Raw genomic sequence first — 53,300 nt, 5'->3', positions numbered from 1 at the left:
AGATCAGGCGCTATACGAAGCCGAAAACGACCAGTCCTAAAAACCCCGGAGGCACCATGAACCCCACGACCGGAGGCCGATATGGCGCTTGAATTTGAGAGTGATGTCCCGCCGGAGACTACCGGATTCATGCTGTGCAAAATCGTCGGAGACGACGACCTGAAAATCGCAGAGGCGGTCACATTCGAGAAAGGACGGCCAGCGGTCATGACGACCCTGAACCGGGCCAGCATTTCTGGCCATGTCGGCGGCGGCATCGACGGCCACACCCGCTTCTGGGCTGACCTGCTCGACGCCGACGGCGACACCATCGGTGAAATACGCCTCGACAGCGGAAGCTGGAACGCCCTGAGAACCCGCTGGATGCGCTGCTCGATGCAGCGGCCCAGCTAACGCCGGAGGCACCATGCCAAGGAAGAACGCCCGCCCAGCTGCGAAGAAGGCAGCGAAGCGCAGATCCGAAAACGCGGCGAAGAAACACAAGCAGCGCCGCCATATTCCCCCGCAGACCATGGCAATGCATGGGGCTGCCATTGCCGCCATGTCTACCTTTGCGGCCCGCAACCTTGCCATGCGACGTGACCCCGAAATCAACATCATCATCAATGATGATCCTCAAGATCTCTACGAATCCTAAAAACGCCGGAGGCCAAGGACAATGCCAATCCGCCCCGAGAACCGAAGTCGATACCCTGACGACTGGAACGCCATCAGCGCGCGGGTCCGCGAGGAAGCCGGGCAGCGGTGCGAATGGTGCAGTGTGGAGAACGGCGCGACGATCTTGCGCGGCAGCGACAATCAAGACGGCGCGTCGCTGCCCGCATACCGCTACGCAGATGCGTCGGCACACGACCACTCGTTTCATGCGCAGACTGGAGAGCCGATCCCGGGCGCGGATTGGGACACCTTCGACCCCAACGCGCGCGGTCCGGTCAAGGTCATCCTGACCGTCGCGCATCTTGACCATCAACCCGAAAACTGCGCGCGCGACAACCTGCGCGCCCTCTGCCAAGCCTGCCACAACGCCTATGACGCGCCGATGAGGGCGAGAGGCATCGCAGAACGGAAGCGGGCGAAGCGCGCTATTTCCGATCTTTTCCCCAAGCCCAACTAACTCCCCCGGTGTTTCAGACTCGTTTTCCGGCGCGGGCCAGCATGGCCCGAACCCAGCCTCCGCAGTACCCGGGCCGCTCATGGCAGAGGAATTGGCGATGGTCCCTCACTGCGGCCTCAAAGTCGCGGCGGGTGTGTCTCGATTTGCTGGCATCGGTACCCTTCGTAGCGGCACACCCCGCGCACATTTGAGGTAGCGTTGCAGGGTTCATTCGAGCAAGTCTGCGCAGCTGCTGGCGGCTGATCTTCGGAGCTTTGCCGTTCGGCTCGTATGAAAGGCATGACACGCCAGCGCCATCGTCCTGTACGAACCCATTTTCAGGCCAAGGCGCACCGTCTCCAGAGAGGTGTTCAATCATCGACTCGCAAATATCGCACCCCGGCATACGAGCACAGGCTGCGCATGTCACTTTCCAGCAATCCTGCCAGTCGGCCTCGTCTTGCGGCTTGTACGGTTCGCACGGCATCATGACATCTTCACTACCAGTCCGCGCGCTTTTTGATCTCAGCATCACGCTGTTTGCGCAGATCAACGGCGCGATCACGCAGCTTGCGGTTCTCTTCGCTCAGGCGAAAGACTTCCTTGATGCCCGCATCCATTTCGCGCCCAAGCGTCATGATCATCGCGCTGGCCCGGCGCTCGATGTCACTGGCATAGTCATGATCTAAATCAGCGATGAGTGCTGCGCGATCATCTGGCCCACAATCGACATATTTGGATATCTTAGGGGTTTCCACTGGCTTCATACCTTTCACTTGTCGCCCTCCTTCACTTGGTGCTTCGCCGCGCGCGCTAGAGCGATAGCTTCGCGCGCATTCACAACAGGGTTCACGCGCTTTGCGGCCAGCGCACGGCGGTGCTCAATCTCCAACCGCTCGAATATCGGCTCATAGGCTGGAGAAATGCCGACAAGGACCGCGACGATCTCAAGAGACCGCTCAATGCGGCCGAGATCCCTGCCCCGGATATTCTCGGCCCGGCTCATAGCGGGATCACCTCACCGCTCTCTAGCTTCATCAGCCCATCCCCAGCGCGGATTTGTCGTAGTCATGCTGCACCCATCATACGGTCGATTGCGTCGATCTCGTGATCCACGAACTTGCCGATGTAGTCGGTCTGGTGGGCGCGAAACCGACTGCACCAGTCTTTGCGCCGCGCCGCGTGCAGAACTGCGCGCTGGCTGATGCCAAGGCGCTGCGCCACTTCCTTCATGGTGATGTCCCAGCCAATGGGGTTGCATATGGCCCAGATCCTGAACTCTATCGCCATGTGCTTCGCTTTGAGGCGTGCGGTCATTTCTTCCATCCCTGCTTGATTACTCGGCCCGTGGCACGGTCGATCACCGAGCCGTCGAGCATCTTTTTCAGACCCGTAGCCTTTGACCCCGGCACCGGATTCCGCGTCGGGCGGAAAGTGCCGTCGTGCTTTTTCTTCACCCGCTTCGCCTTCGCGATCCGGGTTACATCGGTCTTGGTTTTCTCTTTGTGGCAGTGGCAGTGAACGGGGCGCATGTTCGACGGATCATCGGCACCACCCAGAGCGAACGGGATGACGTGTTCGACTTCCCAATCCTCGCGGGCCGAATTGATCCTCTCCTCGCAGAGGTAGCAGAGGTAGCCGTTCGCTTGCAGAACGTCTGCCCTCTGCCACTTCGTGAGGCGCTTTCGCTTGCGCCCCTCCACTTATGCCCCCTGATCCCGATAGAACTGCACTTCCTCCATGATCGAGGCGTGGATCTCAGGGGCCTCGACCTCGGCGCGCTTGATACCTTCCTCGTGCTGTTTGAGGACGGTATCGACATCACCATCGAGAAGATCGCCACCGATCTTGTTGCGCAGCTGGAGCGCCCACGAGAGATCTTTCTCAGGCTCCTCCTTGCCCCGTTTGGAATGCTTCAAACCGCCGTCATCATGCTCGGGCTCGGGATCTTGATCAGCCTCGGGCGCGCTCTCCTGCTTCTTGGCGGCAGGTTTGCGCTCTTCTTTCTGCTCGTCCTTCGGCGCGGCGTCCTGTTCCGGGGTCACGTCGCGCATCTTTGGTTCGGCCTTGGTCTTTTCGGCAGAACGCTGCTCTTCCTTCTCTGGTTCGTCGGACTCGTCCTCGATCTCGCCATCCATATTGATCGTCACGCCATCGGTCGGATCCATTGCGAACGCGGCATAGTCAGCGCGGTTTTCATCGATCTCGACAGCATCGCGGAACTCGACGGAGAGCGGGAGATATTTGGATAGCGCACGGATGGCGGTCTTCTTCGCCATCTCGTCCTCATAGGCCACCCACGGGTGCGTCTTCTCCTTCCCGTAGCGCACCGCCGACTGATAGCCCTGCGACCCGTCGCGGATCTTCATGATGTGCGCCCACGGCAGGACCACATAGGCATGGCCACCATCCTTGAACTGCGCGATCGCGTAGGCATCGAGCTTTTCGCCCTGCTGCGGGCCGGGCTGGTGACGCAGCTTGGCATCCGTCCCTTCCTCGTAGAGCCAGAGCTTGTCATCGCTGTAGTGGATGTTCGCGGAGATCGAGGTGATATGACCGGAACGGCGTGCAAGATCGATCAGCCCCTTGTATCCGACGATCACCTGAACCTCTGTGATGTTCTTGCGCTTGTTGTCGAACGGAACGAGATAGGCATGGCCCAAGATCGTGTTCGGTTCGAGCCCGAGCGAGGCACATTGCATCATCGCGCCCAGGAAGGAGATCGGCTCGCACTGTTGCAGCTTCGGCGTCGTGCGGATCGCATTCGCCACCACGCGCATCATGCGCTCTGGGGTGAGGTGCTTCGCCGCGACGGCTGCCAGCTGATCGCGGGCCCCTTCATTCTTCAAGAGCCCCTGCACATTGCTGACTTGGCGGAGCGGTGTTTTTGTAAGGTTCATGCTCATGCTGCCACCTTTTTCTCATTGAGCTTGAAGCCAGCGGGCGCGACTTTCTCGCCCTTCTGGGAGCGCACTTCCGCGTTCGCGAGCCGTGTCAGGAGCTCGGCAACCTCTGGATTCTCGCGGAACGCCATGAATGCGTGATTGATGTTCGTGATCTCGCATTCATAGACTTTGCGCAGCGACATCGAGCGGCCTGCGCCGGTCGCGCTGCCCGCCTTCGCGGTCTTCGCCTTGGAGGCAGATTTCACCGCCTTCTCGGCTTCCTTGATCGCGTCAGCGGCATCGACCTCGCCCGACACGTCATTGCGCGTCTCAGCCGCGGCGGCGGCGCGGCGAGCCTCTTCGAGCTTGGCCTCTGCCTCGGCCCGCGCGGCAGCCTGCTCGGCGGCGATACGCTCGTTCTCCTTCGAGATCCAAATCGCCTGCATCGCCTTCATGTCGTCAGCGACCTTTTCCAGCTTCGCGGTGAGCGAGGTGTATGCCTTTTGCACTTCCTTGCCGCGATCATCGTGGATCTTCTTGTCGGCCTTGCGCTGTTCCTCGACCTTCTTGTAGAGCCCACGCGCGCCGGTCACGAAGTCAGTCAGGCGTTCGGATTGCTCTTTCGTGGTGATCTCCTTGAGATCCTTCCATGCTCCGCAGGCATCGCAGAACGCCATCACGTTGTTGCCCAGCGTGGCATGGGCGGTCACGTCATAGGGGGGCGGATCGGCCTGCTTCGCGGCTTCGGCTTTCGCAGCTTCAACCTTGTCTTCGAGCTCGCCAGCCGATTTGACGGGCGGCAGGACGGGCAGGATCTCGGGCGGGTTGTTGTGGCCCCGGTCGGGCAGGGTTTCATGGGATGTCATGGTCGCATCGGTTCCTTTGTGAGATCAATTTCCTTCATCACTGCCCGCATCTCGGGCAGCGTCTCTTTCATTGCGATCAGGGCGTCATGTTCGCCGCGTGTGATCGGGTTCTTGCAAACGCGGCTCCATGCGTTTTCCGCATTGCGCCGTTCCCCGTCGATCTCGCACCGATAGGTTTCCGGCTGAGCCAGTTCGCCGGTCTCTGGATCGATCTCGCGCTCGACCCAAATCCGCGCCGCAACCCAAGGCCCCCCCTTGACCAGCTTGGTCTTGAACCAGCCGCATTCTGGCTGGCCGTCATGGAGCGGCGGATCCTCACCGGCCAGCGCGGCGCGGTGCCACGCGTAAAGTTCCATGATGGGGGTCGGCTCACGCATTCTCTTCGACGGCCTCCCGGGCGAAGAGTTCGCGGTTTTTGTCGAGATCTATAAAGTCGTCGCAGGCCCGGCGCAGCTTGTCGGATGCAGCTGCAATGGTCGAAATGACGGACACCCGGATCCCAGCACGCTGCAACGCTTCGACAAGCGGCACATAGGCGCCGTCGCCGGTCCACAGGTGGATTTCATCAACACGCCCGATCATGCCAACGGCAATCAGCGTGATATCAACCCGCACATCTGCATCGCGCAGGCTGACATGCCCATCATCAGAGATGAACTCTTTCCCGGCGCGACGCACGACGCGGAATCCATTATACTCCAGCCAATCGAGCAGCTTCGCGATTGGATTGTGGTGATCATCGTCTGGGCGCGTACCAGTCGCATAGTACCGAGCAAGGCAATTGTAGCGGTTGTGATAAGCCGCATAGACCTTGCTCCAGTCGATGCCAAAGCATGATGCGCGCGCTGCGGAAAAGGTATTTGCCCCGTCAACGATCATCGCGACTCTATTCTTGTCAGACATCATTCCCTCTAAATTTATTTGTCGAATGATAGCTTGCTGCCATCGGATGACGCCCCCGCGAGGGCGCACACCGATGGCTCACCGCAACAGCGACAAGGGATCGATGATGATCAGAAACTGAATGACGATCATGCTGATGGAGCCGCCGAACATTCCGGCTGCGACCGGCGCAAACCAGCTCGGCATGCAACCGCGCTCGCGCTCCAATTCCATTCTGGCCTGACGGGCTAGGTCATAGTCGCAGCGCCCGGCACCATGATTGACGAGGCAGTGAATCGCCTCCTCCTTGGTCGCGCGGGAAATGTGGCTGCGGGTCTCGCTATGCAAGAGACGCCGCGCAACCTCCTGTGACATCACGGCAGGGTTGCGCGGCGGTCTGTTTTCCGGGTTCATATCTGCTGCTCCTGTTCCTTATTTGGAAACATTAGGCGCAGGACTTCATCCGGTCAATGCAAAAGTTTCTTTATTGGATACTATCGCCGCCAGAGGTTAACGCCAGCTCTGGCGGAACAGCGACAACAATTTTGCTGCACGAGGCCAACTTTTGGTCAAACACCGATTCGTACCACCGGGACAGAGCGTGGATATGGAACAGCCCGGGCTCCGATCCATTGCGGACGGTCCCGATCATCGTCTGACCGCCCTCGATCTGCGCGATGCAAGGTTTACCGAGATCTTCCGGATCTACACCATCGCGATTCTCGTCGTAGAACACGACCGTCCCGCGCTCCCATGCGGGCGTAATGTTCTCGCTGGCGATGATCGCGGCACACAAGTCATGCCCCCTGATTATGGCAGGAATCACGATGTCAGGCAGCAAACCAGCCTCCAAATGCGTAATCACACCCCCAGCCGTGACGGCATATTTGGTCTGCGCCGTCGAAAGATGCGCGTTCGGCAGGGGGTAGCCAGTGATCTTTGCGATGGCGAGCATTTCCTTTGCCAGAAACTCGCGGCTGCCGTTGAGCATCTTTGATATCTTGCTCTTTTGCGTCCGAATGCCGGTTTCCCGCTCCAGCGCGGCGGCCAGATCCGTCTGGTTCATGTCGGCATGCGCCATCGCGCTACGGCACCAGTCTTCAATCTCGTTCATTAGTTTTCCTCGAAAAATACGGGCCTCAGTTACAGGCCTATCATGGCATCAAAAAACATAGTTGCGAAATAAGCATCTTTAGTTGTTGATCAAGAGTTCCTAAAACAGATACACAATGCTGCACATACGTGTCTATTCTACCAAGAGCAGAAACAACGGGGACTCTATGGCAGACCAACTCGAAGCAGCAAAGGCTCTGATCGAAAATTTGGGAGGCCCGACAAAGGTCTCCGAATCGCTCGGGCTCCACCGATCCACTGTTCAACGCTGGGTCATGACATTCGACAAAGGCGGGCGGTCCGGCGTGATCAAGAGCACTCAGCTTTCGCGGCTGTTCGCTCTCGCTGACAGCGCTGGGGTGCAATACGACCGCGCCGACTTCGTGCCGCGTGCGGGGCAGATCTGATGGCGATCATCAAGACCCTGCCCTTCACCGTCACCCTGCCCTTTCCCGGGCATTGCCTATCACCGAACAAGAAGCAGCACCCAATGCAGCTGCACCGGGCGCGCAAGGCATACAAGACGCATGCTGGTCAAGAACTGGTTGCTCAGGGCATCCGGCGCATTAAACATGATGGCAGCCCGATCACGGTTTCCATGCGCTTCGTACCGCCGGGAAACTTCCCATATGACCGAGACAACCTGACATCGCGCATGAAATCCGGTCTCGATGCGATCGCTCACGCGATTGGCGTCGATGATTATCTGTTCCGGCCACAACCACCAATCCTTGATCCAGCCGAAGGCCGAAAGGCCGCGCGCGTCGAAGTGACTCTGTCACGCGAGGTCGAGCATGACAGCTAGCACCGAGGACAACAGACCAAAGAAGCGGGTGACGATCCCTTTCACACCGTGGAACCCAGAGGCGGCGCATCTCTTGACGCCGCAACAGAAATTAGCGGATCGGACCGAGAAGAAGCCCGCGCGCGTTCCGCCATCAGAGCGCCTGACTGCCCCGCTGCGGGATGTCCTGCAGCACTATCCCGGCGTTCACACCCCAAAAATTCCCGAGATCCTGCGCAAGCGCCACGACATCGAGGCGAACGCGGAACGAGTGAGACACGTTCTCTACGCGATGCGGAGCCGCGGGGAAGCCACCTCAGAACCAGATATGAGCATCAGACCGATCACGGATCGCTGGTGGCTGGCAAAGGCCTAACCAATGAGCAAAACCCCATACATGCAGCTATGGGTGCCGGACTTCATCGCTGACGTGCAAGAGCTCGATGCACGCGAAGTCGGCGCCTACATCCTCCTACTCATGTCGATGTGGCAGCGAGGCGGAAGCCTGCCGAACGACCACAAAAAGCTACAGCGTGTCGCGCGGATCTCGCGCGGCTGGCCGAAGATATGGGAGGCGATCTGCCCCTATTTTGAGATCAGCAACGGCAAGGTATCGAATGAGCGCCTGCGCAAAGAACTCACGAAAGCGCGCAACAAGTCCGAAATTAATTCCGAGAATGGCGCGCTCGGCGGTAAAGCTAAAGCATTGAAATATAACGAAGCGACTCTAGCGAACGCTAGAAATTCGCCAAAGCAGCCAGAACCAGAGTCAAAGGTAGGTGGTGGTGGTGCGCGCGCGCACACGCGAGGCGAGAAATCCCCATCAGCTGATGCCACATGGCGCGAGCGGATCCTTCGGACCATCGGCGTCCCTGATCCGGTGTCCGGTCTCACGGGCCACGGCGGGCGAATGCTCGGCACACAGACCGACATGCTGGAGGCCGGGCGGTGGTCAAACGACCTTGGACTGAGCCACGAGGAAATCCTCACCACAATTGCCGAGTGCATGCAGACGAAGCGCGACGGCCTTCCCAGCAAATTCTCATATTTCACCGCGCCGATGCGCCGTCTTGCAGCGGAAAAGCAGGCGCTTCCCCTCCAACCTGCCGAAGGAGATCTCCATGGACCCCAATCTTCCATCAGCGCGGGCGCAAGTCGTCACCCCAGAAGCGGCGGCGCGCATCATAACCTGCTCGCAGGCTTTTCGCGGGCAGCGGATCGGTTCGAAGACTGAGGCCGATCAGCTGCGCGCACAGGTGGACGAGCTCAAGCGGCCCGCGCCGACCAAATGGATCACCGCGCGGATCGCAACGCTCCTGACGCACTATTTCGCCGCCGACATTCCGCCACAGGTGCAAGAGGCCATTGCTGCCGATTGGGTCGCGGCGCTGCGTGGAAACCCCGCATGGGCTATCGCCCGGGCCTGTCAGTGGTGGATCTCCGCCGAGAACACCGCGCGCCGCAAGCGCCCGCTCCCGGGCGACATCGAGGAGCGAGCCGCAATCGAGATGGGGCCGGTGCGTGTGGCCGAGGCGGTTCTGGGGTTCGGCATCAAGTCGCGCCCAGAAATCGACCACACCCGAGAGCCCCGTGGCGGAGAGATCCCGCTCGAACGGCGGCGCGCGCAGTCGCAGGAGCTGCTTGGCAGCGCTGTTTCGTGGCCGGAGGCGCGGCGGGAGTCAAAGGGCGAAAAATGAACGAGATCCACCCAGCACAGCGCGCGCGGGAGCGCGGCATCACATCGGTGGATGGGCTCACGCTGGTGCGGGCGATAGAGCGCGCGATCCGCGCAAAGGATGACAAGCTGGTTGAGCGCGTCATGCCAGCTGCGGGCGGCGGCTTCATCTATCGCTTCCGCGTGCCAGTCGAAGGGATCTTCTACGCGATCTCGGAGGAGCATGGCCGGGTCCGCACGATCATCACCCAAGAAATGCTGAGATATTACAAACGCCGCCGCAGGTTTTCGAAGAAAAAACGGGACCGGAACAGAGGGTCAAATCCATGATCGAGCATATCGTCAACATCTCGGGCGGTAAGGACAGCACGGCGACATACCTCCTTGCAATCGAGCGCGGGCGCCCTTTCCGCGCGGTCTGGGCCGATACGGGCCATGAGCATCCGGCGACGGTCGATTTCATCAAGGACTTGTCGCGCAAGACGGGCGGGCCGGAGATTGAGGCAGTTCGCGCAGACTTCACCGAGCGCATGGCGAAGAAGCGTGCGTTCATCCAGCGCAAGTGGGCCGAACACGGCGTGCCAAGTGATCGGATAGAACGGGCTCTTGATATCATTCAGCCGACTGGAAATCCGTTTCTTGATCTGTGCCTCTGGAAAGGACGTTTCCCATCAGCCGGCGCGCAGTTCTGCACGCAGCATCTCAAGATCGAGCCCGTCGAACATGTTTTGACGCCAGCCCTTGAGCATGGCGACGTGGTGCAATGGCTTGGCATCCGCCGTGCAGAGAGCAGGCGCCGGGCTGACACGCCGCGCGTTCGCCGCGTCCGCTGGATCGAGCCGAAGCGAAGCATGATCTATTTCGCGCCGATAGCACATTGGGGCTGGAATGCGGTCTTTTGGATGCATGAGCGACATGGCATCGATCCGAACCCGCTCTACGGGCTTGGTGCATCCCGTGTCGGGTGCTGGCCATGCATCAATGCCAGAAAGAGCGAGTTGAAGCTGATCGGGCAGCATGACCCAGAGGCTATCGCGAAGCTCATGGAATGGGAGGTTCTTGTGGCGGAAGCATCCAAGCGGGGCGCGGCCACGTTCTTCGCCAGCGATACGACACCGGAAGGCGCGGCAGCAGCGAAGCGCGGAGAAACAGGCGCAACTGGAGAATACCGGTTTCCACGAGCCGACGAGGTATTCGAGTGGGCGAAGACAGATCGCGGCGGGCGTCAGTATCCCATGTTCGAACCTGCTTGTGCCTCGGAATACGGGATGTGTGAATGATGACCGCCGCAACCAAACCCAAGGTGATCATCTCTCGCGACCTGAAAACCGCCGTCATGTCGAAAGGGGCATGGCGCAGCAAGATCCGCGCATCTGATCTGCCCGGATGGCTGAATTTCTACACCAAGCTCGCGGCCCGCCGCCCAGGTGTTTATGGCGCGTGGATCGATCCGATCAAGAAGGCAATCGCCCTGATGGAGGCGACATGATCGATCCTAACCAGATCACCCGCGAATGGATCGAGATGCGACCGTTCGGCGGCTTCCAGATGATCATGGCAGATCCGCCGTGGAGGATGGAAACATGGTCAGATCGAGGGGCGACCAAGAAGGGTGCGCGTGGCCAATATGAGTGCCAAGGGCTGGATTGGATCAAGGCGCTCCCGGTAGGCGATGCGCTTGCGGCTGACCACTGCGTACTCTGGCTATGGATCACCAATCCAATGATCCCGCAGGGGCTCGATGTGCTGGCAGCGTGGGGCTTCACCTTCAAAACGGCTGGCCATTGGGTCAAACGCACGACCCACGGCAAGCTCGCCTTCGGGACCGGCTACATCTTCCGGTGCGCGGGCGAACCCTATCTGATCGGGACGCGCGGAAAACCGAAGACCTCGCGTTCGGTGCGCTCCGTGATCGAGGGCAAGGTGAGAGAGCATTCCCGCAAACCTGACGAGGCATTCATCGAGGCAGAGCGGCTGATACCTGATGTCCCGCGCGTCGAGCTGTTCTCCCGTCAGAAGCGAGCAGGCTGGGTCACATGGGGAAATCAAACCGAAAAATTTGGAGCGCAGAATGGCTAAATACTACTACCCGGATGACGTTGTGATCTCGCATGAAAACGGACAGCGCACAGCGCGTCTTGCGTTCAGTGTCGAGATCCTTCCAGACCAAACCATTTCGATCAGGACAGAAAAGCCGGTCAGGTGGAATGGAGTAGATCTTATCTATCTTCATCGTGCCGTTGAGGACATCTGGTTGAGGGCGCGGGATCGCTATCGCGCAGGAGTAATTGAGGCCTTCCTCAGCAAGCACCCGCTTGTCGCTAAATCTCGCAAGAGAGAGCAGGCATACACGGCTGAAACGGGCTGCACCCTCTCTGATGGGATCTCAAAATATCGAAAATGGGAAAAACTTAAATACGGCAACTGTGTTTAAGCGGAACGACAAGCTCGCCAATGTGCAGCAATAGTTGCTAATTTAGCAACTTTTCTGTTTACGGTGCGATTTTCTCGCACTAGAAAAGTGACATGAGGCGGCGCTCAGCGCAGGCCGACAGTCACAGGAGACAGAAATGCAGACCAACAAACACAGCATAGACGGCGCGACCGATCTCAACGGCTTGACGGAGATCTATGAGGCGTACTGCGCCGCCTATGGCCTCGAACTGATCAGCGCCGACGAGCAGCTTCTTCGGCAGATCGAGGCCCGGAACCATGAGCGCGCCGACTGGCTCCGCGCCTTCTGCGCCCGCTGGGAGCGCATCGAAAGCGATCAAGTGGAGGGCGCGCAGTGACCTTCGAGGACATCATCGGCGGTCTCATGATCGCCATCATCATCATTGCTGGCAGCTTCATTGCTTGCGGTCTGGGGATCTGAGCGATGAACCAACTGGCATTCAGTTTCACCGCCGAGCGCCCGCTGCGCGTCCTGATCGCCTGCGAATGCTCTGGCGTCGTGCGCCGCGCCTTCGACGCTCTCGGGCATGACGTTTGGTCCGTGGACAAGAAGCCCGCCGAGGACCGCAGCAACCGACACATCACGGGCGACGTGCGCGATTACCTCAATGACGGCTGGGATCTGATGGCGGTGATGCATCCGCCCTGCACCCGCCTGTGCAACAGCGGCGTGCGCTGGCTCGACAGGCCCCCGAAGAACCCACCCGCCGACTGCACCGACGAAGAGGCCGCAATCTGGCCACACCTGTCCGAGAAAGAGCAGCTTGAAATGATCTGGCAGCACCTGCGCGCCGGGGCCGATCTGTTTTCGGATTGCTGGAACGCCCCCATTGAGCGCATCGCCGTCGAGAACCCCGTGATGCACCGGCATGCGAAGGCGCTGATCCGCAATTTCGAGCCGCAGGCGCAGAGCGTACAGCCATGGCACTTCGGCACCGACGAGGACGGCCCCGACAACGAGCGCAAGCGCACATGCCTCTGGCTCAAGGGGCTGCCGCAGCTCCAGCGCACCGGCACGCTCGATGGCACCACGGCGCGCTCCAGCGTGCATCACGCATCGCCCGGCGAGAACCGCGCCACCGAGCGTTCGCGCTTCTTCCCCGGAATGGCCGCAGCCATGGCCGCACAGTGGGGCGGATACGCCCTCGATCAATCCCAACTCGCAGCCTGAAAGGACGCACCATGAACAACCCCGCCATCGCCCTTGCCCGCGCCTTGCGCGCGCTGGGCCACACCATCCCGATCACGGATCTAGCCGAAGCCATCGACGCAGCCGGGATCACCAGCGCGCCGCCCGAGCCCGCCGAATCCGTTTGGAATTTCGAGATCAACGCCGCCCCGCACGGCCAGATCATTGCAGCCGCTTCCAAGGGGATCGTGACCCTCTCCAACTGGCTTCCGAAAGAGGCCCGCTGGAACCGATTTTCCAAGGATCACCCGCCGCTCGCATGGGCACGCTGGCCCGACCACCCGCACAAGGAGCAAGACGCATGAAATCCAATCTTCTAGACCTCAACGTGATCTTCCAGACCCAGACCGAGCGCGCGGTCTGTGTCCGCACCGAGGAAGACGGTCGCGATATCTGGATCCCCAAGAGCCAGTGCGAAATCGAGCCGGTCGAAGGCGACGAGCTTTCCCGCGGCTGCCTCGCCATGATCATCGCCCCCGAGACAGTTCTGTTCGAGAAGGAGATGATCTGATGGAGGCCTCAGACCTCGCGCGCCAGCGCAAACTTGATGCTGTCTATCGCCATACCCACTCGGATTACAAAGGCGAGATCAACGGCGTTCGCACAATCATGGTCTATCGCAACGGCACAACGCTCGTGGCCCTTGATGACCTCACTGATCAAGAAATCAATGACCGGCTTCCGAAGGGGAAGAAATCATGAAGCGCCAGAAGAAGTATGAGCTCGTCGCCCAGATCAAAGCGATCCTGACGCGCCACAACCCACGCACCACCTTTCCGAGCCTCTACACCATGACCCACGATGACGCCGAGCATGTTCTCGCAGCTGTCGAAGCCATCGAGGCAAAGAACTCCCGTCTTGAGCGGGCAATTGAGCGCATCGCTACGCCGGAAGCCTTCTATGTAGCTACCTCGAAGGTGGACCCGGAAACTTTCGCACGGATGACTTTTGCAACCGAGATCGGCGCCGGTCACTCGATTGAGCAAGCAACCAACACGGCGGAACGCGAGACGAAACGCCGTTTCCCGCTACGCGAAGCCCAGATGGAGAAGGCCGCGACCGACGAGCAGGTGGCCGTGGTGAAGCCGCTGGAGTGGGCACCCGTAGATGGAGACCCTGATACGCTTACAGCCTTTGACTATACGATCATGCACGATTGGCACGGCTACCAAGTTTACCGTGGCGCAGTTTGCCTTGGAGATCCGTGGCCGAACTTGGGGAAAGCGCAGTCGTTTGTGCAAGAAGATGTAGAGCCCCGCATCCTCCACACCATCGACTTCCAGCCCGCCTCCGCCGTGCGCGCTGCGGCTCTCGGGGCGGCGGAGGCGCAGCGAGTAGATACCATTGCCATGTTGGATGGAGAGCCAGAATACCATGAAATGGGAATGGGGTGCGGTCTAGAGGACAGGGACATAACCGATAGATACGAGGCAATGCGCTTTGGATGGGAGCAGGCCATGGAGCGTACTTTTGCGGAACACATTAACCCAGCGATTGAAGTCCTCACCACCGCCGACGATGCCGCGTGGCTGGCCAAGCATGACGACGAGGTGATCGAGCGGTGCGCCAAGATCATCGACAAGCGAGCGGATGACTATCACCGCGAACATGGCTCTTGCGATCCCACAACTGGAGTGACGGAATACCCCGGCAATGGCGACGAGTGGATGGAAGAGTGGGAAGAGCTTGCGGAAGAGATCCGCGCCAGCAAGAAAGGAGCCACCCATGGCGAATGATCTACCCTCCCGCATCTTGGTCTGGCGCGGCTATCCGAAACTGGACCACATCGGAACTTGGGCGACGACCCGATACCCAGATGAAGCCGTTCCCTATGTGCCGGCTGATCGCGCCTTGCCGTGGAGAGACCAGCTTGAGCTCAAGCTCCTGGGCAAGATGATGACCGATCCAGCCGACTTCGGGCGCTTCGACACCTACTGGAACATCAAGGCATTCGTCTCCGACGAAATCACCTACGACATCGCCCGCGCGATCCTGCGCGACATGACCAATCGAAAGCTCTGCGACTTCCGCTCCGGCCTGTTCGATGAAGAAGGGATTGTGGCGGGAAGCGGATACGGCGTCACCGAGGCCGGGGCAAAGCACTACGAGAGCCTAATGTATTACCGCCCGCCAGAGCCGATCGTGAAGGTGAAGCCTCTCGAATGGACTGATGTCGAAGATCCTGACAGTCTGTTCGGGATCGTTGCTCGCGCGCCCTGTGTTTTTCCCGGCGATTTCGAGGAATATGTGATCTTTGACGACGCGCTGGCCGAGAACAGCGTCATCGAGGACGATAACACCTTCTGGTTCGACGGCAGGAGCAAGCATCCATCACTCGAATCCGCCAAAGCCGCCGCGCAAGCCGATTACGAGAAGACCATCCTTTCGGCACTTCATATCGGGGGTGATGCATGACCGTCTACGTTGACAACATGCGCGCCAGCTATGGCCGGATGAAGATGTGCCACATGATCGCGGACACCACGGAGGAGCTTTTGGAAATGGCCGACCGCATCGGAGTTGCGCGGAAGTGGCTGCAAAAACCCGGAACAAGACATGAGCACTTCGACATCGCGCTTTCCAAGCGGACACTCGCGGTTGAAGCGGGAGCCGTCGAAGTCTCGATGATGGATCTCGGTCGCATCTTGCGAGCGCGCCGCGAAGGGGGTGACGCATGAGCACGCCAGATCTCAAGCATTGCGCAGGGTGTGGAAAGCTGACCACTGGCACATGCGTGATGGATTGTGGCATATCTTTGTGCGGATCTCCCCTGTGTGACGACTGCCGTCATGTGTATCAGAAATACGGATGGACTCACGAGCCGCGCGGCAGCGGCAAGGTTCAACCGGACGAAATGATGGAAGCGCCAAATCTCAGGCATTGCCCTTTCTGCGGATCGCGTATGTCATCCTTCGCCGGGATGACTGAACTTGCATTCTGTCGCGGTAAGAACTCGTTCGCGGTGGAGTGCGACTGCGGGGCTTTGGGGCCGTTTAAGACTACCATGGAAGAGGCTGTGGATGCATGGGACACCCGCACCTACGACATCATGTCCGACCCGCGCGTGCAGGCGCTGGTGGGCTCGCTGCGCGACCTTGAGAAGCAAGCTACAACGGTCGGCAATCTTGGCGCTGTGACAGGCCCTCAATGGTCACGCCTGACAATGACTGTGCTGCTCGCCCGCGCCGCCCTCTCCGCAATCAAGGAGGGTCGTGATGGATAGGCGGACCTTTCTGGCGACAGCCAGCGCGGCAGTTCTGGCTCCTGTCCTGCCCGGTAAATCTGAGATGACCATCGGCATCGACTTCGCCTCCGGCCCGGACCAAACGGTTATACGATTTCTTGCCATCCAGCGCGGTGCCCTGCGAGAGGTTCATCGCGTCACTGGTATCCCGCGCCACCAACTTGGGGCTGATGGTATCGAGAGAGATACTTGGCAAGATCAGGTCGATGCGGGCCTTAGCGAAATTGTGCCAGATCGGAGCATGTCATGATTGACCGTGAGCGCGAAGAGGATTTGGAAACGCTATTGCACCACCTTCGGGCGGCACAGCGGATAATCGGACGCCTCAGATGGCGCGGCGCTCTGGTCGATGGCGTTGAGGCGCTGATAAAGAAATCACAGGGTCAGTTGCGCAATCTATGGCGTGACGCTCAGTCAGACTAGGAGCGACAGCTAACATGCACCAGCTGAACGAAGACGCCATCCCGCATCTGGCCCGCGCGATGATCTTCCGCCGTTCGATGGCTGACCACGCCCCCGGCAAGCATATGATCGAACTGCGCAATCAGGTCATCATCAGCCCGGTCGAGCCGAACGATATGGCCGATGCCAAGAGCCGGGCCCGGAAGATCATGAGCAGCCGCCCGAGCGACATGCCCGCAGATCCTGATGATCTATCCCTCCTGATCGACACGATCGCTATGCGTTATGGCCTGACCTCGCGCGGAGAAGCATGGCGCAAAATCGGGATCAACCCGAACCGAGGCCGCAACCTGTTCAGTCGCGGTCAAAACGCGATAGATTGGCCCATATGGTTCACCGCCCGCGCCTATGCGATGGGGTAGCAGCCCACACACCTTCGCACGCAGGCAGGCAGAATGAAGCGCGGCCACTATTCCAGTCTTAAATGCACGCGCTGCGGCCACGAGCGACTGGTCATGCTCGCAGATCTTCCGCCCGAATGGCTTGAGTATCCCGGGTGGACGATCAGGCCCGATATTCTCGCGCTCATGCGCTGCCAGATGTGCGGAGCCACGGGGAGGCCCGATGTTCGGTTCGGGTGGTCCTCTGGCGTTACCAATAGAACATAAAAAAGGGGGCCGATTTCTCGGCCCCTTTAGTTTGTGACAGTAGCAACAGGTAGGGCATGACCCCTGCCGGTGACTGCATCCTAACACACCATCCCTGACCCGCAATGCATCATGTTGCGGAATTGGCTATTCTGCTGCACAATATCCGCCACGAGTGGACGCAGGATGTAGCCATGGCTCCCCAAAAGAAAAAAAAGACCACGCCTGCCCGGGCGAAAACGACGCGCAAGAAGCTCGATGCGGATGCGCACAAGCGTCGTATGGCCTTTGCCGCTCAATACGTCATCGACCTCAACGCCGCCCAAGCAGCCATCCGCGCCGGGTATTCGGAAAAGGGTGCAAGGCAAACCGGCGCGCGCCTGCTGACTTATGCTGACGTGCAGGAAGAAATCGCCCGCCTGATGGCCGAACGTGCTGCACGGCTGGAGATCGAGCAGGATGATGTGCTGCGCCGCTGGTGGACGCAGGCCACGCTCGATGTCAACGAACTGGTTCAGAACCGCCACGGAGCCTGCCGCTACTGTCACGGGGCAGACCACGATTATCAGTGGAAGACGCGCCGCGAGTTCAACGAAGCCTATGACAAGGCCGCTCTGCCGTTCCTCAAGGGAATGACGCCCGATCAGCCGGAACACGCGCTGATCCAGAGCCGCGAGTATATCCACCCCAAGCTGCCGAACGACTTAGGGGGCTATGGCTACCGGCTCAAGGTGGCGCCGAACCCAGACTGCCCGGAATGTGGCGGTGACGGGATCTCCTATGTCCATGTGGTCGACACCCGAACCATCTCGCCCGAGGCGCGCATGGTCTATGAGGGGATGAAGGAGACCAAGCAGGGGATCGAGGTAAAGATCTCTGATCGCGGCAAGGCGCTCGAAATGGTCGCGCGTCATCTCGGCATGCTCAACGGCAAGGTGGAGCTCGACGCGAGTGCAGAGCTGCTTGAGGCTGCCCGGGCGCTGAACCTCGCGACCACCACCATCGCGCCCGGCGCTCTCTCGCTGGATGACGACGAGTGAACGCGATTGCGCCGACATATGCCGTCCACGAGGACGGAGGGCGCATTGTCCCAGCGCGCGTGCCTCTCAGCTTCAAGCCTGAGACGCCGCGCGAGCTACTGGACGCCTGCAAGGATATGCGCTGGCGCCTATTCTCCGGGTTCCTCTACAAGATCATGACCAAAGACGACGAGAACCAAGAAGGTTCCGTTGTCCCGTTCAAGCCAAACGCCGCCCAACGCAGGCAGATGCTTGATCTGCACTACCGCTCAATCATCCTCAAAGCCCGCCAGCTGGGGATGACGACACTGGCCGCGATACTTTGGCTTGATCACGCCATGTTCTGCGCCGACCAGCGCTGCGGCATCATCGCCCACTCGCGCGAAGACGCAGAGGTGATCTTCCGCGACAAGGTGAAATTCGCCTACAACAACCTGCCACCGGAACTGAAACGGCTCTTCCCGCTCAAGCGCGACAGCGCGTCAGAGCTTTTGTTCGCACACAACAACAGTAGCGTGCGTGTGGCCGTGTCGATGCGATCCGGTACGATTCACCGGCTGCACATCTCCGAGATGGGCAAGATCGCGGCCAAGCACCCGGAGAAGGCGCGCGAGATCGTCACAGGCTCCCTGCCCGCCGTGCCAAAGACCGGCATCGCCGTGATCGAAAGCACCGCAGAGGGCGAAGAAGGCGAGTTCTACGACATCGCCACCAAGGCCGAAGAGCGCGGCAAGGACCAGCTGACACCACTCACGCTGATGGAGTGGAGGTTCCACTTCTATCCTTGGTACATCGAGCCGGGATATGTCGCTGACCCGGCAAGCGTGAAGATCTCGCCCGAGCAGCACGAATACTTCGATGGCGTCGAGGTGGAGATGGGCGTGACGCTCTCCCTGCCACAGCGCGCATGGTGGGTATCCAAGCTCAACTCAGAAATGAGCGGTGACGCTCAGAAGATGTGGCAGGAGTATCCCTCGACACCCGAGGAATGCTGGAAGAGATCGACCGAGGGCACCTTCTACGCGCCGCAGCTGGCCAACGCGCGGGCTGAGGGGCGGATCACCATCATCCCCCATGTCAAACACGTCCATGTCCACACGTTCTGGGACATCGGCGCGGGCGACGGCACCGGCATCTGGGCAATGCAGCATGTCGGCGTGCGTCACCGCTTCATCCGCTACTTCGAGGATTGGGCGCAAGGCTACGAGCATTATGTGAACGAGCTCCGCGCGACCGGCTGGCTGTTCGGCGTCCATTACCTGCCCCACGACGCGATGCACCAGCGGCAGATGGAGAACCGTGTAGCCTCTCCCATGGAGATCCTGCAAGAGCTCGCGCCGGATTGGAATTTTACCATCGTTCCGCGCGTTCAGACGCTCCAGCAAGGCATCGACATGACCCGGGCGAAGTTTCCCGAGGCATGGTTTGACGAAGATGGCTGCGAAGAAGGCCTACGACACGTCGCCCTCTACCACAAGAAATGGAACGCCCGGTTGGGCCGTTGGTCGCACGAGCCGGAAAAGCTCGATGGCCACTCCGAAGCTGCCGACGCTCTGCGTCAGTGGGCACAGGGCTTTGATCCCAAGCTCCACACCTTCCCATCACGCCCAAGCAATCGAAAGCGCCCTAGGGGGGGCATGTAACCCATGAGCCTGATCGAACCGATCCTAGACCTCAATCTTCGCCATGCCGCGTATCGCCGTGGCTCGCTCGAAATCATCCTGACGTGGATCCTCACCACCGGCAGGCCATGCCTCGTTCTGGTGCCCACGCGCATGAGACCCAGCCACGAGGATGTCACGCCCTGCATCGTCCCGCTCGATAGCGTGTGGAAGTGGACCGAGGAAGTTGGCGATCCCGCTGAAGCGGCCAAGATGTCGCTGCAATTTGCCGATGCGCTCGGCTTCAACACTCTGGACCCGCGCACTGTCATGGCCATCGCGGCCGCCGTGCGCGACCACATTTCCGATCTGCTGCAAATGCCGCCCCTTTCTCTCGTAGCGGCGCGAGAGACCGTTGCCGATGTGATCGTGACCGATCTCGACACCGGCAAGACCAAAGAGCAGGAGATCACCGATGTTTCAGAATGACGACGATCCGGCATATGCCGGTCAGGTCGTTTCAGGCCGCGTCACGCGCACAGATGCGTTTGACCGGGCCGCAACGCCCATCGACACCCGTGTGCAGCGAAAGCCGGTAGAGACCCAACTGGACGGGCCGCGCGCCCGCTCATTGTTCGTCAACCTCATGGGCCACTACCGGCGCGAGCTGGCCCGGCAGTCGGACAATCGCATCGAGCAGGAGACCGACGAGGAATTTTACGACAACGAGCAGTGGACGGAGGATGACAAGGCGCTTCTACACGCTCGCAACCAGCCTGCCATGACCTTCAACGTCATCGCCACAACGATCAACTGGCTGCTTGGCACCGAGAAGCGCTCGCGCACCGATTACAAGGTGCTGCCGCGCCGCAAGGACGGGCTCAAGAGCGCTGAGCGCAAAACGCAGCTGATGAAGTACCTCAGCGACGTGAACAACGAGCCGTTCTCATGGTCCCGGGCGTTCGGTGATTGCGCAAAGGTTGGCATCGGCTGGATGGAATGCGGGGTGCAGGACGAGAGCGAGGGCGAGCCGATCTATGAGCGCTACGAGACGTGGCGCAATGTGATCCCTGACAGCCTCGCAACCGAGCTCGATGTGTCCGATGGCCGCTACATCTTCCGAACGCGCTGGACAGATACCGATATCGCACACTCGCTCTTCCCGAACCGCAAGTCGGTCATCGAGCGCGGCGCATCGAACACGCTGGAACTGTCTCCCGGGCTCGATTCCGCAGGCGATACGGCCATGGACACCGCAGAGGAGGAATATGCCAATACCGCGCTCGGCGCCGCTGACATCGAGAGCAGCTACCGGCAGCGGATCCGCCTGATTGAGGTGTGGTTCCGTGTGCCGACCGAAGAGAAATACATCGCAGGCGGGCAATTCGCGGGCGAGGTTTTTGATCCCAACTCAGACGGCCACATGTCCGACCTGATGCACGGCCACTCGTCTATCGTGTCCAAGGTGCGGATGCGGATGCACGTCGCCATCATGTGCGAAGATGGCATGCTCTATCTCGCCAAATCGCCATATCGCCACAATGGTTTCCCGTTCACGCCGATCTGGTGCTACCGCCGGGGCCGCAACGGGCTGCCGTATGGCGTGGTGCGCGGCATGCGCGACCCCCAATCAGACATCAACAAGCGCGCGTCCAAGGCCCTGCACATCCTCAACAGCAGCAAGGTCATCATGGACAAGGGCGCGGTCGATGATCTGGACGATTTTGAGGAAGAAGTCGCCCGCCCGGATGCGATCATCGTCAAGAACCCGGGAAAGCACCTCGAACTGAACGCAGATCGGGGCATGGAACAGGCGCACCTCGATTTCATGTCGCGCTCGATCATGATGATCCAGCAGATCAGCGGCGTCACCGACGAAAGCATGGGGCGCACCACCAACGCGACCAGCGGCAAGGCCATCGTCGCCCGGCAGGATCAGGGATCGCTCGCAACCGCGACGATCTTCGACAACTACCGGCTGGCCAAGCAGCTCCACGGCTCCAAAAAGCTCTCGCTGATCGAGCAATTCATGAGCTCACGCAAGCAGTTCCGCATCACCAACATGCGCGGCAATCCAGAGTTCGTGGATATCAATGACGGCCTCCCCGAGAACGACATGGTGAGGACCAAGGCCGACTACATCATCAGCGAAGAGGACTTCAACAGCACGATCAAGCAGGCACAGGTGGGCGAACTGCTTGCCCTGATGTCAAACCTCGCGGCGGCTTCCCCGCAGATCGTGCTCGCGACACTCGACCTTGTGGTGGAAACCATGGACGTGCCGCAGCGCGACGAGCTTGTGAAGCGGATCCGGCAGATCTCGGGCCAGTCTGACCCAGATGCCGATCCGAACAACCCGGACCCGCAGGAGCAGAAACGGCAGGCGGCGCAGGCCGAGCAAAACGCCATGCAGAAGCGCGCGGCAGAGGCCGAGATTGCCGGGAAAGAGGCCGACGCCGCCGAGAAGAAGGCCCGCGCCGCCAAGGCACAGGCCGAAACCGAGCGTCTCTCTGCACAGGTCAGCGAGATCCTCGCCAAAACGGCTGGCGCGAATGTGGATACACAGGTGCGCGCGCTCGAAGCCGCCGCTGCGATCCTCACCGGGCGCCAGCTTGCCGGTGTGGCCGATACCGTGCTGGCTGAGGCCGGATTCCAACCGGGCGGGACGCAGCCACAACCCGCTCCCATGCCGCCCGGCGATCCGGCTGCACAGCCCCAGCCGCCGATGCAACAGCAGCCCCAACCGCAACTCACGCCGCCCGGTGCTGACCCATCCATGCCACCCGAGGGCGCGCTCTAAGCGCCCTCTTACTTCCGCTGCAACCGAGGAAAGACCTATGAGACTTATTGAAAAGATCACCCCGGAAGATATCGAGGCTCTGATCGTAGACGAGGACTATCTGCATCACCCTGGCTCGACCCTGACTATCTGCGTCCTGACGCTTGCCAACGGCTTCAACGTGATCGGTGAGAGCGCCTGCCTGAACCCCGAGGACTATAACGAAGAGATCGGTCACAAGATCGCCCGGGATAATGCTTTCAGCAAGATCTGGGCGCTTGAAGGATATCGCCGGAAATGGTTCGAGAATGGCCCCACAAGCGTTCTGACAAGCACCCTGATCTCGAAGATCGCGCATGAGGCTGATCGCGTGCTTTGCGCAACCAAGGGCTGGCCGATCAAGCCACACTGGCACGATCTGCCAGAGCATGAGGCTGGGAACATCGTAGACAGCGTGGAGACGCTTCTCGATAACGCTGGCGACCTGATGGCAGCAGATCCGAACGAGATGGGCATCTTCGCAGTCGTGGTGGCCGCAGTCAGCTTTACCATCGGCGAGAACGACGAGTGCGCCGCGCTGATCCGGCACGAGCTCTCGCAGGAGGGCGTGTGACATGGCCCTCTTGAAGATCACGGAATTCGAGGCCGGGCCGGTGAGCTCCGGCGTCTCGATCTCGCAAGGCGAAACCCGCAACAAGACGTTCTTCCGCATTGGCCTGACCGAAGCCGCGCAGGCTGAACTTTTCGGGCGCAAACTCGACCCCAAAACGGACGCACTGGCCCTCACCGTCACAGATGATCCCAAACATCTGCACCTGATGGGCATTCGTCTGGTGCAGAGAGATGACCCGAGCGCGATCGCTATCAATGATGGGATCAAAGGCAGCGTCAACATCAGGGTCGGAACGTGGAAACCGGCAAAAGGGAAGCACCCCGCCGTCTCGCTAGAGATCATCAACCGGGCGGTGAAAGATGGCGGCTTCTCCGTGAAGCTGCCGGAATGGGCCCGCCCTGCCCCCAACCACTCGATCACCGGAGGCAGCTCATGAAGATCGGCATAGGGATGATGATGGCCTTGGCATCGCGAGCCCTCAGCGCGCGCTCCATTGGCCACTCCACCGCCAGCGAGACCCGGATCACCAATGAGCGGCCCAAGGATATCGAGCCGCCGCTCTCACGCCAGCGCCGTCGACAGATGGAACGGCTCAAGAAGAAGGGGCGCGCGTGATGTCAAACCCTGACCCGCGCGAACAATCACCAAATCGAGGGACCAATCAGATGACCAATCAAACCGAAGAACGCGACAAGATCCTGCCGCACCCGATCACCATCCGCGAAACCTCCAATGGCGGTTTCATCGTCGGCGGGATTCAAGACATTCGCTGCGAGCCGGTTGACGAACAAGCCTATTCCGATCCGGTCGATCTGTTCCACGCGCTGATGCAGCGCTTCGGTATGAGCAAGCACGACCTGTTCCCCGAGCGCGAGGGCGAGCCGCAGAGCCCGCATCTCTCGCGCGAGGATCTCGCAGCTTACACCGGTCAGAGCGAATGCGCTGGCCATGTGTCGAGCGACCAATGGTCGAAGGACGAGATGCAAGTAGATGCCGGTTTCATATTCTCGGACATCAAGACGAACATCGCATCAGTCAGTCTCAATGATTTCCGTGCGGTAGGAGCCGACAAAGGCCAAAGCGACCGCAAATATGATGCGGGCGACGATACCGACACCACCGGCGTGAAAATCCGTCTGCGCCGATGCTCGCCCGGACAAGAGATCTCCCTCGAAGTGAATGAGGAAGTGACCAACAGCGTGTTCCAAGACGGAACGCTTTTGATCATGACGACGCAGACCTGAACCCAGCCAGCGATCAGCCCGCGCGGCTGCATCGCTCACCCGACATACCCAGCAAGGAGTAAGCCCAATGGGAAATGAATTTGACGACCTCCTCACCGACGAGGAACGCGCAGCACTGGAAGAAGACGAAGGCGCCGGTGCATCTGATGGCGATCAAGGCGACATTGAGAGCGAAAATGTCGCACAAGACGCCGATGATCTGGCCGATGCGGATGCTGATGCTGATACCGGCGATGATGACCCGGATGCGGACGCAGGCGATGCTGCCCCGAACGAAGAGGATGGCCAGCAGGGCGATGACAACGCCGCTGATGACGGAGCCGACGCAGACACAACCAAGGACGCCCCCCCGCCAGAGGCAATCGATACCCGCGCGCTGGAGCAGCAGCTGGAAGAGATCAAATCGAAGCGCGGCGAGGCAATGCAAGCCTATCGTGACGGCGACTTGACCGACGAGGAGCTTGATCAGCGCCTCGAAGAAATCGACGGCGAGCGCGATGATGTGACGGGCCAGATGGCAATTGCCAAGGATCGGGCCGCGCAGATCGATCAGCAGTGGGGCAACGCGGTACAGGGGTATTTCGAAGCCAACCCCGGCCTGAAAGAGGATGCGAAGGTTCTCGAAGCCTATGACCGCATGGTCGGGTTCGTCACCTCGCAGCCGACCTATGCCAACTTGTCGTTCGAGAAGCAGTTAGCCGCGGCTCATCGGCTTCTTGATGCGCAATCTGATGTGTTGGGCATCAAGGTGCCCGCGCAGGCCGGTGGAAAGAAGCCAACCCCACGGCCAAAGCCCGAGACTGCGGAAGACAAGAAGCGCAAGAAGGATATGGCGACACCGCCGAAAACCCTCTCGCGTGTGCCGCAATCGGACATGACAGGCGCTGGCGAGGGCGAGTACGCAGCGCTCCAGCGCCTGATCGATAGCGGGGAAGATCCCGAGCGCGTCGAGGCTGAACTGGCCAAGATGACCGACGAAGAACGCGACCGCTTTTCTTCGATGCAGACCTGATGGAGAATCGTACAGTGCTGGTGCTCAAGGCAAAGATCGAAGACGAGGTGAAGATCGGTGACGCAACCGTCACGGTCGAGCGTGATCAACTCGTCATCCGCCTGCCCCCGGAGGCGGGGTTTCGCATGGGCGATAGCGTGTTTCAGGCGAACCGCGTCAACGGCTACATGCGCTTCCTGATCGATGCCCCGAGCCAAATACCCGTGCGCCACACCAAGCGCACAGACCTCAACACATAGAGGCTCAGCGCGGGCGAAACACAAAGTCTTTTGCCCGCGCCCAATCCGTGCTATAAGCGCCGATGCAAGGCGCATGATGTGCTTGTGATGGAAAAATATCCACACGAGGAAACATCATGTCCCAGACGATCATCCCCTTTGGCGATGTAAAGGCCCAGAAGAAATGGGCAGCCAATCTCGCAGTTGATCAGCTCAAAAAGTCCTACTTCTCCAAGAAGTTCGTGGGCAAGGGCGACAACAACATCATCGAACAGAAGACCGAGCTCGAAACCGACAAAGGCGACCGTATTTCGTTCGACCTCTCGGTGCAGCTGCGCGGCAAGCCCACTGAGGGCGACAACCGCGTCGAGGGCAAGGAAGAGAACCTCAAGTTCTACACGGACGAGGTGATCATCGATCAGACCCGGAAAGCCGTTTCGGCTGGTGGTCGGATGACCCGCAAGCGCACTGCGCACGACATGCGTGCCGTCGCCCGGAATCGCTTGGGCGATTACTGGTCGAAATACCTCGATGAGCTCATGTTCATGTATCTCTCGGGCGGTCCCGGCGTGAACGAGGACTATACCGAGGATGAAGACTATACCGGCCACGCTGGCAACCCGTTCCAGCAGCCCGACGCGCAGCACCTGCTCTATCCCAACTCTGCGACCTCGAAGGCGACGATCACGGTTGCTGACGGCATGACGCGCGAGCTGATCGAAGCGGCCAACACCACGGCCCGCATGATGCGCGCCCGCGATCCCGACACCGCGAACATGGTACCCTGCTCCGTCGAGGGCGAGGATCGCTATGTCACGGTCATGTCGCCGTTCCAAGAGCACTTCCTGCGCACCGATACCGGCGACAAGGGATGGCTCGATATCCAGAAGGCTGCCGCCGCCGCCGAAGGATCGAAGAACAAGATCTTCAAGGGCGGGCTGGGCATGATCGGCAACACGATCCTGCACTCGCACGAGAGCGTCATTCGCTATGACGACTATGGCGCTGGTGCTGATCTGCCCGCCGCGCGCGCCCTCTATATGGGGCGTCAGGCCGGTATGATCGCCTATGGCGTGAGCTCGGCTGGCCGCTTCATGTGGAAGGAAGAGACGAAGGACTACGAGAACGAGCCGACTGTTGTCGCTGGTACCATCGTGGGCCTCAAGAAGACGCGGTTCAACAATCGCGACTTCGGCGTGATGTCGCTCGACACCTACGCGAAGCCGCCGCGAAACTGACGGTAAGTGATCGGCCCGGCACCGCCCGGGCCCTTCATCCACCCCCCCATCTGAGGAATCGAAATGATCAAGCAATCGAAGTTCATTATCGCTGGAGCCGTCGCGATGATCCCCGACTGCGCTGGCGAAGAGGTGTTCGAGCTTTATGAGCACACGTTCACCAAACCCTTCACCGCCGCTACCGACACGCTCGAAATCGGCGTCATCCCGGCCACCGCACAGCTGACCGACATGATCGTCATTGGCGCAGGCCTCGATACCACGACTGCCGCTATCGGCGTCATGGACGGCGCGGTTGGCGACAAGGAAAGCGTGCGCGCGGTCGGCACCGAGTTCGGCGCGGCCATCGATGTGGCCGACAAGGAAACCCGGATCCCGCTCAGCACCTGTCTGGCTGCCGGTCAGGACAACACCAAGCACCGTTCGATTGGTGTGAAGCTGTCTGCCGATGTCGCAGCTGGCACCGACAAGATCACCGTCGCGGTTCGCTACCGCTACGTCTGATCGACCCTATGGGGCCAGCCGCTTGGGGCTGGCCTCTCTCCATCAAAGCATGAGGAACTGACAGATGGAAATCCGCTGCAAGATTGAACGCAAAGGTGGCTCTCTCGTGACGCTTGAGGGCGCCAACTATGCCTTCACGCCGAACGATCAGGGCGATCACGTCGCTGATGTGAAAAATAATTCGCACATCAAGCGCCTGCTATCGATCACCGAGGGCTACGAGGTCTACATGCCCGACGAGGCCGAAGACCAAACGCCCGCGCAGAAGCCCGAAGCGCCTGCCGCCCCGGCGCAGAAGCCGGAAAGCGTGAAGCAAGAGCCCGATCCCGCGCAGATCTCGCCCGCGCTGAACGCCGCGCCGGGCAGCGAAGGAAGCGACGAGACCACGGACGAGTCCCACGACGAGGACGAGAAGCCCACGAATGCGGCTGATGATCTCGAAACCCTCTCGGACGATGATCTTGCTGCGAAATATGAGCAGGTGTTCGACCGCAAACCGCACCACAACGCCAAGCGCGACACGCTGATCGAGAAGATCCGCGCCGAACAAGCCGCCCTCACCGAGGCCGGTATCTCCAGCGAGGAGTGAGCTAGATGCAGTCCAAGGATATTCTCAAACGCGCCCGTGCGATCCTATCTGATGCCGGGAATGTCCGGTGGACTGTCACGGAGCTCAACGACTGCCTGAATGACACGATGCAGGAGATCGCCCTGCATCGCCCTTCGGCCTTTGCGGAGACCCGAGTTATCCCGCTGGCCGAAGGCACATATCAGGAGATCCCCGAGGATTTCTCGCTGCTCCTGCGCGCGGTGCGCAACATCACCAGCGACGTTGACGCCAAGCCGCGTGTCTCTGGCCCAATCGTCACCCCGATTGAGCGCGAAATCCTCGATAGCCAGATGGCCAATTGGCATGACACCAACTCCGTGCCGTTCAACCAGGTGGTGACACATATCGTCTTCGAGGAGCTTGCCCCGCGCAGCTTCTATGTCTTCCCGGGCAATGATGGCACCGGCAAGATGGAAGTGCTTGGTGCGGTAGAGCCCGAGAAGCTGCCCGTTGGCTCGAACGCGCTCGATATCGAGACCTACGATGCGACAATCCCGCTCTCTACCGTCTATCAATCTGTCCTGATCGATGGCGTGCTCTACTACGCCTATTCGAAGGACATGAACATGGCCGGGAGCGCACAGCGCGCCGTCGCCCACTATCAAAAGTTCCTTGGCGCCTTGGGCGTGCGGACGGGCCTGACCAACACCCAGAACCCGAACACCACGGAAATGCAGCCGGGCGTGCCGCAGAAGGGGTAAACCATGCCGACCATCAGCCTCGCTGAGTTCATCCCCCTCGTGCGGCCGCAATGCACACAGGCGTCCACCCCGCTCATTCTACAGAGCCTGCGCCTCGCAGCCATCGACTTCTGCGAGCGCACCCGGTGCTGGCGCTATGTGACCCAAGTCGACCTCACAGAGCAGGGCGGCGAGGTGGCATGCCCCGAATATGCGACCATCTATCAGTTTGAGGTTGCGACCTGTAACGGCGAGATCGATCTCGTGCCGGTCCAGTATTCGAGCTTTGACGCGAAGGATCTCGCGCAAACGGACTCCCCGCCGCGCTACATCACACAGGTGAGCCCAGACACGATCACGGTGATCCCGTTCCAGCCGTGCAAGCTCGATCTGTCGCTGTTCCTCACGCCGCGCAACGACAACACCATGTCGATTGGCATCGCCAGCATGACGCCGGAGCACAAGGGCGATGTGGTCCCCGACTTCCTGTTCATCAAGCACGGCTCTGCTATCGCTCATGGCGCGCTGGAGCGCCTATTCTCAATGCCCAACCAGCCGTTCACCCAACTCAAGCTTGCAGGCTACCACGCGGGCAAATTCGAGCGGGCGTGCGACACCAATTTTTCAGGGAATATCCGAGGTCAGCAACGGGCGCGCCCGCGCACCCGCTATATCGGCTTCTAAGAGCGGAGGCAGCGATGCTCGAACGGATCACAGGCTTTAAAGGCGCGATCCCGCGCATGAATGCGCGCCTCCTGCCCTCCGGCTATGCCACGGTTGCGCGCAACACCCGCCTTGAGAGTGGTGCGCTCGACCCCATGCAGGACGCGGAAGACGTAGCGACACTCGGGGCCGAAGCGCGCACGATCTACCGCTTCAACGGGCAATGGCTCTCGTGGATGGATGTGGTCGATGCCGTTCCGGGCCCGGTTGCGGCGGATCGCCTCTACATCACTGGCGACGGCAGCCCAAAGCTCTTTCAAGGCGGCACCAGCTACGATTTGGCGCTCAACCCGCCCGCCGACGCGCCCAGCATTGCAACAACCGGCGAGCTCCAAAGCGATGACCCGGAAGCTGAGACGATCCTCTACGTCTATACCTTCGTCACCGGCTTTGGCGAAGAAAGCCCGCCATCGCCCGCCAGCCGTCCGATCTACTACGGCGATGGCACGGTGGTGACAGTCTCGGGGTTCTCCCAGCCGCAGGCAGATCGAAACGTCTCTAAGATGCGAGTATATCGCAGCCAAACGGACCTTGCCGGAGCAACGACGCTCTATTTCGTCAAAGAGATCTCGATCAACAGCGTGAGCTTTGTCCATGATCTGGCGAACGATCCGATGCAGGAGCCGATAAATTCGGTCGATTATGATCAGCCGCCTGCCGACATGGTGGGTATTGTCTCGATGCCGAACGGCATGATGGCTGCGTTCTCAGGCAAACAGGTGCTGTTCTGCGAGCCCTATATCCCGCACGCATGGCCCGAGAAGTACCGGCTTCTCGTCTCCCATGATGTCGTCGGACTCGTAGCGCTTGGGTCAAGCCTGATCGTGCTGACCACCGGCACGCCATACATCATGCAAGGGACACATCCCGAGAACATGACCCAGACCCAGCTTGAGAGCGAGTTGCCCTGCCTATCGAAGCGCGGCATCGTGGATCTCGGCTATCAGGCTGTGTTCCCCTCGATCGAAGGTTTCGTGCAGATCGGGCCCGATGGCTCCGCCCAGGTGATCAGCCGACAGATCTTCTCAATCTCCGATTGGCGCGAACTGAACCCCACATCGATCACCGCGACGAACTATAATGGCCGATACATGTTCTCGTGGGCGGCACCGGTCGGCGGTGAGCGCTCGCTCGGCTTCATCGACATCACCGGGGACCGTCCGTTCTATGCAGCCGCAGACGCTTCCTGTGCGGGCTTCTGGCGTGATCTGACGACCGGATACGTCCACTACCTCGCGGGCAATGATACCGGCGCTCAGGTGAAGCGATGGGATGCGGGCTCCCCCCTTACTCAGGTGTGGCGCACGGGCAAGCTCTACTATCCTTCTATCACCAGCTTTGGTGTGATCATGATCGATGCGGATGGTGGCGGCACAACCCCTGAACTGACCTATCGCATCTATGCAGACGGCGCATTATTCGCGATCGGCAGCGCTGTGAATGAGGCAGCCCGGCTGCCTAACAATCTCAGCCAGAACTATGAGATCGAGATCGAAACCAATATGTCGGTCTCGATGATCCAAATGGCCGGCGACTTCAATGAGCTGATGGGGGGCTAAGGCCATGTCGTCAGTCATCATTGATCAGCGCCTCAAGGAGCTGGTGCAAATCCTGTCCGGGGAGCGCGGCAACGCGCAGGCCCGCGCCGTGCGCCTAAAGGAGCTCAACGGCATCTTGTCAGGCATGGCGAATGGAACTGTGAAGGTAGCGGCCACTGACGCTGCGCTAAACAGCGGATTGTCGAAAACCATTTCAGAAGCGCAAGGTCTGATCAACGAAGCAAAAGAAGCGGCCGATCAAGCCCGGCAGGCAGCGCAGGTCGTCTCGGACGATCTTGAGCAGTCTTCCGCCGCCACATCCGATAGAGTACGCCAACTCACGGAGCGGGCAGAAGACGAGATAGATCAAGCAAATCTCGACAATCTCAGCCAGACTTTCACCAGCTCATTTCGGCAAGATACGCTGAAATCGCAGTTTTCACTACTTCGGACAGAGCTAAAATCTGAGGTCGCGGGCGTACGCGCAACTCTGACGCAGGACTACCTAACTGCCGCAAATACGGCAGAGTCAATTGTGAGTGCGAAGCGAGAGTTTGTGACAACGATGTCGCAAAGCGTGGGCTGCCTCAAAGACGCTTTTCTCAACAGCGAGGATGCGAACAATTGGGTGCGGGTGGGCGCGCAGGGAGATCTCACAAAGGAGCCGGGCGAAACATTCATCGTCGGAACTGATTGGACGTTCGATCTTGCTTCTGGCGAAATAGATGGAATCAGGACGGATACCAGCGCAGATCAATGGGTCGGGGCGCTCAATGCCGATGCATATGCGCTGGAAATCCTCTTTACACTCAATTCTGGCTCTCTCAACGGCGCTCTGGCCACGATCGATTGGCAGGTATCTGGCGCTTCTCACAAGGCCGGTCTAAACTTTGCAGATGGTCTTAGCGGGCCGCTGACGATTGGCCAACAGATGCGCATATCTGCCATTGTTCAGCGACCGAGCGGAATCAGCGGCACCATCACCAAAAATGTGCTGACAGTTTTGGTGAATGGCTCCGATGGATCTGTAAGCCCCAGCTTGGCGCCATCGGCCAAGAATATCACCTTGCACGAGGTCAGTCTGCGCCCGGCCACGGCAGAGGAACAAGGCGGGGGGCTTGTTGACGCCAGAGTAACGCAGGAGACCAACGCGCGCTCGCAGGCCGATCTTGCGCTTGCCGACGATATCACATCGCTCACCGCAACACTGAACAGCACAACCTCATCCGTGAGCAGCAATGCCAGCGCTATCGCGGATCTTGAAGGAAATGCGCAGGCGCTGGTCTCCTTCCGAGCAAAGGCAGGATCAAGCGGAGCGCTTCTGGAGCTTGTTGCCCAATCGAACCCAAGCGGATCGGTTTCAGTCGCAAGGATCGCGGCGGTGAACATCCTTCTCGATGGCTCCGTCTATGCCCAGCACCTCGCGGCAAAATCGGTGACGGCAGACAAAATGAACGTTGGGACACTCAGCGCGATTACGGCGACGATCGGCGTTCTTAGGACCGCGACGACAGGGGCGCGAATGGAAATTAGGGACAATAAGATCAGCGTCTATGATTCAGCGAACACGCTGCGAGTTGTAATCGGAGACCTTAGCTGATGTCGTTTGGAATGCAATTCATCTCATCATCCGGTGTAGTTAGTGATTTGGTGACGAGCCAGATAGTCAAAGTGGCAACGCTGATCACTCCCTACGGGGGGAGTGGGACCATAACGATCCCAGAAGCTTTCGATGAGACGAAACACACAATAATAACATCGAGCATATTTATTAGGCTTACGGCAGCAGGAACAACAGTTTCGTATTCAAATGAAAATGCGGATTCCAGGTCTTCAAGTATAACATGGCATTTCCTGTTTCTGAGGTATTGATGGGTTACGGAGCAAAAATATATAATTCGGCTGGCGGTATAGTAGCTGACACCTCTTATCCGGTGATGTCGGTATTTGGTGTATCTCAATCAGTTGTCGCTGGGGTGGACACATACACTGGCTCAGATGGAAGCATTACACTCTACCGACATACGCATTCTGTCAGCAGCTTTAACCCAAGTCGTGGTGATCTTCTTTTACCTAGGATTGGCATTTCCGAGGGTCTTTTCCCGAATGTGTTAGGGCAGGATTACATCCTCCTCACACGCGGATCTCCAACTGATCTTGTCCATGTCGTACCTACTTATGTTCCAAGCCCTGATGGCTTTGGAATGGCTTTGTATGACGAAACAGGAAGAGTTACGTTTGTCAGTAATGGTGACACTTTGGATATCAAGGGATTTGCAAACGCGGCAATAACGAGTGCAAACGCTCAAAATAATGGTGTAATCGCGACAATCAACACTACAAGCGCAAACGCTGATTGTGCTTTTATATCGCCAGCTTTGTATGGAAGAAATATCGATGCTGGATCGCACTATATCCACGTTGCCCCAAAAATTGTCAGAACAACAAGCACCCAATGGAGAGTTTCCACAGTTGCTTTCGATTTCCCTGCTCAGATAACAAATATTATTACGTCAAATGCGTTTTCTTGCGCTATAGTTGCTGAGGTTTCATAGGATGAAGGAAAAACAATGAAACAGCTTTTTTGCGCGATCATCGTTATTTTTCTGGCGGCTCCGTCTACAGCGAGTGAATACAAGAAAAATTTTTGGGGCAATTGGGAATACACTGGAGAGGTTAACTCCCGCGCCGTTGATGCGTATACCAATGATGCACGAGTTGCTGTTGCGTCTGCCGCTTGGTGCCGGTCTGATTTTGTCGGTGAGATTGCATATCACCCAGAAAGCGGAAAGGTTATCGTCGTCAAGAAAAGTTACACCCCTTCTGCCCGCTACGATATGCTCGATGTGGTTAGGTATTTTCTGGAAAGACATCTAAAGGTCACAACCATGATCTACTTTGACAAGGCTCAGGGTGACGTTGTGATTTCTGAGCGTGTGTTTGGTGATCTCGGTGGCAAATCACGATACTTTTTGCTGCACAACATTGACGGAAGCACCGCGAACGTGAGTGGCCCCATAGGGGACGTATCAAGCCTTTGCCATCGCGGGTGACGCGATGGGTTTTATCTGCTAGAATTCACCATCTCCGCGCATGACGTGCGGCCAGCGTTCCGAACTTTTCCCGCGTGGCCACATGTCTGTAATCTCTGAGATCCTGCCCGAGCAAGATGCCTATCGCGCCCAAGTCGGCGCCGGGATGCGGCTATGCTTGACCGATACCGATCAGCCGACGCTTCTGGCATGGGCTGCGCAGCGTCTCCAGCTTTCAACCGGTCGGTGGCCTATGCAGGCCCGCGCTTTGGGCGTTTTCGACATCAAAGCCGACCGGTTACGCGCGGTGGTCGTGATTGTTCGCGTCTATGAGAGCTACTGCGATGTCCATGTCGCAACAGATGAATCGGCGGCGTGGGCCTCACGCAACATAATCAGCGGGCTTGCTGGATATATCTTCTGGCTCCTGCGCGTGGCGCGCATGCAGTGCATCATCGGCGCAGACAACGCCAAGGGGGTCAAGATACTTCGCCACCTCGGTTTCAACGAGATTGGAACCGTTCCGGGCGGCATGGACAACGGGCAGGATGGCATCATGTTTTCTATGCGCAAGCGCGACTGCCGCTGGCTCAATCTGAAAGGTGAAACTCATGGGTAATAGTGGAAGCGCTCCCAGCCCTGATCCTGCTATTGGTCAGGCCGCACTGGCAAGCGCGGAGCTTGGTCGTGACTATCTCGGATGGGCCGAAGATCAGGCCAAGATCACGAACAAATGGGCGGCTGATGATCGGGCGCGGTATACCAGCACTTTTGTGCCGTTGGAAAATGACTACATCGCAAACGCTCAAGCCGGGCCGGATTATGGCAAGGTCGCGGGCGATGTTACCCGTTCCGAGGCAACGGTCGCAAACCGTGCCGCTCTGGCAGCCGGGCAGCAGGAACGCCAGTTGCAGGCGCAGGGCGTCATGCCCGGCTCTGGGCGCTCGATAGATGGGACACGCAAAACGGCATTGGCGACCGAGCTCGCCACCGCAGGCGCGGGAAATGCGCAGCGCGTGGCATCCCGTACACAGGCCGAGGCAAAGAACGATTCCGAAATGGCAAACGCCATCAATCTCGGGAAAGGACTCGCCGTGAACCCTGCGACATCCATGGGGCTTTCGAATGGGTCTACTGCGTCTGGCTTCTCAGGTGCGATGCAGGGATATGGGCAGCAGGGAAACCTTCTGAACACCCAATACCAGCAGCAGATGAGTAGCTATCAAGCAAACCAAGCCAATCAGTCGTCACTTTTTGGCGGGCTTGGTTCTCTGGCTGGCATGGCCTTTTCATTGTCATCCAAGGACGCCAAAGAAAACAAGCGTCCAGTGCGCGGCGTTCTCGATGTCGTCAAAAAGATGCCGGTCGAAAAATGGAAATATAAAGACGGGATGGCCGATGGTGGCGAGCATATCGGACCCTATGCCGAGGACTTCCAGCGTGAGACCGGCCTGGGCGACGGCAAGCGGATCAACATCATGGATGCGGTCGGCGTGACCATGGGGGCAGTGAAAGAGCTCTCCGATAAGATGGATCGCGTCGAAAAACGACTTCCCACGCGCTCGGTGCGCAGCACCAAGAAGGCGATGGCATAATGGCTGCGGTTGGCTCTTTCCTCTCCGGCATGGGGAACGGCTTTTTCGCGGGCCGCTCGATCACAGACCGCAAGGCAGATCTTGCCTTGCGCGAGAAAGAACTGGCGAACAGAAATTCCGGGGGCGCGGCGCAGCGGAGCGTTCTCGGAGGGGCGACCGGTCCCAATCTATCCTCCTCCCAGAGCGGGGCCGGTCGTTCACTAAACCTCTCAGGCGGGATATCGGAGAATGCCCGCAGCGCCTATCAACGGCTCACCAGCAACGGAGTTTCCCCGGTGATGGCGTCTGCACTCGTCGGCAACATGATGCAGGAGAGCGGGGCCGGTTTGAATACCGGCGCTGTCGGCGACAATGGCAACGCTTATGGAGCGGGACAGTGGAACGGGCCGCGCAAGCGGGCATATCTCGACTTCGCGCAAAGCCGCGGCTCGAACCCAGATGATCTGAATACCCAAGTAGATTTCCTGCTTCATGAGGGGCAGACGAGCGAGAAAAGCGCATGGCAGGCCATCATGTCTGCAAATGACCCGCAGGAGGCTGCACGTATCGCCAGCAACAAGTTCTGGCGACCTGGCGTGCCGCATACTGAAAACCGCATGGCATATGCGCAAAAGATCTATGATGCGCTTGGACAGCAGCCAACCCATGAGACATCAGGTCGTTCAATCGTGGACGGCATGGGCACGGGGGATTACATGGTCGCGCGCTACGGCGGCGGGCGCTAAGGAGAGAATATCATGTCGGGTTTGGGTTCATTTATTCAGGGCGCCTTTCAGGGCTACCAATTCGGTGAGGGTGTGAAAGACACCAAACGCCGCCGCGCACAGCAAGACAAGGACTCGCAGTGGCAGGACGAAAGCCGAGGGCGCACCCGGTCGGTCTGGGATCAGCAGGATCAGGAGTTTTCTCAGCGGCAAAAGGCATGGGAACATCAAAACGCTGCGGCTGGCCGCCAAGAAGAGGAATGGCAGCGCGCAGACGCTGAACGCGCATTCAAGCAGGAGGCGTTTAAGGAGGCGCAGGACGGCTTTCAGAACCAGATGGACCCGCAGGGGAATCCAGCCGCCAGATCAGTGATCAGCGACGGGCAAGGCCCGGTAGATCGGCAGGTCACTACCGCGCCTGATAGCGAGATGCAAACTGTCGCCTCGGGTCAGCAGCAACGCCAAGATTACCCGACGCCTGCGCCGCAGCCGCGTTCAGTCGCTGAGGCCACGGCAACTATGCCGGGCCCCAATCCGCAGACAGAGCAACCAGCAGCTGGGATGCAGCCAATCGCACCAGCTGCAAGCACGCCGCCTCCTGACGATGGAGGCGCGCCGTCTGTCGAGATTGCAAAGGAAACCGCCCCTGCCCCGCGTAGCGTGACTGGCGGGCCAATCAGCGCTGCGCAGCGCGAGCGCGGCACCCAGAGCTTCATGACCTATTACCGCGAAAATGCCGCGCCCAAGATCGAGCAGTATTACCTCTCGCAGGGCGACACGCAAAAGGCTGATGCGTGGCGCAAGTGGATGGATGCAGGCCAGACCAAGAAGCACCTTAAATATTGGGCCGGGGCCGTGCAGGCTGCCGCAGTCGGAGATGATCAGGGCTTTATCGATGGCCTGCTTGGGGCATATGACCAGATTGATGATGGTTACACGATCCTGCGCGACAAATCCGGGCTGATCAAAGACGATAATGGCAACATCACCGGCGCCAAGGTCACTTTCAAGGATCAGAATACGGGCCGCGTCTTCTCGCAGGACATGTCGCAGGGCGATATCGTGCAACAGGGGATCTATGCGCTCTCGCCAGAACAGATGTTCGAAACGCTTTATGCGCAGACCACTGCAGCCACCGCCGCTCGTGCCAAACAACAGGCGGGGGATCAAGACTTTAACCGGAAGGTCCAGCTTGAGGTGCTGAAATCTCAACTCAGCGGGAATGGCATGACCCAGAAGGATATCGTCGGGAAAGTGATGGCGGAGGCTAAAGCGATCCGAGAGGCCAATGTGATCCGTGCCGAGCCGCTGACTGATGATCAGATCATCGCGCAATCTGTTGCCAACGTTTCAAAAACCCTGCAGCTGACGCAGCAGAGTTTCGGCCCGAATGGAGAGGTACGAACAGAGCCGCCCCCATATCGGTGATGTCCGCTTCCCGAAGCTACTGCCCTCTGCTATAGTGCGAGATACATAACCGCGCAGGATGTGCGGCCGCATCTCAACCTCTAGCACTGAGGCAGCCGTGGCACGCAATATCTTCGCATCTTCTCCGCTCGACAATGAAATCAACCGCCAAGCCGAAGCTGCCCAGCCGCGCAGCGTCATGGACGGCGTAAAGATCCCCGGAACCCCGCCGCAAGCGCCTGATACAGGGCCGGTCGATTTCCATGATATCGCCCGCGAAACGCAGGTTCCCTACAACGTCATCGAGGCGCTGACCAAGGCATCAGGCATCACCAGCGATGCTGAGCGCTCGAAGTTTGCGCGTGAAGCTGCAAGCCGGATCGGCAATGAGATGAAGGGCGGCGCTGATGTGAAGACCGCGCTGCACAAGATTTTGGGCGATGATGCCCCGGTGCAGGATCTTCTCGATGAAGCCCGTAAGCTCGCTCCGAGCAATCCCGCCGAGACGGCCCCGGACACTACAGAACCAGAAGAAGGTGGATTCGGTACTGGCGTCAAGCATTTCGGCCAGAACGTCGCCAATGCCGCTGTTGATATGGTCGCAACCGTTCCCGAGGCCGCAGCGATCAACCGGGCGAAGACGCAGGATACCGACGCACAGCTGAACGATCGGTGGGCCACTGACGCGCAGTCGATCTTTGCTGATGCTCTTGCTGATCCGAACATGAGCGAGGCCGACAAGCAGGCGTTGCGTGACAAGCAGGATCAGCTCTCGAAGGATTTTCAAGGAGAGGCCGACAAAACTAGATCAGATATCCGCTCTGCCACAGAAAGCGACATGTTCAAGGCGGGCGACCGGATCCGCGACGGCGCGAAGAGTGTCATCGGTGAGGCACCGCCATCTGACGGATGGTCGGCAGCGATTGCGCAGGGATTTGGTTCGACTGCGGGCTTTGCGCTCGCTGGCCTCGCGGCAGAAGCCATTGGCGGGCCCGTGGCTGGCACCGCGTCGATTGCAGCACTCGGATCCGCTGCGAACGGCGTGGGCGCTTACAAGGAGGCGAAGGCCAAAGGCGCAACCGAAGAGCAGGCCATGCAGGTCTATGGCTTCAATGCCCTCGTGGGCACGTCCGAGGCGCTGCCTATCGCGACCGCGCTCAAGATGATCAAGAACCCGATCCTGCGCCGCAAGCTCTCGAAGCGCGTTTTTGACTATTTTGCGCATGTCGGCGTCAACATGGGCGAGGAAGCCGTCCAAGAAGGCGGCCAGCAGCTGATGCAGAACCTGATTGCCAAGGGCATCTACGATCCCGAGCGCAACGTGTTCGAGGACGTGCCTGAAAACGCGCTGATCGGCGCGATCACTGGCGGCATCATTTCTGGCGCGGGTGGTCTGCGCCGCAGCCCCGAGGAGCGCGCGCTGGCGCGCAAGGAAAAGGCCGAGAAGAAGCGGGTGCAGGTCAGCGACCCCGGCGCTCCCAACGATGGCGAGATCTTGACCGTCGCGCCCGATCAGCCCGACCCGTCGATGACCTATGTTGAGCGCCCTGACGGCGAGACAGTCCCAATCGGCAATGATCTCCTCAAGCCGGTAGATGATGAATTTCAGCCGATAGACTATTCGGATGATCCGTCGCTCGCAGCTGATCAAGAATTTCTCGATCAGCCTGCGAAGATGAAAGACGCCACACAAGCCGCGCCCGGTGAACAGATCCCATCTGGACCGCTCGGGCGCGCGGCGGCGTTGGCCCCTGATGTGCAGTCTGCGGGCGCAGCTGAGGGTCAGTTTGTCACCATCAGCGCGCCCGGCGCCGCTGACTTCTCGGCGCAGTTCGTGGGCGAGGATTCGAACGGCATAAATCTCAAATATGAGGGCGGGCCGCTGCATATCCCGCGCTCTGAAATCGAGGATGGCGCGGTCACGATTATCCCGCAGAATGTGGCCGAGCAGAAAGCGACCCACGACGCGGCAAAGGCCAAGACTAAAACCGTATCCCCGCAAGACGACGCTATCGGCAGCGAGATCGACCAACTCACAAGCCACCTTACCACGCCGTTCAGCGATCAAGAACGCGCCGACGCAATCACGCGCGTTCAAAACGGCGCTGACCCGCTCGATGCTGTCCATGATACGATTATGGAAACGATGCGCTCGCTGACCAGCAAATCACTGGATGAGCAGCGGGATACGAGCAATGACGTGCCATTTGGAGATCCCGCGAGGCAGGAAGATGCACCCCAGCCCGCAACCGAACAGAAGGCAGAAAAGGAGCCCGATCAAGAGCCGATCAAGAAAGATCAGCCTATAAAACAGGACGTGGCCACGACGCCCGTGCCCGAGGTCAAGGATACGGTTCTTGCCGATGCCGTGTCAGCTGGCGAGGTCGCGCACACGACGAAGCGAGGCAAAGAGCTCACCGGCTACATTCTGCGCGGCGTGCCGAAAGCGCACGCCAATGAAATCGACAAGTACTCGTTCAAGAAGGACGGTGGCTGGTTCGTTCGTAAGGATGACCTTGCGAAGGCGCACCCGGATCTGATGGGTGATACCGCCGCGCCCGAGAGCGATACTGCCGCGCCGCAACCGGCCCCCGAGCAGGCGAAGAAGATCGATGAGGCTGCCGCCGAAGCGCACCCTGATCCCACGGACGGGCAAAAGGAGGCTGGCAACTACAAGATGGGCCATACGGCTTGGAACGGCGAAAGCCTGACCTTCGAGAACGCCAAGGGATCCGAGCGCAAAGGCACCGGGCCGGATGGCAAGGCATGGTCGGTCAAGATGCCCGCCCATTATGGCTACTTCAAAGGCACCGAGGGCGCGGACGGCGACCACATCGATTTCTACATGGGCGACAAGCCCGACAGCGATTATGTCATGATCGTTGATCAGGCCGACGAGAAGACCGGCAAATTCGATGAGCACAAGGTCATCATTGGCACGCCGAACCGTGAGGCCGCGCTCAAGGTCTATCGGGGCGGCTTCTCGGATGGGAAGGCCGATCACCGACTTGGCGGATTCCTTGAGACCAACGTGGCCGGTCTCAAGGACTGGCTGAACCCGGGCAGCGATCAGGAGGCGTTCAAGCGCCCGGCGAGCGGCGAACTGTCCTTCCCCTTCAAGAAGGCCAAGCCCGCGGCCGATATGGGCCAATCGGTTGACGAAACCGCAGATCAGGGCGCGAATGAGCCAGATCAGGTTGCAGAGCAAAATCCGCTGAACCCTCAACCGCATGGGCCGCGCCGCCTCGATTGGTGGTGGACGAATGCGAGTAAGGCAGACCGCAAGGCAGCGCTACGAGGCGCGGAACTCGATGAATCGCTTTCCTCGAAGCTGAGTGGTGAACTGCACGGCGCTATTCGGAGCGATCCCGAGGCATGGCACCGCCTAACGCAATCCGTCTTTGGCCCAGAGGCCCCGCCGAAACCGAAGACCAAACCGAAGCGCCAGAACGCAAAAGCCGCCCGCGCCGCGCGCATGGAGCGCCTGCGCGACTACTTCTCACCGGGCAATATCGTCCACGCCTACGGCGGCAGCGCGGATCGCGTGATCTCCTTCGATGAAGGCAAAGATGGCGATTGGTCCGTGAAGGTCGAAAGCGTCGTGAAGGATGGCGCGGGATGGAAGAAGAACCCAGCAGATGATCGGATTCGCACCCACCGCACTGAACCGGACGCCCGCGAGCTCAAGGCCGGGCCGCTGGAGCGCGCCGCCCCTGCCCCCGCGCCGGAGGCAGATCCCGAGCCGCAGGCGGAGAACAAATCAAATTGGGGCGCGAGCAATACCCTTGTGAGCGTTGACCGCGCCGCCGAGATCCGTGCGAAGCTGGCCGGGAAACTCCGCAATCAGCTGAACTCAGGCGTTGACCCTGAAATCTTGGCGCTTGGGACCGAATTGGCCGCGTTCCACATGGAGGCTGGCGCGCGCAAGTTCTTGGATCTTGCTAATGCGATCGCGCGCGATTTGAGCACTACGCCGGCCAAGCTGCGCCCCTATCTGCGCGCATGGTATAATGGCGCCCGCGACATGATGGAGGATCATGGCGTCGATATCGCTGGTATGGATGGGCCAGACGCTGTTGCAAAGCAGGTCAAGGAGATTGCAGCGCAGGGTGAAACAACAGCACCCACGGCGAAATCTGCCCCTCAGAAGCCGACAGAGGGCGAGAATACGAAGGCCCGCCGGGATATTGACGAAAATGCAGGTCGACCCGATGTATCAGAGGATGGTAAGCTCGATCCGAACGAAAAGGGCCAGACGGATGAACAACGCGGCGATCAAGCAAGAGATCAAGGAGCACTGGCAGGCCGGGGCGCCGGATCGCGACTGGACGCAAAACGACAGCCTGATGGTGGATCGCGTGACGATGGACGCGGAGAAGGCAATGAAAACCGCGCGCCAAGAGCTCCCGGGGATGACGCGCCGCGAGGCGTGGGAGACGGTTCGTCCGACCTATCTGGAACCGTGGCCCGAGAGCCCGAGCAGCCTGCAACCGAAAACTTCGTAATCACGGATGATTTTCCCTTGGGCGAAGGCACCGAGGGGAAAAAGCTTGAGGCAAACCTTGCTGCGCTGCGCCTACTGCGCCAGCTCGACAGCGAGAAGCGCCAAGCCACACCAGACGAACAGGCAGTTCTCGCTCGCTGGGTTGGATGGGGCGGTCTGAAAACCGTCTTCGACGGCAAGCACAAGGGCAAAACGAACCAATGGGGACGCGCGCAGGCTGAGCTCCGTTCGCTTTTGACCTCTGACGAATATTACGCTGCCATGCGCTCTACCAATGACGCGCACTATACCTCCCGCCCCGTCATTAAGGCGATGTGGCGCGCGATGCGTAATTTCGGTTTTGAAAAGGGGCGCGCGCTCGAACCCACAATCGGCAGCGGCAACTTCCTTGGCCTTCAACCCGCCGATATGGCGCGGGGCACCGAATGGTATGCCGCCGAGCTCGACCCGATCACGTCAGCCATCGCCAAGCAGCTCTATCCGCAGGCTACGATCTACGGTGACACAGGGTTCCAAGATGCGCCGTTGCGCGCAGGCGCCTTCGATGTGGCAATTGGCAATCCGCCTTTTGGATCCACCCAGATCAAGAGCGATATGCACCCTGATCTCGGTTCGATGAAGGTCCACAACTATATCATCGCAAAGACCGGGCAGCTTCTGCGTGAAGGCGGCGTGATGGGGATGGTGGTCACTCACCGCTTTCTCGACAACGCAAATGCAGAGGCGCGCAGCAAGCTCGCGCCGAAATTCCGCTTCCTTGGGGCAGTTCGGCTGCCCAACACGGCGTTTCTCGACAACGCAAACACCAGCGTCGTCACAGATATCGTTTTCTTCCAGCGGCGCGCGGAGGGTGACAGCGCGGGCGATACCTCGTGGCTCAAGGTCGATCAGGATGGTCCCAACGGAACGAAGCTCAACGGGTACTTCGCTAAAAACCCTGAGATGATACTTGGCCGCGCGGCGATGGACGGCGAGATGTATGCCAATCGCGTCAAACCCGGCGAGGAGCGCAGAGAGTTCACGGTGCATCCCGATGGCCGCGATCTGGAAGCCTCGCTGACCGACGCCATCGATAGCATCAAGGCGACCCTGCCCACGCGCGAGCAGGCGCTTGAGGACGCAGCCACTGCCCCGGCCACGTCTTCCAGCCTCGCCTATGGCGAAATGGCGCTCGACGACAGCGGAAAGGTCATGCGCGGCGAAAGCGACCCGATGGGCGGGCGCTTTGTTGAGGAGATCACCCCTGATACCTTCTGGCGTGACCAAGCGGAGGCATCCGCCGATCTGATCGGAGCAATCGACGCCCTGCGCGAGATGGCAAAGAGCGGCGCCGATATTGCAAATGCTCGCCAAGAGGCGCTGAACCATGCGCAAAGCGCGGGCGTCGTGGATCTTGCTGGCGATCCTCTTCCCCAGAAAACGAAGTTCATGCAGGCGCTGGCCGATGAACTGCCGAACCTGCTTTCGAGCGATGATCTAAGCCCGGGCGCGGCGGCGGCGCTCGATACCTTCCGAACGCGTGTCGAGGCTAAGCGTCTTGGCCGTGATGGTTTTGACCGGCTCTCGGCCATCCTCAATCTGCGCCAGAAGGTGAAGGCACTGATCCGCGCCGAGCGCAACGATCACCCGGATATGGAGACGCTTCGGGCTGATTTGAATAAGGGATACAGGCGCTTCAAGACGAAGTACGGATTCCTCAACAGCTCGAAGAACGAGGCTATTCTGCGCGGCGATGTAGGCGCCGAGATGGCGCTTGAGCTCAACTACAAGCCCGCGCGTGATGGACGAGAGGAATCGGCCCGCCCGGCACCGATCCTGTCAAAGCGCGTGATCTATCCGCATAAGCTCCCGACCAACGTGGCCAGCGCAGCTGATGGCCTGCACATCTCCATGCAGGAGCGCGGATATATCGATCCGGGGTTCATCGCATCGCTCGCCAACTCCGATGTGGAATCGGTCGTTTCCGAGCTGACAAGCGGTGCAAACCCGCTGATTTTCAGAAATCCTGCGACAGATCGCTATGAGCTGGCCGAGGTCTATCTTTCCGGCAACCTCGCAGAGAAGATCCAGCAAGCGGAAGACGCGGGCCTTCGCCAACAGATTCCGCACCTGAAAGCGGCGATGCCGCCGCCAAAGACTGCCGATCAGGTGACACCCTCGATCCGCTCGATGTGGATGCCGCCTTCCGTCTATCAGCAATTCCTTTCGGCGCTTGGCTACTCAAGCCCGAAAGTTGGCATCTACCAGAATGCCGGGATCGCGACCGTGAACTATAGCGGCTATGCGGCCAACGATTTCGGGCGCCAGTTCTCGACCGACCGCATGGAGCCCGGCAAGATCTTTGAAGCGGCGATCAAGGGCAAGGCGCCCGTGATCTACGATACCGTGCGCGATGAGAAAGGCGAGAAGCGCGTCAAGAATGCGGATGCGACACGCGAGGCTGTGACCGCATATGAACGGATCGGAGATGAATTTCCGAAGTGGGCGATGGCAAACCCAGAGCGTGCCCAAACTATTCTCGATGCCTTCAATGAGAAGGTGAACGTCGTCACGGAGCGGAAATACGATGGTGTGCGCTATCTGCGCACCGTGGGCGCATCACCTGAGATCTCCCTGCGCAATAGCCAAAAGAACGGGGCTTGGCGCATGATCCAAGATCCGGTCACGCTTCTGCATCATGTCGTGGGCGCGGGTAAAACCTTCACCGCGATCACAGGCATCATGGAGCGCAAGCGCATGGGCCTGACCAACAAGGCCGTGGTCGGAGTGCCTAACCACCTGACCGGACAGTGGGGCAAGGAATGGCTGGAGATGTATCCCGCCGCCAATATCCTTGTGCCGACCGAGAAGGACTTTGAACCTGCCAACCGCGCCAAGTTGATCAACCGTATCGCCACGGGTGACTTCGATGCGGTGATCATTGGGCACTCGCAGCTCGTGAAGATCGAAAACGACGACACCGTGACCAAGGATTACATTGCCGAGCAGCTAGAGGAACTAGAGGCGGCAATGCAGGCCGCAAAGGAAAATGGCGACAGCCGCCGCACGGTCGGGCAAATGGGCCAGAGGATCAGCACGCTGCAAGACAAGCTCAAGCGCCTAGACGAAAAGGCCGCAGCGCGCGCAGATTCCAACATCATCCCGTGGCATGAGCTCGGCGTCGACTATTTGGCGCTCGATGAAGCGCAGGAGTTCAAGAACCTCGAATATTCCACCACGGCCAGCCAGCTCGTCGGGATGAACCCACCGGCAGGATCTGAACGCGCATTCGATCTTCTCATGAAAGTGCGTTCGCTCCAGACGATGAAGAACGGCGGCGTGGCCTTCCTGACAGGCACGCCGATCTCAAACAGCCTTGTCGAGATCTATTCCGTGATGAAGTACCTGATCCCGAAGTCGATGAAGGCGATGGGAATTGCGCACTTCGATGCATGGAAGGCGTCATTCATCCAAGATCAGACCCGGTTCGAGTATACCGCCTCGATGCAGCTAAAAGAGCGCAACGTGATGGCGGGGATGATCAATCTCGGACCTCTCGCCCAGCTCTACCGCTCGTTTGCCGATATCGTCATGCGCCCGGAGGTTGAGCGCATGTACCGCGAGCAGATGGAGGCGAAAAACGCCGCGGAGAAAGACCCGTCCAAGCACGTTTCCACGCGCTTCCCGACGCCAAAGGTTAAAGGCGGTGGCCGCCGGATCGATCTTGCGCCCCCGACCCAGAAGATGACCGAGTTCGTGCGCTATCTCGTCATGCGGATGGCCGGAATCCAGCGCAACAAGAGCGACAAGGAATATCCGAAGGTGGATAACCCGTTGTGGGTGCTTTCGGACGCGCGAAAGGCCAGCGTTGACATTCGCACGATCGATCCAACGCTGGGGCGTGAAGAAGGCGCGAAAGTCACACGCGCAGCCGACCAGATCATGCGCAACTACAAGGCCAACACCGAACGGCGCGGCACTCAGCTTGTGTTCTGCGACATGTCCACACCCAGCAAAAGCGCTGAAAAAGAGGCGAAACGGATCATCCGTGAAGCTTCCGGCCTGCTTGACATCAAGGGTGCGAAGCTCAAGGAAACGCTTGCCCAGAGTGCTGATAAGTCATTCGCCTCTCAGTGGGCGGATCTCGTGGACCAGCTCGACGCCACAACTTCAAGCCCTGCGACAAGCGACAAGAAGCGCGACCAGATTGAGCAATGGATAAACGGCGCCGGGCAAGACGCGCCCGCCGCCATGTTCACCGCTGACACGGGCTTTTCCTTCTACGATGACTTGCGGTCGATCCTTATCGACCGTGGGATCCCCGAAAAAGAAATCGCCTTCATTCATGACTACAACACCACGCCGAAGAAGAAGGATCTCTTCGAGAAGGTGAACGAAGGTCAGGTGCGCGTTCTGATCGGCTCGACCCAAAAGATGGGTGCGGGAACGAACGCTCAAAAGCGCCTCGTCGCGCTGCATCATATCGATGCACCGTGGCGTCCCTCAGACATGGAGCAACGCGAAGGGCGGATCATTCGACAAGGCAACATGTTCTACGAGGCTGACCCTGACGGCTTTGAAGTCGAGATCACTGCATACTCGACCGAAAAGACCGCCGATGTGGTGCAGTGGCAGATCCTAGAGCGCAAAGCGAAGGGGATTGAGACATTCCTAAACGCCGCGACCGACAAGCTCGAAGAGGACTCGGGCGATGCGGACCAATATGCACAGTTCATGGCACAATCGACCGGCAAGCGGATCTTCCTCGACAAGATGACTGCCGAGAAGGAGCGCGACACAGCGCGCGCCGAGATCGCCAATGATCTGCGCAGTGAGGCAGAGGCTCGAAACTTCCTTGATGCCTTCGACCGAAACCAGAAGGTGCGGCGCGAGGCTATCGCAACGTATGGGCCAGTGACGAAGATGGCGGGGCCGAAAGGATCCGACACATATCTCGCTGATTGGAAAGGAAAGATCGCGGCCTATTTTGCGGCACGCGAGAAGAACGACGCGGAGGCCGAGGCTATCCGGGCGCGCAACAAGGACAAGCCGCGCAAGGAATGGGAAAAGCTACCACCGAAGCCCGAAGCGCCGAAGCGCTGGCAGGAACGCCCCAGCAATCCTTATGAGGCGAGCGTCTATGACACGCTCTCCAAGCTGCAAAGGGCTGCGCACAATGGTCAGGCGGAGATCTCGATCCCATATGGCAATGGCGCCGAGATCCATGTTTTTGCGCGCGGCGACGGAAGTGATCTTGTGGCCTATTCGGTGGCGCTGGGTGCAAATGCTGATGTGGCTGGGTTTGATCTGCATGATGGAATGTCAGTTGCAGCAAAGGATTTCCGAAATTCCGACAAGCTCTTGAGCTCGTTCGACCCTGAGAACATCTCATATCGGGCCGGAAATCTCGTTTCCGCAAATGAGCGCGCGCTCTCGCGCAGTGCAGAACTCCGTCAGCAGATGGAGGCGATCATCGCAAAAGGCGTGGATCGTTCGAAGGTAGAGCGCGCCGAGCAGCGCGTGGCCGAGCTCAGCGCACTGGCGCGCGTGGAAGAGGTGAAATTTGCCCAAGAGACGGCAAACGCTGGTCCGAACCATTTTGCGCTGTTGGATGACAAGGGGCGCAGCTTGGTCAACGACGATGGCGCGAAGCCGATCACGGGACAATTCCAGTTCCAATTGGCCGGCAGGCAGTATTCGTCGGAATGGGGCGCCCCTGCCGCAAATCGCGAGCGTATCGAGGGCAGCGACCAGTTCGGGCAAGTCGGGTACTTCGAGGCCGAGGACATGGACAGCCACGAGCCTGTTATCGTCAAGGCGATCAAGCATGAGGGCAAGGACGGGGGGCCCGAACGCTGGGAGCCGCTTGATGTCTTCGATCAACCAACTGAGGGTGAACCCGACGCCAAATATCAGCGTGACATGGATCAAGAGCCGGTCGCACGCCTGACTGGCGACGAGCTTGGAGAGTGGAGCGACATTCGCCAGCTCGGGAAGAAGGCGTATGCTTGGTATAGGGAAAACCTGACCGACAAGACCGTCACCAATGCTGAAACGGGGTGGCAGATTGGTTTCGATGGCGTTGGCGCGAAGAAGGTCAGCGGTCGCAAGGGGGATGTGCTCTATCGCCTCGTGCCTGCGATCGAACAAATCTTGCAAAAGGGTCGATTGGTTTCGTCGGAGAATGACAAGCGCGCGCGTCAGGAGATATTGGCAATTCACAAGTTCTCCGCCGATGTTAAGATGGGTGGACAGACTTATTCTGTGATTGCCACGGTCCGCCAGAAACGCGACGGAACCTATCACTACGATTTGTCGATGGATCGCGGGGCCAGCGGCTTTTCAACCGCCACGGCCCAGGACAAAAACTCCCGCGCTTCGGCATTGGAAGGCGACCCCGCTCCGATAAATTTGGAGATTGCGGACGAAAAAGTCAAGATGCTGCCCCGCGAGCGCGTGGAAATGCGCCGGATCTCGCACGATCTAAACAGATTGGCTGCGGAGGTTGGCATCTCTGGGAAGGTGACGGCAACCGCCGTGCGCGGCCTATTCGATGCCGCAGGCACGCCGATCCGGGGCCGCTACCATGCCGGGCGGGTGGAGATCGACGCGGACGCGGCAGATCGGGCGCGAGTGATGGATCACGAGATCATACACGCGCTGCGTGATGCGAAGCTGTGGGATCGGCCCTATGGTCTTTTCACCCGCGCCGAGTGGCAGACCTTGATCGCGGCGGCACGCCAGCGAGACGATCTGCGCAAGCGGGTGGCACAGGCGTACCCGGATCTCAGCCAGAGCAACCAGCTCGAAGAAGTTATCGCTGAGATGTATGCTGAACACGGCGACAAGGCGCGAACGGATAACTCCGTGCTCGGCCGGGCGCTTGGAAAGGTCCGCGCGTTCCTCCGGGCAATCGCAACGGTCCTGCGCGCTCATAGTGCGCCCAATGCCGCGACGATCTTTGATACTATTCGTGGCGGTGCTTTCACTCCGCGCGCCGCGCCGACGGACGTTCAGAGCGCGCCCGGTCGTTTTGCGAATGCCCAACCATACTCGGATTCCGAAATCGCGAAAGAGGCGCGGCGTCTTCCGCCCAGCCTGTCGACACTGCCGCCCTTCAAAGGCAGATCCATGCTTGCCGCCCGCAAGCACTTCGTGCGCTATGCGATGACGAATGCCATGGATGGTGCAGGCGGGTTCTCGTCGCTATCGCTTATTCCCGGTCGCGCCCTGATCGCGGAGATGGGCCGCAACATTCCAGCGGCCCAGACCTATCTCGCGCTCAAGGAGAAGATGGATACCCTGCGCAACGAGATGCACGAGAAATACAGCAAGACCACACAAGAGTGGCGGAAGCTGACCAAGCTCGGCAAGGAAAACATGACCGCGCTGATGGATCTGATGCACGACGCGACGATTGAAGGGATCGACCCATCCCTACCCTTCATTGCAAAATCGGAGCCGCGTGACCCGTGGCTTGTCAATCGCTATGGCCTTCAATCGAAGACTGGCAAGGAAGCCTCTGAACGTATCGCCAGCGACGAGACGCGCCGCAGTGGTTACGCGCTTCTCAAAAAGCGTTTCGACGCCCTGCCAAAGGAATTTCAGACGCTGTTTTCGCGGGTGCGCCGCGACTATGAACACCTCAACAGCGACTTCCAAGAGGCGGTCGAATACAACGCCAAAAAGGCGATGGAATACAGCGTCAAGCGTGCAGAGCGCGAGCATGCGAAAATGATCGATCAGATAGCCCGAGACGGCCTGACCGGGCGGGCGAAGGCCGAGGCGCTGGCCGAGGCTGATGCAATGCTTAAAAGCGCGCAGATGCGCGGTGAGTGGGGCAAAGCCGGGCGGATCCGCGAATTGCGCGCCAAGTTTGAGAGCAATAAGCTAGAAGGCCCGTACTTCCCGCTCGCGCGCTTTGGAAACTTTTTCGTCACCGCGCGCGACAAGGACGGTCAGGTCGTATCGTTCTCGAAATTCGAGAATGAAAAGGATCAGGCTGCCGAAGCGAAGGCGCTCCGCGCCGAGGGCTATGAGGTTCAGACCGGAGTCATGAGCCCGAAGACATCGCGCGAGATGGTAGATCCGAGCTTCGTGGCAGATGTCGAACAGATGCTATCTGGATCCGGCGTTGGTGACGATATCCTCGATGCGATTTGGCAGCGCTGGCTTCAATCGCTGCCGGACTTCTCGGTGCGCAAGAGCAAGATCCACCGCAAGGCAACAGCGGGATACAGCGGAGACGCGATGCGGGCATATGCCAGCCATATGTTCCATGGATCGCACCAGCTTGCCCGCCTGCGCTATGCGGTGGACATGCAGGAAGCGCTTGAGAACGCCGAGAATGAGGCGGCACAGTCTGACGATCCGAACCGCAGCGGTCTCGTCGTGCGCGAGATCAGGTTGCGCCATGATTTCGTGATGAATCCGAAGGGCTCGAAGCTGGGCCAGCGCATGACCACTGGCGCCTTTATCTATTTCCTTGGGGCGTCCCCATCGGCAGCCGCGGTGAACCTCACGCAAACGACTGTGGTCGGCATCCCTGTGCTGGCTGCGTTCCATGGTAAAAAGACCGGGTTTGCAGTCGCGGCGCGCGAGTTGAACCGCGCGATGGGAGATTTCGTGCGCGGCAAGGGCCATGCTGGGAAATCCTCTCGCTTGAACTCGAACGAAAAACAGGCGCTCAAGGAAGCCTATGATCTGGGAACGATCGACAAGAGCCAATCGCACGATCTGATGGGGATCAGTGATGCCGGGATCGAATACCGCCCTGCCCGCGCAGCGGTGATGGAGAAGATCTCGTATCTCTTCCACCATGCTGAGCGGCTGAACCGCGAAGTGACATTCCTAGCTGCCTATCGGATGGCGCGCGACAAGGGTTTTGACCACACCACAGCGGTCGAAAAGGCGGCAGACCTGACTTGGAAAACCCATTTCGATTATCAGAACTCGTCGCGTCCCCGGATCATGCAGAACGATTTTGTCCGCGTGGCAGCCGTCTTCCGCAACTTCAACGTCAACATGCTCTGGCGTCTGTTCCGCGACATGCATCAGATGGTGAAGGGCGAAAGCCCCGAGATCCGGCGCGAAGCCCGGTATCAGCTGATCGGCATCACCGGATCGCTGTTCTTGCATGCCGGTATTCGCGGCGTCTGGGGCTATGGCTTGCTTACCGCGCTGCTCGGCTTCTTCTTCGATGATGGCAAGGACGAGCTCGAACAGGATATCCAGCGGACCTTGGTGGAAACGCTGGGCCACGACGCCGCCGGGATGATTTTGAACGGCGTGCCCGGCCACCTTCTCGGGATCGATCTGACCAACCGGATTGGGATGCCTGATCTGTGGTTCCGCTCGCCAAATCGGATTTTGGAAGGCCAAGACGCTTATGAGTATTGGGTAACGCAGGCTCTGGGTGCGACATTCGCAATCGGCGGCAACGTCGCGCGCGGATGGGATCAGGTCATGAACGGCGACATCATGCGCGGTCTCGAAACCATGTCGCCCAAGGTCATCAACGATATGTTCCAAGCTGCCCGGTTTGCCCGCGAGGGCGCGCTCAACCGGAACGGCGATGCGATCATGGACCATTTCAGCGTGCCTGAGACGCTGGCTGTGCTTCTCGGCTTCACACCGGCGCGGCTGACCGAGCAGTACGAGAAGAACAGCACCATGAAGCGGATGGAGACCCGCATTCAGGACCGGCGCGGGAACATCCTGCGCGAGGTGCGGACGGCGCTTCTGGATCGCAAACCCATCACCGACAAGATGCGCAAAGCGATTGCCGACTTCAACGAGCACGCCCCGCCCAGCTATCGGATCGATGGCAGCACGATCCGGCGCTCGCTCAAAGCCCGGATTGCGTCGTCGCGCAATTCGAAGGGCGGGATCTACATCTCGCCAAGCCTGCGCGGCTTCATCGACCGGGAGCTTGCTCCAGACATCTATGGCAGCGAGTGACTTTCAGGACGGCGCGCGATGTGGTATAGAGGCAGAAACCACGCGCAAGATGTGCGTTATTCACTCTCGGCAGTCGAATAGCGTCATCCGTTTTGCGTTCGCCTGCCCCTTTTAGGGCCAAGACATGGCAACGTGGTATCGCACCGGGACAGTGAACTTGACCAACGGCAGCACGGCTGTCGTTGGCGCTGGAACTGAATTTAGCGCCAATGCTCTCGTCGGTGACGCAATCCACCTTCCGGGCGCTTCCATCCGAACCTATGAGATTGTCTCGATCACCAGCGACACGGAGATCGAGATCTTTCCCGCGTTCGACGGCCCGTCCGTGGCGGGTGCGGCCTATGCCATCCAGCCCACGCGCGGGATCCTGCAGCAGTTCAACAGCCAAGTCTCCGCATGGATCGCGGCGCAGAAGGGATATATCGACGGGCCGCTATCCGGCCTATTTGATGACGGCACCGCAGATTTTCCCGGCATTGCCTTTGAAAATGAGGCTGGACTAGGCGCACGGCGCGTCGGGCCCGGCACGGGCGCGCTTGTTGCGGGCGGGGCCGATATCATCAAATGGTCGAGCGCGGGCGCGGTGCTGGCGGGATTGCTGACCGGTACGGCAGTGCAGCAATCTGCAACCGATACCACGGCGGGGCGGCTGTTGACCGTAGGCGCAGGGGGTATCGTGGGGCAAATCATTGAGTTTTCTGGCAATATAGATGATCCGGATCAGATGCCGTCAGGTTTCTATCGTGTTCAAGGGGTAGCCACGGGAACCAAGCCAGATGGTCTAGCCGCATTTAATATGATTGTGATGCGGCGGGGTCAAAGCAGCCCCTATTCCCAGACGTCTCAATTTGCCACGTCAACAATTGGCATGCTCTACAGGGAATGGAATGGCACTTCTTGGGGGGCATGGAGTATTCGAGATGAATACGGGTCGAATGCAAATGGGGAGTATATTCGTTTTGCCAATGGCACTCAAATTTGTACCACTGTGTTGTCGGGTATCAACGTTAATATTGCGCTAGGAGCCATTTATTTTTCAGACGCAATTACGGCCCAAATGCCAGCACAATTTGTATCATCTCCCTATTCCGCTGGATCGATGTCGG

General features: G+C 59.4%; 58 protein-coding genes and 1 pseudogene. 49 read left to right on the top strand and 10 right to left on the bottom strand.

Translation table 11 applies throughout. The annotated features are described in order from the left end of the window. Window positions 1–81 precede the first annotated feature (81 nt). Genes DL1_RS15385 through DL1_RS20990 form a run of 3 tightly spaced genes read left to right on the top strand, consistent with a single transcriptional unit; the run spans window position 82 to window position 1,114 of the window. Window positions 82–393, top strand: coding sequence for a hypothetical protein (locus DL1_RS15385; protein WP_038068002.1), 312 nt, complete (start codon window positions 82–84; stop codon window positions 391–393). Between the two features lie 13 nt (window positions 394–406). Then, a complete protein-coding gene (locus tag DL1_RS15380) occupies window positions 407–637 on the top strand; it encodes a hypothetical protein (protein ID WP_038068000.1) in 231 nt (76 codons plus the stop codon). 21 nt (window positions 638–658) lie between these two features. Next, window positions 659–1,114: a hypothetical protein gene (locus DL1_RS20990; protein WP_143081711.1), complete on the top strand. Its 456-nt coding sequence runs from the start codon at window positions 659–661 to the stop codon at window positions 1,112–1,114. A gap of 479 nt (window positions 1,115–1,593) precedes the next feature. Here the strand turns inward: DL1_RS20990 and DL1_RS15370 are convergent, their stop codons facing one another. The 10 genes from DL1_RS15370 to DL1_RS15325 form a co-directional block, all read right to left on the bottom strand. After that, window positions 1,594–1,869: a hypothetical protein gene (locus DL1_RS15370; RefSeq protein ID WP_143081712.1), complete on the bottom strand. Its 276-nt coding sequence runs from the start codon at window positions 1,867–1,869 to the stop codon at window positions 1,594–1,596. Beyond that, window positions 1,866–2,099, bottom strand: a complete 234-nt coding sequence (locus DL1_RS15365) for a hypothetical protein (RefSeq protein ID WP_038067998.1) — start codon at window positions 2,097–2,099, stop codon at window positions 1,866–1,868. Before DL1_RS15365 ends, DL1_RS15370 begins: the two co-directional genes overlap by 4 nt. Before the next feature lie 62 nt (window positions 2,100–2,161). Next, a complete protein-coding gene (locus DL1_RS15360; protein WP_038067996.1) occupies window positions 2,162–2,410 on the bottom strand; it encodes a hypothetical protein in 249 nt (82 codons plus the stop codon). Beyond that, the gene (locus DL1_RS15355; protein ID WP_051693609.1) at window positions 2,407–2,796 is read right to left on the bottom strand and encodes an HNH endonuclease; all 390 of its coding nucleotides are present in this window, start codon (window positions 2,794–2,796) and stop codon (window positions 2,407–2,409) included. The genes DL1_RS15360 and DL1_RS15355 overlap by 4 nt, the downstream gene beginning before the upstream one ends. Beyond that, window positions 2,797–3,993, bottom strand: a complete 1,197-nt coding sequence (locus DL1_RS15350) for a recombinase RecT (RefSeq protein ID WP_051693608.1) — start codon at window positions 3,991–3,993, stop codon at window positions 2,797–2,799. Window positions 3,994–3,995: 2 nt separating this feature from the next. Further along, window positions 3,996–4,844 carry a hypothetical protein gene (locus DL1_RS15345; protein WP_038067994.1) on the bottom strand — a complete coding sequence of 283 codons (849 nt, stop codon included), beginning with the start codon at window positions 4,842–4,844 and terminating at the stop codon, window positions 3,996–3,998. Next, a complete protein-coding gene (locus DL1_RS15340; RefSeq protein ID WP_038067993.1) occupies window positions 4,841–5,221 on the bottom strand; it encodes a hypothetical protein in 381 nt (126 codons plus the stop codon). The genes DL1_RS15345 and DL1_RS15340 overlap by 4 nt, the downstream gene beginning before the upstream one ends. Next, a complete protein-coding gene (locus DL1_RS15335) occupies window positions 5,214–5,747 on the bottom strand; it encodes a LabA-like NYN domain-containing protein (protein WP_074854953.1) in 534 nt (177 codons plus the stop codon). The genes DL1_RS15340 and DL1_RS15335 overlap by 8 nt, the downstream gene beginning before the upstream one ends. A gap of 78 nt (window positions 5,748–5,825) precedes the next feature. Then, the gene (locus DL1_RS15330; RefSeq protein WP_038067990.1) at window positions 5,826–6,140 is read right to left on the bottom strand and encodes a hypothetical protein; all 315 of its coding nucleotides are present in this window, start codon (window positions 6,138–6,140) and stop codon (window positions 5,826–5,828) included. 70 nt (window positions 6,141–6,210) lie between these two features. Continuing rightward, window positions 6,211–6,840 carry a transcriptional regulator gene (locus DL1_RS15325; protein WP_038067988.1) on the bottom strand — a complete coding sequence of 210 codons (630 nt, stop codon included), beginning with the start codon at window positions 6,838–6,840 and terminating at the stop codon, window positions 6,211–6,213. 166 nt (window positions 6,841–7,006) lie between these two features. Here DL1_RS15325 and DL1_RS15320 point away from each other — a divergent pair, with 166 nt between their 5' ends. The 46 genes and pseudogenes from DL1_RS15320 to DL1_RS15095 form a co-directional block, all read left to right on the top strand. Further along, window positions 7,007–7,246: a helix-turn-helix domain-containing protein gene (locus DL1_RS15320; protein WP_038067987.1), complete on the top strand. Its 240-nt coding sequence runs from the start codon at window positions 7,007–7,009 to the stop codon at window positions 7,244–7,246. Beyond that, window positions 7,246–7,644 (top strand): hypothetical protein, encoded by a 399-nt coding sequence (locus DL1_RS15315; RefSeq protein ID WP_051693607.1) that lies wholly within the window; start codon window positions 7,246–7,248, stop codon window positions 7,642–7,644. The genes DL1_RS15320 and DL1_RS15315 overlap by 1 nt, the downstream gene beginning before the upstream one ends. Next, window positions 7,634–7,999 (top strand): hypothetical protein, encoded by a 366-nt coding sequence (locus tag DL1_RS15310; RefSeq protein WP_038067986.1) that lies wholly within the window; start codon window positions 7,634–7,636, stop codon window positions 7,997–7,999. Before DL1_RS15315 ends, DL1_RS15310 begins: the two co-directional genes overlap by 11 nt. A 3-nt stretch (window positions 8,000–8,002) precedes the next feature. Next, window positions 8,003–8,857, top strand: a complete 855-nt coding sequence (locus DL1_RS20985) for a YdaU family protein (protein WP_081856362.1) — start codon at window positions 8,003–8,005, stop codon at window positions 8,855–8,857. Next, the gene (locus DL1_RS15300; protein ID WP_156022742.1) at window positions 8,745–9,320 is read left to right on the top strand and encodes a hypothetical protein; all 576 of its coding nucleotides are present in this window, start codon (window positions 8,745–8,747) and stop codon (window positions 9,318–9,320) included. Before DL1_RS20985 ends, DL1_RS15300 begins: the two co-directional genes overlap by 113 nt. After that, entirely contained in the window at window positions 9,317–9,628 is a 312-nt protein-coding gene (locus DL1_RS15295) for a hypothetical protein (RefSeq protein ID WP_038067984.1), read from the top strand. Before DL1_RS15300 ends, DL1_RS15295 begins: the two co-directional genes overlap by 4 nt. Further along, entirely contained in the window at window positions 9,625–10,578 is a 954-nt protein-coding gene (locus tag DL1_RS15290) for a phosphoadenosine phosphosulfate reductase domain-containing protein (protein WP_038067983.1), read from the top strand. The genes DL1_RS15295 and DL1_RS15290 overlap by 4 nt, the downstream gene beginning before the upstream one ends. Further along, the gene (locus DL1_RS15285) at window positions 10,575–10,787 is read left to right on the top strand and encodes a hypothetical protein (protein ID WP_038067982.1); all 213 of its coding nucleotides are present in this window, start codon (window positions 10,575–10,577) and stop codon (window positions 10,785–10,787) included. The genes DL1_RS15290 and DL1_RS15285 overlap by 4 nt, the downstream gene beginning before the upstream one ends. Next, entirely contained in the window at window positions 10,784–11,377 is a 594-nt protein-coding gene (locus DL1_RS15280) for an MT-A70 family methyltransferase (RefSeq protein ID WP_177195340.1), read from the top strand. The genes DL1_RS15285 and DL1_RS15280 overlap by 4 nt, the downstream gene beginning before the upstream one ends. Then, window positions 11,370–11,732, top strand: a complete 363-nt coding sequence (locus DL1_RS15275; protein WP_038067981.1) for a hypothetical protein — start codon at window positions 11,370–11,372, stop codon at window positions 11,730–11,732. The genes DL1_RS15280 and DL1_RS15275 overlap by 8 nt, the downstream gene beginning before the upstream one ends. Before the next feature lie 136 nt (window positions 11,733–11,868). Then, window positions 11,869–12,090, top strand: coding sequence for a hypothetical protein (locus DL1_RS15270; protein WP_038067980.1), 222 nt, complete (start codon window positions 11,869–11,871; stop codon window positions 12,088–12,090). A gap of 86 nt (window positions 12,091–12,176) precedes the next feature. Continuing rightward, window positions 12,177–12,923, top strand: coding sequence for a hypothetical protein (locus DL1_RS15265; protein ID WP_051693605.1), 747 nt, complete (start codon window positions 12,177–12,179; stop codon window positions 12,921–12,923). Between the two features lie 11 nt (window positions 12,924–12,934). Further along, window positions 12,935–13,246 carry a hypothetical protein gene (locus tag DL1_RS15260; RefSeq protein WP_038067979.1) on the top strand — a complete coding sequence of 104 codons (312 nt, stop codon included), beginning with the start codon at window positions 12,935–12,937 and terminating at the stop codon, window positions 13,244–13,246. Continuing rightward, window positions 13,243–13,452, top strand: coding sequence for a hypothetical protein (locus tag DL1_RS15255; RefSeq protein ID WP_038067978.1), 210 nt, complete (start codon window positions 13,243–13,245; stop codon window positions 13,450–13,452). Before DL1_RS15260 ends, DL1_RS15255 begins: the two co-directional genes overlap by 4 nt. Next, the gene (locus DL1_RS15250) at window positions 13,452–13,643 is read left to right on the top strand and encodes a hypothetical protein (RefSeq protein WP_038067977.1); all 192 of its coding nucleotides are present in this window, start codon (window positions 13,452–13,454) and stop codon (window positions 13,641–13,643) included. The genes DL1_RS15255 and DL1_RS15250 overlap by 1 nt, the downstream gene beginning before the upstream one ends. Next, a complete protein-coding gene (locus DL1_RS20980) occupies window positions 13,640–14,677 on the top strand; it encodes a hypothetical protein (RefSeq protein ID WP_051693604.1) in 1,038 nt (345 codons plus the stop codon). The genes DL1_RS15250 and DL1_RS20980 overlap by 4 nt, the downstream gene beginning before the upstream one ends. Then, the gene (locus DL1_RS15240) at window positions 14,667–15,356 is read left to right on the top strand and encodes a hypothetical protein (RefSeq protein WP_038067976.1); all 690 of its coding nucleotides are present in this window, start codon (window positions 14,667–14,669) and stop codon (window positions 15,354–15,356) included. Before DL1_RS20980 ends, DL1_RS15240 begins: the two co-directional genes overlap by 11 nt. After that, the gene (locus DL1_RS15235) at window positions 15,353–15,619 is read left to right on the top strand and encodes a DUF4031 domain-containing protein (RefSeq protein ID WP_038067975.1); all 267 of its coding nucleotides are present in this window, start codon (window positions 15,353–15,355) and stop codon (window positions 15,617–15,619) included. The genes DL1_RS15240 and DL1_RS15235 overlap by 4 nt, the downstream gene beginning before the upstream one ends. Further along, complete coding sequence (locus tag DL1_RS21670; RefSeq protein WP_143081714.1) at window positions 15,616–16,164, top strand: hypothetical protein; 549 nt, start codon at window positions 15,616–15,618, stop codon at window positions 16,162–16,164. Before DL1_RS15235 ends, DL1_RS21670 begins: the two co-directional genes overlap by 4 nt. Next, entirely contained in the window at window positions 16,157–16,435 is a 279-nt protein-coding gene (locus tag DL1_RS15225; RefSeq protein ID WP_038067972.1) for a hypothetical protein, read from the top strand. Before DL1_RS21670 ends, DL1_RS15225 begins: the two co-directional genes overlap by 8 nt. A gap of 187 nt (window positions 16,436–16,622) precedes the next feature. Next, complete coding sequence (locus DL1_RS15220; RefSeq protein ID WP_038067970.1) at window positions 16,623–17,009, top strand: hypothetical protein; 387 nt, start codon at window positions 16,623–16,625, stop codon at window positions 17,007–17,009. A 350-nt stretch (window positions 17,010–17,359) separates the two neighbouring features. Continuing rightward, on the top strand, window positions 17,360–18,274 hold the full coding sequence (locus tag DL1_RS15215) for a terminase small subunit (protein WP_081856361.1): 915 nt from the start codon (window positions 17,360–17,362) through the stop codon (window positions 18,272–18,274). Next, a complete protein-coding gene (locus tag DL1_RS15210; RefSeq protein ID WP_051693602.1) occupies window positions 18,271–19,896 on the top strand; it encodes a terminase large subunit in 1,626 nt (541 codons plus the stop codon). The genes DL1_RS15215 and DL1_RS15210 overlap by 4 nt, the downstream gene beginning before the upstream one ends. A gap of 3 nt (window positions 19,897–19,899) precedes the next feature. Then, window positions 19,900–20,343 (top strand): hypothetical protein, encoded by a 444-nt coding sequence (locus DL1_RS15205; protein ID WP_051693601.1) that lies wholly within the window; start codon window positions 19,900–19,902, stop codon window positions 20,341–20,343. Beyond that, window positions 20,330–22,654, top strand: a complete 2,325-nt coding sequence (locus DL1_RS15200) for a portal protein (protein WP_051693600.1) — start codon at window positions 20,330–20,332, stop codon at window positions 22,652–22,654. The genes DL1_RS15205 and DL1_RS15200 overlap by 14 nt, the downstream gene beginning before the upstream one ends. A gap of 37 nt (window positions 22,655–22,691) precedes the next feature. Continuing rightward, on the top strand, window positions 22,692–23,246 hold the full coding sequence (locus DL1_RS21275) for a Gp49 family protein (protein ID WP_074854955.1): 555 nt from the start codon (window positions 22,692–22,694) through the stop codon (window positions 23,244–23,246). Window position 23,247: 1 nt separating this feature from the next. After that, the gene (locus DL1_RS15190; protein WP_038067968.1) at window positions 23,248–23,682 is read left to right on the top strand and encodes a hypothetical protein; all 435 of its coding nucleotides are present in this window, start codon (window positions 23,248–23,250) and stop codon (window positions 23,680–23,682) included. After that, window positions 23,679–23,861 (top strand): hypothetical protein, encoded by a 183-nt coding sequence (locus DL1_RS15185; RefSeq protein WP_038067966.1) that lies wholly within the window; start codon window positions 23,679–23,681, stop codon window positions 23,859–23,861. Before DL1_RS15190 ends, DL1_RS15185 begins: the two co-directional genes overlap by 4 nt. 50 nt (window positions 23,862–23,911) lie before the next feature. Next, the gene (locus DL1_RS15180) at window positions 23,912–24,490 is read left to right on the top strand and encodes a hypothetical protein (protein WP_038067964.1); all 579 of its coding nucleotides are present in this window, start codon (window positions 23,912–23,914) and stop codon (window positions 24,488–24,490) included. Window positions 24,491–24,557: 67 nt separating this feature from the next. Then, entirely contained in the window at window positions 24,558–25,502 is a 945-nt protein-coding gene (locus DL1_RS15175; RefSeq protein WP_038067962.1) for a hypothetical protein, read from the top strand. Then, on the top strand, window positions 25,502–25,741 hold the full coding sequence (locus tag DL1_RS15170; protein ID WP_074854956.1) for a hypothetical protein: 240 nt from the start codon (window positions 25,502–25,504) through the stop codon (window positions 25,739–25,741). The genes DL1_RS15175 and DL1_RS15170 overlap by 1 nt, the downstream gene beginning before the upstream one ends. Before the next feature lie 116 nt (window positions 25,742–25,857). Continuing rightward, the gene (locus DL1_RS15165; RefSeq protein ID WP_038067959.1) at window positions 25,858–26,958 is read left to right on the top strand and encodes a N4-gp56 family major capsid protein; all 1,101 of its coding nucleotides are present in this window, start codon (window positions 25,858–25,860) and stop codon (window positions 26,956–26,958) included. Window positions 26,959–27,021: 63 nt separating this feature from the next. Next, window positions 27,022–27,462, top strand: a complete 441-nt coding sequence (locus tag DL1_RS20975; RefSeq protein ID WP_051693599.1) for a hypothetical protein — start codon at window positions 27,022–27,024, stop codon at window positions 27,460–27,462. A gap of 64 nt (window positions 27,463–27,526) precedes the next feature. Then, entirely contained in the window at window positions 27,527–28,051 is a 525-nt protein-coding gene (locus tag DL1_RS15155; protein WP_038067958.1) for a hypothetical protein, read from the top strand. A 5-nt stretch (window positions 28,052–28,056) separates the two neighbouring features. After that, the gene (locus tag DL1_RS20970; protein WP_051693598.1) at window positions 28,057–28,773 is read left to right on the top strand and encodes a phage adaptor protein; all 717 of its coding nucleotides are present in this window, start codon (window positions 28,057–28,059) and stop codon (window positions 28,771–28,773) included. Between the two features lie 3 nt (window positions 28,774–28,776). Beyond that, entirely contained in the window at window positions 28,777–29,436 is a 660-nt protein-coding gene (locus DL1_RS15145) for a hypothetical protein (protein ID WP_038067956.1), read from the top strand. Between the two features lie 14 nt (window positions 29,437–29,450). Beyond that, window positions 29,451–31,034 (top strand): hypothetical protein, encoded by a 1,584-nt coding sequence (locus tag DL1_RS15140; protein ID WP_051693597.1) that lies wholly within the window; start codon window positions 29,451–29,453, stop codon window positions 31,032–31,034. A 4-nt stretch (window positions 31,035–31,038) separates the two neighbouring features. Next, window positions 31,039–32,613, top strand: a complete 1,575-nt coding sequence (locus DL1_RS15135) for a hypothetical protein (RefSeq protein WP_038067954.1) — start codon at window positions 31,039–31,041, stop codon at window positions 32,611–32,613. Between the two features lie 244 nt (window positions 32,614–32,857). After that, entirely contained in the window at window positions 32,858–33,568 is a 711-nt protein-coding gene (locus DL1_RS21665; protein ID WP_143081715.1) for a hypothetical protein, read from the top strand. A 15-nt stretch (window positions 33,569–33,583) separates the two neighbouring features. Then, window positions 33,584–34,066, top strand: a complete 483-nt coding sequence (locus tag DL1_RS15130; protein ID WP_038067953.1) for a hypothetical protein — start codon at window positions 33,584–33,586, stop codon at window positions 34,064–34,066. A gap of 157 nt (window positions 34,067–34,223) precedes the next feature. Further along, complete coding sequence (locus DL1_RS15125) at window positions 34,224–34,664, top strand: hypothetical protein (protein ID WP_143081716.1); 441 nt, start codon at window positions 34,224–34,226, stop codon at window positions 34,662–34,664. Then, window positions 34,657–35,640, top strand: coding sequence for a tail fiber domain-containing protein (locus DL1_RS15120; RefSeq protein ID WP_051693596.1), 984 nt, complete (start codon window positions 34,657–34,659; stop codon window positions 35,638–35,640). The genes DL1_RS15125 and DL1_RS15120 overlap by 8 nt, the downstream gene beginning before the upstream one ends. After that, entirely contained in the window at window positions 35,640–36,365 is a 726-nt protein-coding gene (locus DL1_RS15115) for a phage tail tip lysozyme (RefSeq protein WP_038067949.1), read from the top strand. Before DL1_RS15120 ends, DL1_RS15115 begins: the two co-directional genes overlap by 1 nt. 12 nt (window positions 36,366–36,377) lie before the next feature. Further along, window positions 36,378–37,772 (top strand): hypothetical protein, encoded by a 1,395-nt coding sequence (locus DL1_RS15110; protein ID WP_038067947.1) that lies wholly within the window; start codon window positions 36,378–36,380, stop codon window positions 37,770–37,772. A gap of 97 nt (window positions 37,773–37,869) precedes the next feature. Beyond that, window positions 37,870–52,194: a PLxRFG domain-containing protein gene (locus DL1_RS20965; RefSeq protein WP_051693595.1), complete on the top strand. Its 14,325-nt coding sequence runs from the start codon at window positions 37,870–37,872 to the stop codon at window positions 52,192–52,194. Window positions 52,195–52,351: 157 nt separating this feature from the next. Then, window positions 52,352–53,300 (top strand): annotated as a pseudogene (locus DL1_RS15095) (hypothetical protein); the annotation flags it as partial.

This window comes from Thioclava dalianensis (assembly GCF_000715505.1).
Taxonomy (GTDB): domain Bacteria; phylum Pseudomonadota; class Alphaproteobacteria; order Rhodobacterales; family Rhodobacteraceae; genus Thioclava; species Thioclava dalianensis.
The sequence above is the reverse complement of the archived record's forward strand: the minus strand, read 5'-3'. Positions and strand labels throughout refer to the sequence as shown.

Bases quoted from the DNA above. Each gene is read 5' to 3' on its own strand.
- DL1_RS15180 (WP_038067964.1), top strand. From the start codon at position 23,912: ATGACCAATCAAACCGAAGAACGCGACAAGATCCTGCCGCACCCGATC.
- DL1_RS15265 (WP_051693605.1), top strand. From the start codon at position 12,177: ATGAACCAACTGGCATTCAGTTTCACCGCCGAGCGCCCGCTGCGCGTC.
- DL1_RS15250 (WP_038067977.1), top strand. From the start codon at position 13,452: ATGGAGGCCTCAGACCTCGCGCGCCAGCGCAAACTTGATGCTGTCTAT.
- DL1_RS15155 (WP_038067958.1), top strand. From the start codon at position 27,527: ATGGAAATCCGCTGCAAGATTGAACGCAAAGGTGGCTCTCTCGTGACG.
- DL1_RS15205 (WP_051693601.1), top strand. From the start codon at position 19,900: ATGAGCCTGATCGAACCGATCCTAGACCTCAATCTTCGCCATGCCGCG.
- DL1_RS15295 (WP_038067984.1), top strand. From the start codon at position 9,317: ATGAACGAGATCCACCCAGCACAGCGCGCGCGGGAGCGCGGCATCACA.
- DL1_RS15340 (WP_038067993.1), bottom strand. From the start codon at position 5,221: ATGCGTGAGCCGACCCCCATCATGGAACTTTACGCGTGGCACCGCGCC.
- DL1_RS15320 (WP_038067987.1), top strand. From the start codon at position 7,007: ATGGCAGACCAACTCGAAGCAGCAAAGGCTCTGATCGAAAATTTGGGA.
- DL1_RS15110 (WP_038067947.1), top strand. From the start codon at position 36,378: ATGTCGGGTTTGGGTTCATTTATTCAGGGCGCCTTTCAGGGCTACCAA.
- DL1_RS15385 (WP_038068002.1), top strand. From the start codon at position 82: ATGGCGCTTGAATTTGAGAGTGATGTCCCGCCGGAGACTACCGGATTC.
- DL1_RS21665 (WP_143081715.1), top strand. From the start codon at position 32,858: ATGGCATTTCCTGTTTCTGAGGTATTGATGGGTTACGGAGCAAAAATA.
- DL1_RS15310 (WP_038067986.1), top strand. From the start codon at position 7,634: ATGACAGCTAGCACCGAGGACAACAGACCAAAGAAGCGGGTGACGATC.
- DL1_RS15225 (WP_038067972.1), top strand. From the start codon at position 16,157: ATGGATAGGCGGACCTTTCTGGCGACAGCCAGCGCGGCAGTTCTGGCT.
- DL1_RS15280 (WP_177195340.1), top strand. From the start codon at position 10,784: ATGATCGATCCTAACCAGATCACCCGCGAATGGATCGAGATGCGACCG.
- DL1_RS15145 (WP_038067956.1), top strand. From the start codon at position 28,777: ATGCCGACCATCAGCCTCGCTGAGTTCATCCCCCTCGTGCGGCCGCAA.
- DL1_RS15120 (WP_051693596.1), top strand. From the start codon at position 34,657: ATGGGTAATAGTGGAAGCGCTCCCAGCCCTGATCCTGCTATTGGTCAG.
- DL1_RS15365 (WP_038067998.1), bottom strand. From the start codon at position 2,099: ATGAGCCGGGCCGAGAATATCCGGGGCAGGGATCTCGGCCGCATTGAG.
- DL1_RS15200 (WP_051693600.1), top strand. From the start codon at position 20,330: ATGTTTCAGAATGACGACGATCCGGCATATGCCGGTCAGGTCGTTTCA.
- DL1_RS15170 (WP_074854956.1), top strand. From the start codon at position 25,502: ATGGAGAATCGTACAGTGCTGGTGCTCAAGGCAAAGATCGAAGACGAG.
- DL1_RS15325 (WP_038067988.1), bottom strand. From the start codon at position 6,840: ATGAACGAGATTGAAGACTGGTGCCGTAGCGCGATGGCGCATGCCGAC.
- DL1_RS15215 (WP_081856361.1), top strand. From the start codon at position 17,360: ATGCATCATGTTGCGGAATTGGCTATTCTGCTGCACAATATCCGCCAC.
- DL1_RS15255 (WP_038067978.1), top strand. From the start codon at position 13,243: ATGAAATCCAATCTTCTAGACCTCAACGTGATCTTCCAGACCCAGACC.
- DL1_RS21670 (WP_143081714.1), top strand. From the start codon at position 15,616: ATGAGCACGCCAGATCTCAAGCATTGCGCAGGGTGTGGAAAGCTGACC.
- DL1_RS15240 (WP_038067976.1), top strand. From the start codon at position 14,667: ATGGCGAATGATCTACCCTCCCGCATCTTGGTCTGGCGCGGCTATCCG.
- DL1_RS15345 (WP_038067994.1), bottom strand. From the start codon at position 4,844: ATGACATCCCATGAAACCCTGCCCGACCGGGGCCACAACAACCCGCCC.
- DL1_RS15315 (WP_051693607.1), top strand. From the start codon at position 7,246: ATGGCGATCATCAAGACCCTGCCCTTCACCGTCACCCTGCCCTTTCCC.
- DL1_RS15350 (WP_051693608.1), bottom strand. From the start codon at position 3,993: ATGAACCTTACAAAAACACCGCTCCGCCAAGTCAGCAATGTGCAGGGG.
- DL1_RS15275 (WP_038067981.1), top strand. From the start codon at position 11,370: ATGGCTAAATACTACTACCCGGATGACGTTGTGATCTCGCATGAAAAC.
- DL1_RS15330 (WP_038067990.1), bottom strand. From the start codon at position 6,140: ATGAACCCGGAAAACAGACCGCCGCGCAACCCTGCCGTGATGTCACAG.
- DL1_RS15190 (WP_038067968.1), top strand. From the start codon at position 23,248: ATGGCCCTCTTGAAGATCACGGAATTCGAGGCCGGGCCGGTGAGCTCC.
- DL1_RS20975 (WP_051693599.1), top strand. From the start codon at position 27,022: ATGATCAAGCAATCGAAGTTCATTATCGCTGGAGCCGTCGCGATGATC.
- DL1_RS20980 (WP_051693604.1), top strand. From the start codon at position 13,640: ATGAAGCGCCAGAAGAAGTATGAGCTCGTCGCCCAGATCAAAGCGATC.
- DL1_RS15140 (WP_051693597.1), top strand. From the start codon at position 29,451: ATGCTCGAACGGATCACAGGCTTTAAAGGCGCGATCCCGCGCATGAAT.
- DL1_RS15135 (WP_038067954.1), top strand. From the start codon at position 31,039: ATGTCGTCAGTCATCATTGATCAGCGCCTCAAGGAGCTGGTGCAAATC.
- DL1_RS15290 (WP_038067983.1), top strand. From the start codon at position 9,625: ATGATCGAGCATATCGTCAACATCTCGGGCGGTAAGGACAGCACGGCG.
- DL1_RS15260 (WP_038067979.1), top strand. From the start codon at position 12,935: ATGAACAACCCCGCCATCGCCCTTGCCCGCGCCTTGCGCGCGCTGGGC.
- DL1_RS15175 (WP_038067962.1), top strand. From the start codon at position 24,558: ATGGGAAATGAATTTGACGACCTCCTCACCGACGAGGAACGCGCAGCA.
- DL1_RS15130 (WP_038067953.1), top strand. From the start codon at position 33,584: ATGAAACAGCTTTTTTGCGCGATCATCGTTATTTTTCTGGCGGCTCCG.
- DL1_RS15380 (WP_038068000.1), top strand. From the start codon at position 407: ATGCCAAGGAAGAACGCCCGCCCAGCTGCGAAGAAGGCAGCGAAGCGC.
- DL1_RS15285 (WP_038067982.1), top strand. From the start codon at position 10,575: ATGATGACCGCCGCAACCAAACCCAAGGTGATCATCTCTCGCGACCTG.
- DL1_RS15270 (WP_038067980.1), top strand. From the start codon at position 11,869: ATGCAGACCAACAAACACAGCATAGACGGCGCGACCGATCTCAACGGC.
- DL1_RS15235 (WP_038067975.1), top strand. From the start codon at position 15,353: ATGACCGTCTACGTTGACAACATGCGCGCCAGCTATGGCCGGATGAAG.
- DL1_RS20990 (WP_143081711.1), top strand. From the start codon at position 659: ATGCCAATCCGCCCCGAGAACCGAAGTCGATACCCTGACGACTGGAAC.
- DL1_RS20970 (WP_051693598.1), top strand. From the start codon at position 28,057: ATGCAGTCCAAGGATATTCTCAAACGCGCCCGTGCGATCCTATCTGAT.
- DL1_RS15360 (WP_038067996.1), bottom strand. From the start codon at position 2,410: ATGACCGCACGCCTCAAAGCGAAGCACATGGCGATAGAGTTCAGGATC.
- DL1_RS21275 (WP_074854955.1), top strand. From the start codon at position 22,692: ATGAGACTTATTGAAAAGATCACCCCGGAAGATATCGAGGCTCTGATC.
- DL1_RS15165 (WP_038067959.1), top strand. From the start codon at position 25,858: ATGTCCCAGACGATCATCCCCTTTGGCGATGTAAAGGCCCAGAAGAAA.
- DL1_RS15220 (WP_038067970.1), top strand. From the start codon at position 16,623: ATGCACCAGCTGAACGAAGACGCCATCCCGCATCTGGCCCGCGCGATG.
- DL1_RS20985 (WP_081856362.1), top strand. From the start codon at position 8,003: ATGAGCAAAACCCCATACATGCAGCTATGGGTGCCGGACTTCATCGCT.
- DL1_RS15300 (WP_156022742.1), top strand. From the start codon at position 8,745: ATGGACCCCAATCTTCCATCAGCGCGGGCGCAAGTCGTCACCCCAGAA.
- DL1_RS15115 (WP_038067949.1), top strand. From the start codon at position 35,640: ATGGCTGCGGTTGGCTCTTTCCTCTCCGGCATGGGGAACGGCTTTTTC.
- DL1_RS15335 (WP_074854953.1), bottom strand. From the start codon at position 5,747: ATGTCTGACAAGAATAGAGTCGCGATGATCGTTGACGGGGCAAATACC.
- DL1_RS15185 (WP_038067966.1), top strand. From the start codon at position 23,679: ATGAAGATCGGCATAGGGATGATGATGGCCTTGGCATCGCGAGCCCTC.